Source organism: Parasedimentitalea psychrophila (genome assembly GCF_030285785.1).
Classification (GTDB): Bacteria; Pseudomonadota; Alphaproteobacteria; order Rhodobacterales; family Rhodobacteraceae; genus Parasedimentitalea; species Parasedimentitalea psychrophila.
This window is the reverse complement of sequence record NZ_CP127247.1, coordinates 1,026,787-1,072,500: the sequence shown is the minus strand read 5'-3', so window position 1 is coordinate 1,072,500 and position 45,714 is coordinate 1,026,787. Positions and strand designations below refer to the sequence as shown.

The 45,714-nt window shown below is 59.1% G+C and carries 39 protein-coding genes, 1 tRNA gene, 2 rRNA genes and 1 pseudogene (2 of these 43 cut by a window edge); 23 read left to right on the top strand and 20 right to left on the bottom strand.

The annotated features are described in order from the left end of the window. The 4 genes and pseudogenes from QPJ95_RS05175 to QPJ95_RS05160 form a co-directional block, all read left to right on the top strand. Nucleotides 1–1,645 (top strand): 23S ribosomal RNA (locus QPJ95_RS05175); it begins 1,206 nt to the left of the window's first position. A 273-nt stretch (nucleotides 1,646–1,918) separates the two neighbouring features. Next, nucleotides 1,919–2,033, top strand: a 5S ribosomal RNA gene (gene rrf, locus QPJ95_RS05170). Between the two features lie 212 nt (nucleotides 2,034–2,245). Further along, nucleotides 2,246–2,322 (top strand) — tRNA-Met (locus tag QPJ95_RS05165). A gap of 445 nt (nucleotides 2,323–2,767) precedes the next feature. After that, nucleotides 2,768–3,629 (top strand): annotated as a pseudogene (locus QPJ95_RS05160) (integrase core domain-containing protein). Nucleotides 3,630–3,669: 40 nt separating this feature from the next. Here the strand turns inward: QPJ95_RS05160 and QPJ95_RS05155 are convergent. From QPJ95_RS05155 to QPJ95_RS05140, 4 genes are all read right to left on the bottom strand, one after another. Continuing rightward, on the bottom strand, nucleotides 3,670–4,353 hold the full coding sequence (locus QPJ95_RS05155) for a hypothetical protein (RefSeq protein WP_270918576.1): 684 nt from the start codon (nucleotides 4,351–4,353) through the stop codon (nucleotides 3,670–3,672). 11 nt (nucleotides 4,354–4,364) lie between these two features. Next, nucleotides 4,365–5,396, bottom strand: a complete 1,032-nt coding sequence (locus QPJ95_RS05150) for a glycosyltransferase family 2 protein (RefSeq protein WP_270918575.1) — start codon at nucleotides 5,394–5,396, stop codon at nucleotides 4,365–4,367. Between the two features lie 226 nt (nucleotides 5,397–5,622). Next, on the bottom strand, nucleotides 5,623–6,558 hold the full coding sequence (locus QPJ95_RS05145) for a glycosyltransferase (RefSeq protein ID WP_270918574.1): 936 nt from the start codon (nucleotides 6,556–6,558) through the stop codon (nucleotides 5,623–5,625). A 325-nt stretch (nucleotides 6,559–6,883) separates the two neighbouring features. Continuing rightward, nucleotides 6,884–7,654: a tyrosine-type recombinase/integrase gene (locus QPJ95_RS05140; protein WP_270918573.1), complete on the bottom strand. Its 771-nt coding sequence runs from the start codon at nucleotides 7,652–7,654 to the stop codon at nucleotides 6,884–6,886. A gap of 551 nt (nucleotides 7,655–8,205) precedes the next feature. Here QPJ95_RS05140 and QPJ95_RS05135 point away from each other — a divergent pair. Beyond that, nucleotides 8,206–8,631: a hypothetical protein gene (locus QPJ95_RS05135; RefSeq protein ID WP_270918572.1), complete on the top strand. Its 426-nt coding sequence runs from the start codon at nucleotides 8,206–8,208 to the stop codon at nucleotides 8,629–8,631. Between the two features lie 311 nt (nucleotides 8,632–8,942). Here the strand turns inward: QPJ95_RS05135 and QPJ95_RS05130 are convergent, their stop codons facing one another. From QPJ95_RS05130 to QPJ95_RS05120, 3 genes are all read right to left on the bottom strand, one after another. Next, nucleotides 8,943–9,830 carry an NAD(P)-dependent oxidoreductase gene (locus QPJ95_RS05130; protein WP_270918571.1) on the bottom strand — a complete coding sequence of 296 codons (888 nt, stop codon included), beginning with the start codon at nucleotides 9,828–9,830 and terminating at the stop codon, nucleotides 8,943–8,945. Nucleotides 9,831–10,483: 653 nt separating this feature from the next. Next, nucleotides 10,484–11,359: a hypothetical protein gene (locus tag QPJ95_RS05125; protein ID WP_270918570.1), complete on the bottom strand. Its 876-nt coding sequence runs from the start codon at nucleotides 11,357–11,359 to the stop codon at nucleotides 10,484–10,486. Between the two features lie 38 nt (nucleotides 11,360–11,397). Then, the gene (locus QPJ95_RS05120) at nucleotides 11,398–12,132 is read right to left on the bottom strand and encodes a hypothetical protein (protein WP_286018246.1); all 735 of its coding nucleotides are present in this window, start codon (nucleotides 12,130–12,132) and stop codon (nucleotides 11,398–11,400) included. 279 nt (nucleotides 12,133–12,411) lie between these two features. Here QPJ95_RS05120 and QPJ95_RS05115 point away from each other — a divergent pair, with 279 nt between their 5' ends. Then, nucleotides 12,412–14,313: a glycosyltransferase family 2 protein gene (locus tag QPJ95_RS05115; protein ID WP_270918568.1), complete on the top strand. Its 1,902-nt coding sequence runs from the start codon at nucleotides 12,412–12,414 to the stop codon at nucleotides 14,311–14,313. A gap of 29 nt (nucleotides 14,314–14,342) precedes the next feature. Here QPJ95_RS05115 and QPJ95_RS05110 read toward each other — a convergent pair whose 3' ends face one another. Then, the gene (locus QPJ95_RS05110; protein WP_270918567.1) at nucleotides 14,343–16,844 is read right to left on the bottom strand and encodes an FkbM family methyltransferase; all 2,502 of its coding nucleotides are present in this window, start codon (nucleotides 16,842–16,844) and stop codon (nucleotides 14,343–14,345) included. Between the two features lie 162 nt (nucleotides 16,845–17,006). Between QPJ95_RS05110 and QPJ95_RS05105 the strand changes: the two genes are divergently transcribed. From QPJ95_RS05105 to QPJ95_RS05095, 3 genes are all read left to right on the top strand, one after another. Next, nucleotides 17,007–18,089: a glycosyltransferase family 61 protein gene (locus QPJ95_RS05105; RefSeq protein WP_270918566.1), complete on the top strand. Its 1,083-nt coding sequence runs from the start codon at nucleotides 17,007–17,009 to the stop codon at nucleotides 18,087–18,089. After that, nucleotides 18,086–19,057: a hypothetical protein gene (locus QPJ95_RS05100; protein WP_270918565.1), complete on the top strand. Its 972-nt coding sequence runs from the start codon at nucleotides 18,086–18,088 to the stop codon at nucleotides 19,055–19,057. The genes QPJ95_RS05105 and QPJ95_RS05100 overlap by 4 nt, the downstream gene beginning before the upstream one ends. A 187-nt stretch (nucleotides 19,058–19,244) precedes the next feature. After that, nucleotides 19,245–20,312, top strand: a complete 1,068-nt coding sequence (locus QPJ95_RS05095) for a hypothetical protein (RefSeq protein WP_270918564.1) — start codon at nucleotides 19,245–19,247, stop codon at nucleotides 20,310–20,312. A gap of 51 nt (nucleotides 20,313–20,363) precedes the next feature. Here QPJ95_RS05095 and QPJ95_RS05090 read toward each other — a convergent pair whose 3' ends face one another. The 3 genes from QPJ95_RS05090 to ubiA form a co-directional block, all read right to left on the bottom strand. Continuing rightward, nucleotides 20,364–20,678 carry a hypothetical protein gene (locus tag QPJ95_RS05090; RefSeq protein WP_270918563.1) on the bottom strand — a complete coding sequence of 105 codons (315 nt, stop codon included), beginning with the start codon at nucleotides 20,676–20,678 and terminating at the stop codon, nucleotides 20,364–20,366. Then, entirely contained in the window at nucleotides 20,675–22,639 is a 1,965-nt protein-coding gene (locus QPJ95_RS05085) for an OmpA family protein (RefSeq protein ID WP_270918562.1), read from the bottom strand. Before QPJ95_RS05085 ends, QPJ95_RS05090 begins: the two co-directional genes overlap by 4 nt. 63 nt (nucleotides 22,640–22,702) lie before the next feature. Continuing rightward, nucleotides 22,703–23,680, bottom strand: a complete 978-nt coding sequence (gene ubiA / locus QPJ95_RS05080) for a 4-hydroxybenzoate octaprenyltransferase (RefSeq protein WP_270918561.1) — start codon at nucleotides 23,678–23,680, stop codon at nucleotides 22,703–22,705. Nucleotides 23,681–23,692: 12 nt separating this feature from the next. Between ubiA and QPJ95_RS05075 the strand changes: the two genes are divergently transcribed. The 3 genes from QPJ95_RS05075 (at nucleotide 23,693) to QPJ95_RS05065 (ending at nucleotide 26,539) form a co-directional block, all read left to right on the top strand. Next, entirely contained in the window at nucleotides 23,693–24,418 is a 726-nt protein-coding gene (locus tag QPJ95_RS05075) for a 16S rRNA (uracil(1498)-N(3))-methyltransferase (RefSeq protein ID WP_270918560.1), read from the top strand. Between the two features lie 157 nt (nucleotides 24,419–24,575). Beyond that, nucleotides 24,576–25,103 (top strand): hypothetical protein, encoded by a 528-nt coding sequence (locus tag QPJ95_RS05070; RefSeq protein ID WP_270918559.1) that lies wholly within the window; start codon nucleotides 24,576–24,578, stop codon nucleotides 25,101–25,103. Between the two features lie 65 nt (nucleotides 25,104–25,168). Beyond that, nucleotides 25,169–26,539: a glutamate--cysteine ligase gene (locus QPJ95_RS05065; RefSeq protein WP_270918558.1), complete on the top strand. Its 1,371-nt coding sequence runs from the start codon at nucleotides 25,169–25,171 to the stop codon at nucleotides 26,537–26,539. Nucleotides 26,540–26,649: 110 nt separating this feature from the next. On the opposite strand, the gene plsY is transcribed toward QPJ95_RS05065, so the two are convergent. The 6 genes from plsY to QPJ95_RS05035 are packed head-to-tail and all read right to left on the bottom strand — an operon-like array spanning nucleotide 26,650 to nucleotide 30,997. After that, nucleotides 26,650–27,255, bottom strand: a complete 606-nt coding sequence (gene plsY, locus QPJ95_RS05060; protein WP_270918557.1) for a glycerol-3-phosphate 1-O-acyltransferase PlsY — start codon at nucleotides 27,253–27,255, stop codon at nucleotides 26,650–26,652. Continuing rightward, nucleotides 27,255–28,565 (bottom strand): dihydroorotase, encoded by a 1,311-nt coding sequence (pyrC, locus tag QPJ95_RS05055; RefSeq protein ID WP_270918556.1) that lies wholly within the window; start codon nucleotides 28,563–28,565, stop codon nucleotides 27,255–27,257. The genes plsY and pyrC overlap by 1 nt, the downstream gene beginning before the upstream one ends. Next, entirely contained in the window at nucleotides 28,562–29,110 is a 549-nt protein-coding gene (locus QPJ95_RS05050; protein ID WP_270918555.1) for a hypothetical protein, read from the bottom strand. The genes pyrC and QPJ95_RS05050 overlap by 4 nt, the downstream gene beginning before the upstream one ends. Further along, entirely contained in the window at nucleotides 29,107–29,496 is a 390-nt protein-coding gene (locus QPJ95_RS05045) for a hypothetical protein (RefSeq protein WP_270918554.1), read from the bottom strand. The genes QPJ95_RS05050 and QPJ95_RS05045 overlap by 4 nt, the downstream gene beginning before the upstream one ends. Next, nucleotides 29,493–30,032, bottom strand: a complete 540-nt coding sequence (locus QPJ95_RS05040) for a hypothetical protein (protein WP_270918553.1) — start codon at nucleotides 30,030–30,032, stop codon at nucleotides 29,493–29,495. Before QPJ95_RS05040 ends, QPJ95_RS05045 begins: the two co-directional genes overlap by 4 nt. A 5-nt stretch (nucleotides 30,033–30,037) precedes the next feature. After that, entirely contained in the window at nucleotides 30,038–30,997 is a 960-nt protein-coding gene (locus tag QPJ95_RS05035; protein ID WP_270918552.1) for an aspartate carbamoyltransferase catalytic subunit, read from the bottom strand. Nucleotides 30,998–31,173: 176 nt separating this feature from the next. On the opposite strand from QPJ95_RS05035, the gene QPJ95_RS05030 reads away from it, so the two are divergent. The 6 genes from QPJ95_RS05030 to QPJ95_RS05005 all read left to right on the top strand — a co-directional run bounded on the left by QPJ95_RS05030 (nucleotide 31,174) and on the right by QPJ95_RS05005 (nucleotide 38,255). After that, a complete protein-coding gene (locus tag QPJ95_RS05030; RefSeq protein WP_270918551.1) occupies nucleotides 31,174–31,935 on the top strand; it encodes a uracil-DNA glycosylase in 762 nt (253 codons plus the stop codon). Continuing rightward, a complete protein-coding gene (locus QPJ95_RS05025) occupies nucleotides 31,932–32,531 on the top strand; it encodes a metallophosphoesterase family protein (protein WP_270918550.1) in 600 nt (199 codons plus the stop codon). Before QPJ95_RS05030 ends, QPJ95_RS05025 begins: the two co-directional genes overlap by 4 nt. Beyond that, nucleotides 32,515–32,664, top strand: a complete 150-nt coding sequence (locus QPJ95_RS05020) for a hypothetical protein (RefSeq protein ID WP_270918549.1) — start codon at nucleotides 32,515–32,517, stop codon at nucleotides 32,662–32,664. The genes QPJ95_RS05025 and QPJ95_RS05020 overlap by 17 nt, the downstream gene beginning before the upstream one ends. Nucleotides 32,665–32,672: 8 nt before the next feature. After that, complete coding sequence (gene moaB / locus QPJ95_RS05015) at nucleotides 32,673–33,215, top strand: molybdenum cofactor biosynthesis protein B (RefSeq protein WP_270918548.1); 543 nt, start codon at nucleotides 32,673–32,675, stop codon at nucleotides 33,213–33,215. A gap of 105 nt (nucleotides 33,216–33,320) precedes the next feature. Next, nucleotides 33,321–34,781, top strand: coding sequence for an efflux RND transporter periplasmic adaptor subunit (locus QPJ95_RS05010; protein ID WP_270918547.1), 1,461 nt, complete (start codon nucleotides 33,321–33,323; stop codon nucleotides 34,779–34,781). Nucleotides 34,782–34,859: 78 nt separating this feature from the next. Next, nucleotides 34,860–38,255 (top strand): efflux RND transporter permease subunit, encoded by a 3,396-nt coding sequence (locus QPJ95_RS05005; RefSeq protein ID WP_270918546.1) that lies wholly within the window; start codon nucleotides 34,860–34,862, stop codon nucleotides 38,253–38,255. Nucleotides 38,256–38,275: 20 nt separating this feature from the next. Here the strand turns inward: QPJ95_RS05005 and QPJ95_RS05000 are convergent, their stop codons facing one another. Beyond that, complete coding sequence (locus tag QPJ95_RS05000) at nucleotides 38,276–38,713, bottom strand: NUDIX hydrolase (protein ID WP_270918545.1); 438 nt, start codon at nucleotides 38,711–38,713, stop codon at nucleotides 38,276–38,278. Between the two features lie 18 nt (nucleotides 38,714–38,731). Continuing rightward, a complete protein-coding gene (locus QPJ95_RS04995; RefSeq protein WP_270918544.1) occupies nucleotides 38,732–39,562 on the bottom strand; it encodes a protein-disulfide reductase DsbD domain-containing protein in 831 nt (276 codons plus the stop codon). Nucleotides 39,563–39,811: 249 nt separating this feature from the next. Between QPJ95_RS04995 and QPJ95_RS04990 the strand changes: the two genes are divergently transcribed. After that, nucleotides 39,812–40,369, top strand: coding sequence for a YqgE/AlgH family protein (locus QPJ95_RS04990; RefSeq protein ID WP_270918543.1), 558 nt, complete (start codon nucleotides 39,812–39,814; stop codon nucleotides 40,367–40,369). A 300-nt stretch (nucleotides 40,370–40,669) separates the two neighbouring features. Here the strand turns inward: QPJ95_RS04990 and QPJ95_RS04985 are convergent, their stop codons facing one another. Next, the gene (locus QPJ95_RS04985; protein WP_270918542.1) at nucleotides 40,670–41,620 is read right to left on the bottom strand and encodes an L-threonylcarbamoyladenylate synthase; all 951 of its coding nucleotides are present in this window, start codon (nucleotides 41,618–41,620) and stop codon (nucleotides 40,670–40,672) included. Nucleotides 41,621–41,748: 128 nt separating this feature from the next. Between QPJ95_RS04985 and QPJ95_RS04980 the strand changes: the two genes are divergently transcribed. The 4 genes from QPJ95_RS04980 to QPJ95_RS04965 all read left to right on the top strand — a co-directional run. Beyond that, nucleotides 41,749–43,458 (top strand): acyl-CoA dehydrogenase, encoded by a 1,710-nt coding sequence (locus tag QPJ95_RS04980; protein WP_270918541.1) that lies wholly within the window; start codon nucleotides 41,749–41,751, stop codon nucleotides 43,456–43,458. Next, complete coding sequence (locus QPJ95_RS04975; RefSeq protein WP_270918540.1) at nucleotides 43,455–44,501, top strand: MBL fold metallo-hydrolase; 1,047 nt, start codon at nucleotides 43,455–43,457, stop codon at nucleotides 44,499–44,501. Before QPJ95_RS04980 ends, QPJ95_RS04975 begins: the two co-directional genes overlap by 4 nt. Nucleotides 44,502–44,505: 4 nt before the next feature. Next, nucleotides 44,506–44,958 (top strand): DUF6173 family protein, encoded by a 453-nt coding sequence (locus QPJ95_RS04970; protein WP_270918539.1) that lies wholly within the window; start codon nucleotides 44,506–44,508, stop codon nucleotides 44,956–44,958. A 211-nt stretch (nucleotides 44,959–45,169) separates the two neighbouring features. Then, a protein-coding gene (locus tag QPJ95_RS04965; RefSeq protein WP_270918538.1) for a glycerophosphodiester phosphodiesterase family protein crosses the window boundary here: on the top strand, nucleotides 45,170–45,714 show its 5' portion. Its footprint extends 1,300 nt past the window's final position; 545 of the gene's 1,845 nt are visible here — the first part of the coding sequence; the start codon lies at nucleotides 45,170–45,172; its stop codon lies off the right edge, out of view.

The window sequence follows — 45,714 nt, the reverse complement described above, 5'->3', positions numbered from 1 at the left end:
AGGATGCACGTAAGTGCATGGTAGCAGAGCGTAGTGTGACATAGATCCTATCCTCTTTAGTGTCCTTCGGGGCATTTTGGAGGACCGGATCTTTCGATGAAGCCGGGGCGTAAGCCATCCGGTGGAGAGATCACTAGTGAGAATGATGACATGAGTAGCGACAAAGAGTGTGAGAGACACTCTCGCCGAAAATCCAAGGGTTCCTGCTTAAAGCTAATCTGAGCAGGGTAAGCCGACCCCTAAGGCGAGGCCGAAAGGCGTAGTCGATGGGAACCAGGTTAATATTCCTGGGCCAGGAAGTGGTGACGGATCTCAGAGGTAGTTCATCCTTATCGGATTGAATGGGCTGCTGAGAGGTCCCTGGAAATAGCCCTTCCATGAGATCGTACCCTAAACCGACACAGGTGGATAGGTAGAGAATACCAAGGCGCTTGAGAGAACTATGTTGAAGGAACTCGGCAAAATACCTCCGTAAGTTCGCGAGAAGGAGGCCCGGTTTCTACGCAAGTGGAAGCTGGGGGCACAAACCAGGGGGTGGCGACTGTTTATTAAAAACACAGGGCTCTGCGAAGTCGTAAGACGACGTATAGGGTCTGACGCCTGCCCGGTGCCTGAAGGTTAAAAGGAGGGGTGAGAGCTCTGAATTGAAGCCCAGGTAAACGGCGGCCGTAACTATAACGGTCCTAAGGTAGCGAAATTCCTTGTCGGGTAAGTTCCGACCTGCACGAATGGCGTAACGACTTCCCCGCTGTCTCCAACATAGACTCAGCGAAATTGAATTGCCTGTCAAGATGCAGGCTTCCCGCGGTTAGACGGAAAGACCCCGTGCACCTTTACTACAGCTTCACATTGGCATTAGGCCGAGCATGTGCAGGATAGGTGGTGGGCTTCGAAACCAAAACGCTAGTTTTGGTGGAGCCTCCCTTGAGATACCACCCTTGCTCTGCTTGATGTCTAACCGCGGTCCGTTATCCGGATCCGGGACCCTGTGTGGCGGGTAGTTTGACTGGGGCGGTCGCCTCCTAAAGCGTAACGGAGGCGCGCGAAGGTTGGCTCAGACCGGTCGGAAATCGGTCGTTGAGTGCAATGGCAGAAGCCAGCCTGACTGCGAGACTGACAAGTCGAGCAGAGACGAAAGTCGGTCATAGTGATCCGGTGGTCCCGAGTGGAAGGGCCATCGCTCAACGGATAAAAGGTACGCCGGGGATAACAGGCTGATACTGCCCAAGAGTCCATATCGACGGCAGTGTTTGGCACCTCGATGTCGGCTCATCTCATCCTGGGGCTGGAGCAGGTCCCAAGGGTACGGCTGTTCGCCGTTTAAAGAGGTACGTGAGCTGGGTTTAGAACGTCGTGAGACAGTTCGGTCCCTATCTGCCGTGGGTGTAGGATACTTGAGAGGAGTTGCCCCTAGTACGAGAGGACCGGGGTGAACGAACCACTGGTGGACCAGTTGTCGTGCCAACGGCAGTGCTGGGTAGCTATGTTCGGACAGGATAACCGCTGAAGGCATCTAAGCGGGAAGCCCCCCTCAAAACAAGGTATCCCTGAGGGCCGAGGTAGACCACCTCGTCGATAGGCCAGAGATGTAAGCGTGGTAACACGTTCAGTTGACTGGTACTAATTGCCCGATAGGCTTGATTTGATCCAGTAATAGACAGACTGTTAGCAATAACAAAAACTCTGTGAACGACAATCAAAGCATACATTCCAACCGTGTCTTAAGGTCGCCATAACTGGTGGCAAGACACGTATCAGACTATACAAGACTTGGACAAAACGGAGTGACTTGCCGTCGGCAAACACTCCGGAGTTGATGCAGGAACGCGCCTTTGCTTCGCAAAGACACTGTCTCCTGCTCGGCGCGCTTGCTCTGCAAGCTCGCCGTATATCTCTCCAAAGCGGGGATTTTCCTCGGTTTGGTGGTCATAGCGCAAGTGAAACACCCGGTCCCATCCCGAACCCGGAAGTTAAGCACTGTTGCGCCGATGGTACTGCATCTTAAGGTGTGGGAGAGTAGGGCACCGCCAAACCTAGAAAAATCCCCAACGATAAAACAAATAGAATACCTTCAGAACAATCAAAACCTCCTGAAGGATGACACGTCTCTCCGCAGACCGGTGAAGAGACAAACGGCCGAAAGCTACGATAGCAAGAGGCTAAGGTAGATGTTCGAAATCACCCTCGTGGTGAACAAACAAATACCAGGGCTCAAGTAGCGTAAGCGATAGCCCACTATAAGTGTCGCGGGATGGAGCAGCCCGGTAGCTCGTCAGGCTCATAACCTGAAGGTCGTAGGTTCAAATCCTACTCCCGCAACCAATATTACCAACAAATTACAACACGTTACACCCCGCTTCGGCGGGGTTGTTTGCGTTTAGGTTTCGCGTGCGGAAGCATGCGGAGCCAGTTCGAAGCGTGGCTACCGTGCAACAGGTGCAAACAGGCGGGTAAGGGGTTAACGGCCCATCAGCGGCCATTCGAACCGTATGCCGCGAACGGCAGCAGCGACTCCATGGCAACCCTTAGAAGCAGGAGTTCTTGTAGTAGCTTTGGGGGAATGCCGCGTATCCGAAACTTGATCCATTCACCCGTTTAGAGGTAACGAATTGTCGATTGGATCAAGCTCAGAACACAAGCTACTCCACTCATCATCAATAGACCGGTAATCCCCCTAAGATTATCGGTGTTCAAAAGTAGAATTTTCTCGGCAAGATATCTGAGGAGATTTTTGATGAAGACAGCACGATTGAGCGACGCATAAATTATGTCGATCTTGAAGCAGGCAGAGGGCGGTGTACCGGTGTCTGAGCTTTGCCGCGAGCATGGGATGAGCAGCGCCAGTTTTTCTAAATGGCGGGCTAAGTTCGGCGGCATGGATGCGTCACTTGTTGCAGGGATGAAAGGCTTGGCTGAACAGAACCGCTGGCATAAAAAATGTATGCTGAGATGAGCATGCAAAATGATCTGCTGAAGGAAGCACTGGGAAAAAAGCGTTAAGGCCATCTATTACCCGGCAGCTGAATGCACGCATTCACTGATAGGGCCTGCGTAAGGAACCTCTCGGTGAATATGCCGAATGACACTTGGTCGTTCACTGCCCGACAGGCTTTTGCGTAGCAAACGCCGTTAGGAGATTTCATGGCGGATCAACTGGCTGACGGCCGGTCCATCCGGACACTAAACGTCCTGGATGATTTCAATCGCGAAGGCTTGGGCATCGAAGTAGATTTTTCACTGCCAGCTGAGCGCGTTGTGCGCAGTTTGAACCAGATCATCGAAGGGCGGGGAAAGCCAAATACAATCCGAGTAGATAGTGGGCCCGAATATGTTAGCGGAACCCCAACGGCATGGGCTGCGAAGCAAGGTGTGAGGCTTGAATACATCCAGCCCGGAAACCCGCAACAGAACGCTTATATTGAGCGCTACAATCGCACGGTTCGCGCCTCTCAGCGATGCTTTGCATCGCCTGCCGGGCAATGGGCGAATGGCTCGGGCAATACATTTTCGAAACGATTGAGGAGGCGCAGGAACAAGCCACTGAATGGCTATGGACTTACAACAATGAACGACCCAACAAGGCTATCGGCGGGATCACCCCTGCCATGAAACTGAAAATGGCCGCGTAGTTCTATAAGCGGGCCCCATTAAAAATGGGGGGATTACCCACTAACGGCCTAAAATCTTACATATCCTAGAAGTCTGAACGGAATCATTCTTTAAAAGATTTGCGTAGATGCTGTTGCTTTGGCGTGTTTCCAATGGCCTTGTCCAACTTCGAGGGCGCATTGTTGTGACTAAGCCGACGTCTTGTTTCGAAGCTTCCTCGAGGAAGTTAAGATCGACCTGGTTGCGGTATGTCCAATTGCGACAATCAAATTTTAGATCTTTGACAAGGTGAACTGTGCCATTGGTCGCAAGCACATCAACTTTTCTCCACGGCCTGATCTGAGAGTGTCGCGACATGGTAACTTTTCTGTCACTTACATAGCTGCGAATATCTTTTTTAAACACGCTCCCATGAGTGCCAACCGCAACAGGTTTTGGGTGCAAAATGCACATTCGCGCGAGATGCCGCACGAAACTCTTGGGGTAAAGCATGTCGTCATCGGCGCTGACGTAAATCTGCGCATCATCATCCAGTGCAAGCCCAAGAAACTTGCCTTCAGCCTTCAGCCCACCGTGCTGCTGTCCGAATTGGCAAATGATCTTTGGATGTTTAGCAAAGGCTGGGATCGCTTCATATCCGTCCAGAGACAACCAAAGGCGATCGACCTGCGGCAGCAAAGAGGCAATTGCTAACGGAGACGTATGCGCGCGCGACGGTATTGTAGACATGCCAGCAACAATCATGATGCAGCCCCTTAAACCTTAAAGTCGAATAATTCTTCGGCAACGATTGTCGTTCGGGGTTCTGTCTTTGGGGCAGCTTCGTGTTGCGCAAGGGACTTCCTGAAGTGCGATTTAGCACGACGCTCTTCCATGGGCAGCAGGATCCTTCCCGTAAGTTTTGATCCCAGAACTTTGGATATATTTTTGTGGTACGAAGCAACGGCACTGCGTCTGTGACGACGGGTCCAGCCAAATCGCACTCTGTCACGCTCTGAACTTACTGACCAGTTCTTCTCAAAAGCGTTCAGTGATTGAACCACCTTTTCATCGCTCCAGCGAAACAAAAAATAGTGAAGATCATCGAGGCGGGCAATGGGGTCAAGTGCGCGATAGGTTACGTGCGCTGCTCTTGAAAATACGACCCGCCCGTTGTGCGCCTTTGCTTGCAGGGCAAAATCCATTTGTTCGCGTGTTATCAGGCGTTCATCTAACCCGCCGACAGCTTGCAGAAAGGACCTTTTGACCATCGCGCAATGAAACTCGCATACTTCGTTCGATACGGGCGCAAGTTCATCAATGCGATCTTTCACTTCAGGCCAATCTTGGTTCATCAGCCGATGTTTTTCTTTCAAAACCACGCTTGAGGAACTTTTTTCAGCAATGAGAGAGCCGCCAGCATGATGTATTCTTTTGGGTGTAGAAGGACCAATAAATATAAGCGGAGCAACGGCATCCGCTTGTTCCGCAACTGCGGTTTTTTCAAGCGCACTCAACCACCCAGCCTCATATGCGATATCGTTATCACAAAAGACCACATAGGCAGTCTTGGCAAGCTTCACCCCTCGGTTACGGGCCTCGTTTGGCGTGACAGGATACGGCAATGACACAAGGGTAAAGGGCCGCCGTTTCCGCAGTTCTTCGAGTTCGGCCCGAATATCAGGTGGGGTGGCCCCCTCGACGACAATGACTGGCTGATCCTTTGGAATGGTCAAAAACAGTGACTGCAAGGATTCTGGCAGCGAACTGAAACGTTCGCGTGGTGAGACGATAATAGTACTGAGCAAAACGGGCTTCACCTTCCGAAAAAATAGAAGCTCACTGCTATCCGAACAAGCTTGAGTATTCCATCCTTACAGGTGGTTTAACCGTTTTTCGAACAAGTATACTCATGAACATGTATCCGCTTTCGTTCACCGAAAACGGGGCATCACTACTCAGGAGTGAGTAACGAAGATTTGGGGGTCACAAAACCAGAAATGTCGGAGACGACTCTGGCTGGGAAAGCGCCTCCTAAGAGCCGTGGACATTTTTATAATGGCTGCTGCTGTATCCAAACACCGCTAAAATACGCCCCCAAGCAAAACCGAAAGCGCGCATTGCGAGAACAACGCTCCTGCCACGATCAAACAGGCCCGCAATGAGACGGGCCATCCCAAGAAGCAACTTGCTCACGACAAACAACAATGAAGAGACGAAGGGCCTTGAGGGCTGGCCTTGGGAAAACTTTATTATGTATGAAGAAATCGCCTGATCCCTCCCGCGCATAAAGTGATAGCCTAAAGTCAATCGACTTACTGGAATTTCTTCCATGACAACAGCATCAGGCACCCATCCTGTGCGTGCTTTTGCTTTCTTAGCGGCACGAAAAAATGCCGCATCCGACCCCCCAGAGTACCCCAAGCCTTCATCGAACTTTACTTTGTTTTGCCTCAGAAAATCCAATCTGCAAAGCCAGTTATTGGTCACAATGGTAACCTGATGGTCGGTGTTCGCGCGGCTTCGACGGCTGTTATTGCGCGCCATCCTATGCGCCCGCACCTCGCAACCGCGGAAAACCGTAGACTCAATTGTCGACAGCCTTCCATTCCTCAAGTTTTGATCAGGCGTGACCGGGCAAACAGGGCCGCCAACCAGGTCCAAACCGCGCGCTTCAATGGCCGCGTACAACTTTTCCATCCAGTCTTTTTTCGCGACCTCATCGTCATCGATAAACGCCAAAAAATCGGCACCGTTAACGAGAGCCCAATTGAGGGCGGCATTGCGCGCGAAGGGAATACCAAGCCTAGGTTCACATATCGCGACCGCTTTGAAGCCAGTGATTTGGCAAAACTCTTTGACCCTCCGGCCAACCGACAGCGATTCACCATTTTCCACAAAGCAAAACTGCAATTTGGTTCCAGGTGGCACACGTAACTTTTCCAGGCTCTTTAGCAGGGTGTCAAACATCAGCGGTCGCATTCGCGTTACCGCAGAAATTGTAATTGTCTTTTCCCGTCCAACCTCAAGCGACGTCGCTTGCCGATCCGGATCGACAGTCGGGCAGTGCTTCTCCTCTTTTCCCAACGTCTTTAACCCTCTGCAATACAGACTTTCGGCCTTGCCTTCGCGACGGCACAACGCTGGGATACTTTCTTCGCCCCGCATCCCCGACAACATAGTGTGTATACTTTTTTCATCTTCACTCCATCAAGTTTATGTTGAAACTGAAATTCCAGGTTACGCAAGAGAAGTGGCCGAATGCGGCGTTCACGCGGCTTTTTTCAACTCATTATCAGCGCTTTTCGGCTGCGCGGCGGACCGGATCATCCGCCAGATGTGCGTAACTCATGGTTGCCTGAATTTGGCTATGCCCCAAGAGTCGCCCAACCATCTGGATGGGCATGCCAGAGGAAACCGCGTTTGACGCATAGGTATGGCGTAGGTCGTGAATGCGTACATTGTCCAATTGCGCTCTCTTGCGAATACGCCGCCAAGGATGCTGTAAGTCGGTTATGTGCTGTCCCTCAATCCGCCCGACAATCACAAAAGGGTTGCTGCCGACTCGTGGCAGGGGGCTCAGGATGGCACGGGCAGCTTTTGGCAGGGGTATCCTGCGCGCGCCGGTTTTGCTGTCTGGTAGCTCCATGCCGTGATCGGTGATAAACTGCCATTGCAGGGTTTGGATTTCACCGAGTCGGCACCCCGTCAGAACGAGCAATCGAAAGGCGGCAATCACGTATAGTGTTTCTGACCCGTCTTGTGCCGCGTCGCCCAGCACTTGACCCAGTCGCGGCAATTCGTTTTGGCTCAGGTAACGCTCGCGTTTTACTTCCTTATATTTGGGCACATGGCGGCAGGGATTTGGCCCATCTGGTCTTAACCCCCATATCTCAGCCAAATTGAACATCTTGGACAACATGCCGAGGGTGCGGTTTGCCTGATAGGTCTTGGCACCGGATGGCATGACCAGCAGCCCAAACCCGGCTATCTGACTGTCCCAGACAAAGTAGACCTTGGTGTCAGATTGCAGCGCATCGACCACGCGTTTGGTTAGCTTTGCCATGTCGTTCTCCTTGCCCGTCTGGATCTTCGTGGAAGCAACTGGAAGCAAACCACGGGGTAAGGCGGAGAAGGTGGGCGCGTCTCGCGTTAATTGTAAACCAACAGATTCAATGCGATAGGGTGGGATGGCGTAAGTCGGAGAACTCTGTGCGACTCCGTGTAAGCTATCTCATAACCTGAAGGTCGCAGGTTCAAATCCTTCTCCCGCAACCATAAAATTCTACTAGAAACACAGACACTTAGCGCCACCTTCGGGTGGCCATCTGCGTTTGTGCTGGCCCGCGCAGTGCGACGCTGGTGCTGCACCGTGCAGCAAACAACAGCACCATGGAGGCAGGTCACCTCGGGCGGATCGCGGACCTTCTCGGCATGGCCCACAGGAGACCAGGTTGCGGACTTTGCCGCGTTCACTGTTACTGGCCCAACTGGCGCGAACGGCCCAGAGCCGCCGTTCATGACCACTTCGGTGAAAGGCCGGTCAGAGCCCTTGTAAGCCATTTGAGCGTAGTGCAGCATGTAAGTGAGAAACAAAGAATGGAGAGCTAAGTCTGGATGTTCATCTTATCGCTTCGAGGAAAATTTGGAATTTCAATCGCTTTATGGCTTCATGGTCTGGCGGCTTTGATGACTATCGTCCTTTTCGGTTCAACCGCGCTTGGTTTTCAGTTGACCGCACTGCTGATCTTTCTAGCCGGATCAGTATTTGTTTTACGCTACATGAACCAGAATAAGGAACGTCTCATATTTAATAGCCCAACAAATAGACAAGTTGCATACCCGTCGCTGCCAAAGATTGAGAAAGCTACGGCTTACCTCCAAGGAACAATATTCACCGCTTCCTGCCTCCCTTTAGTAGTCATTCGTCTTCTCGACGCCGACATGCCAGACATACCCACTGGGGTCATTGTTCCCGTCTTCTACGGCGGCACTCTAGCCTTTATTGGCATCCTTCAAAGCATTGTTCGCAGCCAGACTTAGCAATTCATTGCAAACTATTTTTGATGCTCTGGGCAGTGCCTTTTTGCTGTCACTTTGTCCGCAACTTGGCCATTGACGCTCATCGCAGCGAAGGTCCGGTATCCGCCCTTAGTGACGAAATGTGCAGGGTGCAGAAATCAGGCCACTTCCCTTTCCCCTCACGGTCACTAACGGCCCAATCCTGACCTTAGTGGACGGCGCAGCGAATGGCTGGAAAGAGCCCATATCACTTCGTAAAATAATCAAATCGCGGTTGTCACACCCATTTTTATACACGAAGTTCTTTGGTTTTTGATTCCCTCAAATTTCGATCATTTGTCTGACTGAACTCTCAATACATCAATAATTTTACTTTCTGCAGAATCCGCAAACCCTGCGTCAACCAAACGCTGGAAAAGTTCCTGCGCCACAGTACCGAGTAGGCTCGCCTGTCCAAGTTGCCCAGCAAAATCGACACCGTATCGTGTATCCTTGAGACGCCAGTTTGAACTGAAGACAACGTTGGTTTCATGATCGCCAGCCACCATAAGCTTACTGTTGTTGGCAACTTGTGGGCTGCCAGACCCTCCGGTTCCTAATGCTTCGGCAACCATATTCAGATCTAGGCCAGCGCGCTCGGCAACTAATAGCGCTTCAGCAGTTGCTGCAATCTGTATCGACCCCATCAAATTTACGACAAGTTTGTATGCCGTACCCGCACCAATTTCGCCAAAGTGAATTTGCTTTGAGGAAATCGGCCGCAAATAGTCTTGCGCCATAGAAATCACGGACTTGGAACCACCCAAGAACAGGGTAAGAGCTCCTGACAAGGCGGCTTCTGGCAGGCCTGTGACCGGGCAATCTATATATTGCAAACCTCTGTCAGCAACATTCCTGGACAACTCCATGACCCAGGAATGAGACAACGTAGAACACTCTATGATCAACGGCTTGTTTGAAGAGTTGGTGGCAGCCAGAGCGCCTTCGTCGCCCAGCCAAACAGCTTGGGATGCAATATCATCGCCAACCATCGCAAAAATTGCTTCCGCAGACTCTGCCGCCTCTCGTGCGGAGTTTTTTGCAATTGCACCTCGCCCGACTAGCGGCGCAAGTTTTGATTGGGTACGATTGTAGACTTGAACAGTATGGCCTGCCTCTAACAGTCGTAACGCCATTCCATTGCCCATATTACCTGCACCAAGAAATCCAATTTTTGCCACCTAAGTCCCCCACGATCTGCGTCGCTTCCAATTATGGAGCAGCACTGAAGTATTGAAAGGTAAAATCAGAGCAACATTCGAATTGTTATGCCGCTGTGCGGAGTAATTCAGCTTAGTCCGCACAGCGGTTGTTGGTGGTCGACGCAGCGAATGGCCGCAATCCGCCCTTTGTGCCGAATTTCTGCGGCAGCAGCATGGGATACACTGGGCTCGTTCCGGCCATAAGCTGCGACCCAAACGAAGATCCTGTGCGGATTGCTCCTGCACTGCAAGAGTTTTTCGGAGATTATCGCAGCGTTTGTCAGTACCGTCGCGTGTCCGGCCTGTTTGTGCAGCCCTTTCAAGACACTGCATGCCCTCCCTCTTGGCGATGCAAGCATCGCCTGCCGGGCAACGGGACGGAGCTCGACCGCCCATTCAAACGATGATCAGGTTCATTCATTGCCTGACAGGGCATGTTTCCCTGCCCGAGATCGAACGGGTCCTTGAAGAAAGCCTCAGCGTCTATGGCCTGCGGAAGCTCTGGCCTCAGAGGTGCAGGGAAGGCTTTGACATTGCGCGTGGCAGCGTCGCCCGGCTGATGACGGATATCGGCGGTGTCTGAGGCCTCCCGGGACGGCAGACCTGCGGCTCAGGCGATGTGAAACGGGACGCTACTTGGCGGTTGTTTCAGCCGTGTCTTCGCTGGCCAGTCGGCGGAGGAATTTTTCCCCGGTGTGCGTCTGGAGATAGTTGCGGGCGGTTTTCATATGGCCGACATCTTTTAGGTTTTGGGTATTTCGATAGTGTATCGTGTAAATTGTCCGGTCGTCAGGCAGCGGTTTCTTTTTGAGTTTACCCCCCAGAATGAAATGCTGTTCCTCGGGCAGAATATTCCAGTCCAGACCGGCGCGACGGATGGCGGCCGGCAGGGTCATCTGATCAAGATAGGGGCGTTTCTTCCCTAGGCCGTCAATTTTATCAACCATCTGGGCCGTCTGGTACCAGATATCCGGAAACCGGCCATTGCCAGTGTCTTTTTCAGGGAAGACCACCAGCCCACTGCTGAAATAGGGGATGACCGGACCTTTGCTGCGGCGCATAAGATTGTAACGCTCCGTCGGGATCGGCACATCCAGGGCGCCGTAAATATCGTCCCAAACCGATTGTTCAGCCCATAGCATCGAGGCGGCCATCGAACAGGAGACGTGACCTGGCACCACCAGGTTTTCTGGTGTGTTGTCGCTGAGAAACAGCACGTCAGAGTCGACAAACATCGAATAGTCACTGCCGCGGTTCTCCAGACAGGCCAGAATTTTGTTGCCATGCGGGTAGGCAGGCTCAAACCGGTCTTTGGTGGAAAAGGTACGAATTTCGGCGCCCATCAGTTCATGCGCCCTGTGAACTGCAGGGTGCAGCTCGTGGTAGCGGTGCTCAGGGCAATAGCCGATGGCCTTAACACTGCCTGGAAAATGCGACCGTATCGACGCCAATAGATAGCAGGCCAGAACTTCGTATTCCGGCGGCTCCACTATATAAAAAATAGTCAAATTCTGGGCGTCAGGCACGTCTATCCCCCTGTCCATTCCTACTTGAGAGCCAATTTGGGGTCGATGCCAATTTGACGGCACATACGGTCGGCATAAGAGCCTTCCAGCGGCGCGTTCTTGCGCCACCAGGGTTTGGTGCCGTTGGTGTAGAGATGCACTGACAGGGTGTTTTCGGTGAAATGGCCTTCGACGCGGCCATGGGGGTCATAGAAAACATCATTGAGCTGAAACGGCACTGGATACAGAACATCCGGCGACAGGGCTCTTTCATAATCCCCGGTCTGCTGGGCGAAATAGGTAAAGGCCTGCGGGCCAAACGCGGTCCGCTCGGCCTTGTAAATCCGCACCGGCAGCGGGTCCGAGGCGTTCCGTTCCAGTTTTCTCTTTTGGTTCTTGTTGAACCAGGGCGGCGCGTCAGGCAGGTTTTCATAATAATCCAGCAGGCTATCGATCAAATCGCCCTGGGCCGGAATAGACACCACCCCGCAGTTCAGCGCGCCGCGAAACCCATGGCCGGCAAAGATGTAGTCCATGTCATCGGGAAACGGCCTGTGGCAATAGGCATCGCAGTCGATCCAGATTGCTTCTGTTTTCTTGATCATCTTATAGCGGAAAACATTCGACAAAAACGACGCACTGGTCTGATCGACGACGCTCATGTCGATGTCCATGATCTCGGATGCGGGGCGAATTTCGACGCCTTCGGGCGCGTTTTTAACGTCATCGGTGCAGTATAGGGTGGTGGGGTGCCCGGCCAAGATATGAGACTTCAAACAAAGCTGATTCAAATAATGAAGGGACTCGCCGATCCAAAGCGAAGCCACGGGTCGCCGGTTCAGATTTGTCATGCTAATCTCCGCTTTTGATCGCAGCGTCGCGTCGCGCAATCTTTAATGTAATTGACCCGCAAGATGGTCTACTCGCCCGGCTCTGTCCAGAGACTTATCAGGGCCAAAAACTGATTTTCCTGTTATTGTGACCCGGTTTGTGACAGGGTTCCGCAGGGCAGATGAACCCATGGCGAGCCAAATGTCGGGTAGAGCAGTAGTGATATGAGTAACGTAAAGACGGCGCAGAACCGCAACGCGGGCTCTGTGGTCAGCAAAGATTTTAACACGGTTGATTTCCCGCTGAAACAGAACCTAAGCCCACATGGGCGGGTGACGGCTGTTTCCATGATGAAGGACGAAGGCCCCTTTGTTCTGGAGTGGATCGCCCATCATTTGGCCATTGGCTTTACCGATCTGGTTGTCTTTACCAATGACTGCTCGGATGGAACCGACGATATGCTGTTCCGGCTGGAACAGCTGGGCCTGGCGCATCACCGTCGCAATGTCATAGCCGAGGGTATCCGACCGCAGCCTTCGGCGCTGAAACATGCGCAGGCCGATCCATTGGTGCAGGCCAGCGACTGGTTGCTGGTGTTCGATGCCGATGAATTTCTGTGTATCCGCCACGGCGACGGCTCGCTCGACGGGATGATATCATCGGCCAAAGAGGTCGGGGCCAATGGCATTGTCATCACCTGGCGCACCTATGGCTCCAGCGGTGTGCATCACTGGTCGCGCGCACCAGTGACCGAGCAATACCAGCATGCGGCGCCAACCACCTGGAACAAGGGCTGGGGGGTGAAGACGCTGTTCGCCTTTGACCCGGACTACTGGAAACTGGGCATTCACCGGCCCAAGATCAAAAACAAACACCTGAAAACCGGCTTTCCTGAAACGGTCAAATGGCTGAACGGCTCTGGCCAGCCGATGGAGGAGTATTTCAAGTTCCGCGGCTGGCGCTCCATCGTGCGGACCGTTGGCTATGACTGGACGCAGATGAACCACTATGCGGTCAAATCCATCGACAGCTATGCCATCCGAAAGTTTCGCGGCAACGTGAACCTGAAAAAGGACAAGTATAACTCTGACTACTGGGCGCTGCAGGATCGCAACGAGGTCCATGATGACAGCACCCTGCGCTATAGCGCGCGCCGCGATGAGATTATCGAAATCCTGCTGAGCGATCAGGTGCTCCGGAATCTGCATTTCCATGCGGTTGAGCGGGCTGAGGCCCGGCTGGCCGAGTTCAAGGGTACAGATGCCTACGCCGAACTTGTTGCTGGCCTGCAAGAGGCTGCAAAGGTTCCGATTTCCGAGGTGGTGGCCAAGCCGCCAAAGCCCCGCGATCCGGCCAAGATCGCCGCCCTGATGTCAGAGGTCGAAAAACAGGCGACCGATGAGGCTAAACAGGAGCGTCGCCGCAAGATGCAGTCTGACTGGACCCGGGCCAGCGACCTATATGTTGGCGATCCGGTCCATGCGCAGGATGCGCCGCCCGCCGAGATGTTCGAGAACAAGACCCTGAGCATCCCGGCTGACCCGCGGATCTTCAGCCCTTCGGCGCTGCAGCAGATCACCGATGGCAAGTTTGAACGCAACCTGGCCCGCCGGGTGCTCAAGCGTCTCAATCCCGGGGAGACCTATCTGGATGTGGGGGCCGGGGTCGGCTTTCTGGCCGGTGTGATCGCCAAAGAGCGGCCCGCAGTCACGGTTGTCGCCCATGAGGCCTGCCCGGAGCTGGCTGCAATGGCGCTGAGCCTGTGGCGGCTGAATGGGCTGACGCAGGGGCCGCAACTGTCGCTCACCTCGGCGCCTTTGGTGCAACCCAAAGACGGGTCGGATTGCGCATCGGGCCTCGGTGATCTGCTGGCCCAGACCTGTTGCGATATTCTGGCTGTCAACGACCCAGGCCTGACCGCGCAGATGCTGGCCAGCGCCGTGCAGGCCATGGCCAACACCCCGCCCAAGGCCATTGTGCTGGGTGTTCGCGCCCTGAAGGGGCAAATGGACGAGACCCAGGTGATCAGCCTTCTGGCCGGTTGTGGCTATGATCCCCTTACTGACAACCCGCTGACTTCAGCCTTGCTTCTGGTGCGCAATCCGCCGGCCTCGCCGTCAGGATAAAACAAGCGATATCAAACCGGTTTGATCTGCTATTGACGGCCAATCTTCGGCAGGCCCAGAAGGCCGGAAATCGACTCTACTGGCACCTGTATGGCACCGTCGCGGATGCCGATGAGATCGTCACCAAACCGCGTCACACTGAGTCCCGCCCGGTTTAGCCGCTCCGCAATATCGGCCTCAAGTTTCACATCCGGCCCGTTGCATTCGACAATCGCCATCTTGAAGCCCATCGCCGCAGGGTCGAAACTGTCCAGCACCTGAATCTCGTGACCTTCCACGTCAATCACCAGGATATCCGCCTCGGCCACAGCCGCCTCGCGCAAGACATCATCAAGCCGCCGAACCGGCACCGTGGTGACCGCAATATCATCGTCCTGAATTTCCGTTTTCTTCCGGCGGTGGCCCCGTCGCAAGGCATCAACCATACGGTCCCGGTTCAGCGACGCACAGCCCCGCAAACCATGCGGATACCGGTCCCTGGCGGCTTCATTGAGATGGAATAGATTCATCTCTCCCGGTTCGGTTGAAACTGCGACATTGAACAATTTCAGTCCGGGTCGTTCCCTGTGCAAGGCAGACAGTTCGGAAAAATATATAGGGTGGGGCTCGACCATGACGCCCTGCCAGCCATCGCGGGACAGATAGGGGAAAACCGGGTCGGCCATCTTGCCGTCATTCGCGCCGACTTGAATAAGGGTGGCGGGCTTGGTGCAGCTTTTGGCAAAGGCCTCAAGAATAAAGGTTTTCATCGCGGCCCGCATCTTGCGGTCGGACTGGCCCGACGAGGAGGCTGCGGATTTGCCCTTTGGTGCCGCTCCGGCGATGCTGCCTGCGCCCTTAGGATCGCTGAGATTCATTTTTGTTCCAATGGTCTTCTGGGCTGCCACAAAGGTGGAATGTGCCTTGGCGGCTTCGAAATAATAGGCCTGTTCAGCCTCGTCGATGGTATCGTTGAACAGCCAGGGCCGATGAATGGCCACAAAGCCCTCGCGGCCGACCCGAATGGCTGGGATCTTTGCCTGCCTAAGCCCAAAGTCATTAAACCGGCGCGCATCACCGTCCTGCGGGACATAGAGGAAGAACGTGGTGTCGGTGGTGGCGCGGAATACGCCGTCTTCTACCGCCTGGGTCCAGTATTTTTTCTCGACCTGGCCAACCGTGCGCGTGTTATAGGTGACGCGGTCCAGATCAATGATCTCAGGATCAAGGCTCAGGGCCAGGCCAACCTTGCGAAAGCCATGGCGGCGCCCGGCTGAGAGCATGACTTTCAGCATATCCGCCGCGGGGGCTTGCGGCAGGGCCAGGTCCGGGTCGGTAAAGATAAAGCCGGAATCGGTGTCCGGGTCTTTGGCAGCTTCGGCCAATGCGCGGCGCGGCCCCATGTTTTCGGGCAGCTGAACGGGCTTTGCCGTGGCGCGCAGCAGGTCACTGTCCAGATAGTCGAGCAGCGCCGGGAACTCGGACTGATTGTCCAGCACCGTGACATTTTCAAACCCATGTTTTGCAAACCATTCAACGGTATCGCGAAGATAGGTCAGCTGGTTGTAGGAGTTTATGAAAACTGGGATGCTCCGGCGAATGGCGGCTTCCTCCAGCCCGGGATCCGCAAAGCGATCTGTCACCGGGGGCGCAGGTTTGGCCTTGGCAGGGGCGGTCAATTTCTTGCGGAGGCGGCGGGCAAACCGGTGGTCATGCTGTTGCGACAGGATGTCGCAGGCGCGGCGGGTAAGAGGACTGTCGCCCCGCGCCGCGACCGCTGCCAGAAACGGGCGCGCCCAATGCTCGTTTTGACGTTTGTTCCGCATCAGGCGAAAGAAGGTGGCATCCAGCTCTCCGGTTGCCGGGTAGCTTGTCAGTAAATGGTCCAGCGCGTCGGCCTTGACGATCACCCGGATCAGCGTGTGGCCGGCAAAGGGAATGCGAACCTGGGTCAGCGACGGGCTTTGCAGGCGCTCTGCATGCAACCTGTCTTCCTGAATTCTGGGATCGAAAAACACATGCCCGGACGCGATCGCCCCGACATGTTCGGCGGCATCCAGATACTCGGGGCTTTGCCAGTCGAATTTGCGGTGGGGGTAGGGGTATCTACTCTCAAACGGTGCGATGTCCCGATTGAGAGTAGACTGAGGGCTGAATGCCAGAACCCGTGCACTTGGCACCAGCCCCGCAAAGCTCAGCGCCGCAAAGCCGCCCATGGAGGTTCCGGTAAACACGATGTGTTTGAAGCGATCGAAAAATCCACTGGCCTGAAGACCTGATATCTGTTCCGGCGGCTCTGAGGTGCGATACCAGTCTTTATGATGCGACTGCACACCCAGAATACTATAGCCCAAGGCCTTGGCTCGCGGGCCAAGCCAGGGCCCCCATGGCGGCGTCTCGGGTCTTTCATTGATTGAAGCCAGGTTGTCGAACGTAACCAGCAGTGTCTCCGACCGCAGTTCGGCAACAAGGTCGCAGTTTGTTCCTTTCAACCAGAAGTTTCCGGCCTTTGCGGCCTGCGAAATGCTGTTGGTCTCAAATAACGCAGTCATGTCTGCTACCTTTTCTGCCCGGCCTCAGTTTTTTTGGCAGGCTTTTATAGGGTGTGCTCAATTTTGCACAGGCCTGCGCCCATAGTTTACTTTCAATCGCGCCATCAGTAAAATCCTTTTGAAGACGTTCGCGGTATACGTGTATTGAGGGCAGAATAACATATGAAAATTCATTCTATCGGCGGTCTGTCGGATACCTATGAGCGCCTGGATGATGCGGTTATTTCGCCTTTGGACGCAGACGACCGCTGTGGCGTGCTGCGGCAGGACGGCTCCTTTTGTGAGTTTTCCCGTGGCATCAAAGGCCCGCGCCGGGGAACCGACGTGCCGCTGCCGGTGACAGGCGATATCCCGCATCTTGCCGGTCGCCATTTGTTCGGCGGCTGGATACGCCCCCATTTTGGGCACTTCCTATTGGAGTCCACCCCCCGACTATGGGCCTTTGACGAGCTGTCAGACAGTATTGACAGCGTGGTCTACATTCCGTTCCGGGGCGGCGCCCGTAAGGCGCGGGATCGCTATAAACCATTTCTGGACATCTTTTCCGGTGGCAAACCGATAAACATCGTCGCAAAGCCGGTGCGGGTGGAGCATTTGATCGTGCCCGACCCCGGCTTTGGTCACGGCCCCCGGATTACCGGATCGCCGCGCTATCGCGACTTTTCCCGGGCGCAGGTCAAATCGGCGGTCACCCCAAACGGATCAGAGCGCCTGTATATCTCGCGGACGCAATTGTGGGACAAGCGCGGCGGTGTGTTTGGCGAAGAGCAGATAGAATCCCTGTTGGAGGCTGAGGGGTATTCGATTTTCTACCCGGAGCTGTTCACCGCCAAAGAACAGCTTGCCCGCTATAGCGCCGCGCGTGAAATCGTATGTCTGGACGGTTCGGCGCTGCATATGGCCGCGTATGCTATTCAGTCGGGAACCCGGATCGGGATGATATTTCGCCGCCGTGCGGGGCTGCTTGCCGGCCTTGTTCGCCAGCTCGAGACATTTGCGGATGCCAAGGTGACCTGCTTTGATGCGCTGCGCAACAGCTGGGTGGACGAAGACGCCCGGCGGGTGGACTTCCGGTCCATCGGAGAGCTTGATCTGCCCAAATTGCAGGCACAACTATATGAGGCGGGCTTTATTGGCCGTCGCCCCACAGTTCCGGATCTGACAACGGCGGAAATCAATGTGCTCATTGCCAACATGAAACGTGGCCCGATGAGGCCAGTGGCACTTGATCCGGTTGCACAATGACTGAAATCATCCTGCACATAGGCACCCCGAAAACCGGCACCACGGCGATCCAATCGGCAATTGTTGCCAACAGCGATGCCTTGCAGGCGGCGGATATCTGGTTTGTTGAATCCGGGCGGCACCGGGCGGCCCATAACGATCTTGCCAACAGCATTCGCCGCAAAGGCGGCGATCACAATTTCAACGAGGCCCTTCAACAGGAAATCGCAGCACAGGCGGCAAAACGACCGAACGGAAAAATCCTGCTGTCCAGCGAGATTTTTTCGCTGATAGAGGCATCCAAAATTCGCGCTGCCCTGCCGTTCCTGTCAGACTACCCTTTGAAAATCATCGTCTATCTTCGTCGGCAAGACCGATATGCCGAAGCGTTCTTCAAACAGAGGATCAAAAACGGCCGCAACGTCATGCCGTTTGATCAGTTCCTGACCAGCCGTCTGGGACGCTCGATCACCGATTACAACCGGCTGCTGGATGGCTGGGCTGACTGTTTTCCACAGGCCGAAATCATGCCGCGCCTGTACCAGCGCGATCGCTTTGTGAACGGTGACATCATGGCGGATTTTGCCGCTCTGCTGGGGCTTGAACCGGGGCATCTTGTGGCCAGCGCGGCAGAGCGGAATATCTCGCCCAGCAAGGATGTTATCGACGTTCTGCTGGCGCTGTCGCCACATTTGGACGGCCGCCAGTTGCGCAGCATCTACCGCGCCCTGAAACCCTTGCAGCTTGACGGGTTCACGGGCTCTGGTGATCTGTTCACCCGCCAAACCCGGCAGGACTATCTGGATCAGTTTCTGGCGGCAAACGACCAGTTGCAGAAGGCATATTTCCCCAACGACGGGCCGCTCTTTAGTCCCGATGATCCAAACCGGGATAAACCACTCACGTCCGGGTTCTCGCCGGTCCAGCAAACCCTGCTGGCCGCAGCGCTGAACGAGGCATTCAAGCTTCATCAGAAAACGACGGACTAAGGTATTTTCAGGACCCCCAAAACAAGGGGACGGGGCGCCTTTTTGACGGCGCGATTGTGATGCCGTGATTGGGCGATCTCCTCGTCGGTTAATGACCTATTAATATCGTCAATCTTATGCCGTATTTTCCGCAAATTATATTGATATCCAGAATGAGCCCGAATTTTTCTTACAGGAATTGATGCTCATGCCACCGATCAGACCTGCCAAAATTGAAGCCGCCCTGCTGTATCTGGATTACCAACCCTTTGCCTATGCCGCCTTTGTCGATCGGCTGAGACTGATCTTTGGTGATGATATTCCTGTGGCTTTGGTGGATCATCGCGGTGGGGCCTTTGGTCTGATCAACGCCGACGGCATCCTCATCAAGATATCGCAAAATCAACAGCCCCTGGCGCTGGCTGGATTTCAGGGTGCCTTGGCATCCTCTTATACAAAAATGCAGCAACCCGAGGCCGAGGATATTGTTCAGGGGCACCGCAAGACCATTTTTGTGACCGTCGGTGATGACAGTCTCCTGCGGCCCGACGCCGCCCCCGAAACGCAGTCTCCGGGTGTCGTGCTGTTTTCAAACCGAGTCCATATTGCCCGTCTGGTCGTCAGTCAGATCGTCGCCCTGAACAGGCCAGAGCTGATCCATTGGTGCCCGTCCGATCAATTGCTCAAGCCCGAGCAGCTGTCATCGGTCGAAGACCCGGGGGGGCTGGCGCTGCAAATTCATCCCAGCCTGTTTTCCAGCGGTGTGGATGAAAATGGCAGCCAAAAAATCGGTTTTCAGGCCTTCGGCTCAGAGCATGTCACTGGGCATCATGTTTTTGTCGAGGAAACGGCCTTTGCTTTGCCGGGGGTGATCAGGGCGGTAAATGATTTCATTTCCTCGCTCACCAAGACCTGCGAACTGCCAAAAAGTGGCTCTGTTGTGCAAATGAAATCGGGGGCGGCATTGCGGGTGACCCAGGCGGTGGCTGATTATCGTTTTCCGCGTAATTTCCTGTTGGTAGAAGTGTTGCAGCCGGGCCGCGTCACAAAAGGCGCCTTGAAACCTGTCGGGCGGGGCCTGCAATCGGCGTCATACCGGGCTGAAAAAACTGCCGCTGATCGAACCATAACCCGAGCTGTGCCGCCTGCAGATCGTGACCTGACACCGCTGTTCAGGGTCGCAGGGCTGGCCGCCATTGTGATGCTGTATTTGGTCGCATCCCAGTTTATGGAGCTGGCGACGGCCCCGGGCCTGACCACTTTGGCCAGCAATTAACCGGCCTCAACAACGCCAGCCGCCGCCAGGCCTGCGTTGCCTGGGCGCGGATCAGCCCTCGTGGTAGACCCGCAGTTCTTCGCATTCCTGCCGTGCCGCGCGCAGCCCGTCCATGGCGGCGTGTAATTCGGCCTCGGTCTGGGCCAGCTGGTTGCTCAGCTCGGCCTCGCGCTGTTGCAAATATGTGATCGCCTGATCGCGGGTTTCTTCCGCCTCGTGCAGTTCCTGGCTCATCCGGTCCAGATCGGCCACATCGCTTTGCTTGACGCGGGTAAAGCGGTGAACCAGCCAATTGGCAAACCAGCCCATCATGAAAGCGACAAACAGGATAATGGCAGTGGTGATGATGAACTCGGTTCTGTTCATTGTACGGGGATCTCCTGGTCGGTGGGCGCTTCCGTGTCGGGGGCCGTTTCACCGCTCGTTTCACTGGTCGGGTCACTGGCGGAATCACTGGCGGTATCTTCGCGCGCCGCGCCGTCCAGCGTGCTTTCCGGCTCCGGGCTCTGCTCGGGGCGGATCAGATGGAAGGTGATGCGCCGGTTTTGTTCGCGGCCCTCTTCGGTGCCGTTGTCGGCAATCGGGGTGCTTTCGCCATATCCTTTGGCGGCAAAGCTAGAGGTCACAACCCGGCGCGCGCGCAGCTCGTTCAGAACCGACTGGGCCCGTGCCTGGCTCAGATTTTGGTTCATCCCTTCGCGTCCCTGACTGTCGGTGTGGCCCTGAATCTCCAGCCGGACCTCGCCGCATTGCTCCAGGATCACGGCAATCGCATCCATGGTGCCCCGGCTACCTGCGGCAACCGTTGCCGATCCGGGTTCAAAGGCAATCTTGCCCAGCTGCTGAATGGAGGCCAGCTGGGTTTCGCACTGCTCCGGTTCCATCGGTTTGTCTTCGGGCTCCGGCGGCGGCTCATAGCTGATGTCCAGCCCATAGCTTTCGGCCTCGCCGAGTTTGGCAGACAGCAGCTTAGAGATCTCAGCGGTGGCGTTTTCCTGGTGGCTCATGCCGCGCAGGGCGACGTGGTCCGGTGTCACGATCAGAGATCCGCGCCGCAGCTGAGACAGCGATTCCAACCCGGCAAGCACCCGCACCGGCCAGTTGGCAGGCAGGCCGTCAACCACGCGGGTGGCGCCATAGACATTGTCCGAGCCGAACCGCGCTTTGGCGAAACTATTGGTCAGATGGCGCAGAGTTTCATCCGTCAGCCGTCCCCGCAGCTGGACCTGGCCCTCGGGGCTGAGGGTCGCGGTGAATTCCGGCGGGCCGCCGATTTCGGTCTCGGTCTCGGCTTCGGGTTCTGGCAGCACCGCATGTAAGGCAAAAACCTGGGGAAGAGCGTTTTCCAGCTCGCCGATTACCTGATCGAACAGCTCGGGGCTGGTCTCGACCGTGGCCACCAGAGTGATATCTGCATTGGTGATCCTGACCGAGCCCGCCCCCAGTTGGGCAAGGCTGGCAATGCTCAGTTCAGCGGCCCGGGACCAGTTGGGCGAGGGCACGCCCATGCCGATCACGCAGGTGGCCGGAGCCGCCAGTTCTGCCTTTTGCGCAGCGGCCAGGATGCGGTCCCGGCTGGCGTCGCTTTCGGCCGAGCAGTCGTCAAAGCGACCGCCGTTCTGATCAATGTGATAACGCAGCGCAAACGGCGTGATCACCGGCCGCGGTGCGGCAATGTCCAGCGCCAGCCGCAGGCCCGGTGGTGCGCTGCGGTTCAGCTCTTTCTCCAGCGCCAGCTTTTCTTTTGCACTATTGGTAATCGCGGTGATTGAAACCTGTCCAACCACCACGGAAATTTTTGCCCGTGGCAGGCGTTTCAGGGATTTGATCGCATAGTCCATTGCCGCGACCCAGCCCTCGGGTGCGTCATAACGCGCGGTCTCCAGCAGGTCGGCGACGCGGTCCTCACCCACCACTCTGGCCAGCTGTTCGACAATGGCGGCGCGGCCTGTGCCTGTTGGGATCAGCCCGATAATGGAAATACCACTCTCATTGCGCAGGATCTCAACTGAAAACCGGGGCGGCGCCAGATCCGCTGTGGGGGTGACCTCCATCTCGTCGATGATCCGGCTGGCATCGACCGTGCCGCCGACCACCGAGATCGCGGTGAACCGGTTGGCTTCGTCGGGCGCGGTGCCGTTCAGGACAACCCGGAGCCCGTCGGCGGTCACTTCGGCCCAGTCATGGCCGGTTTCATCCAGAGTTTGGCGTACCGCAATTTCGGTGCTGTTTTCCATCCCGGTGACGGCAAATCTAGCCGCGACCAGGCTCAGGCCTGCGGCCGCCAGAAATGTGAAGCTAACAATCAATAGAGAAGAAAGGCGCATAGGTGGGGCAGCATCGTCCAAGGAAGGTTTCGTCTTCTTACCGGCTGGAGCGCTGCGGATCAATCACACCAACAGGGCTGCGGCAAAGAAGATAAGCGGAATCAGGCCGGTGTCACGGTTCAGACGGAACAATTGCAGCAAATTTTCGTTGTTATCAGTGTCTAATGCCCGCAATTGCCAGGTCAGGTGCCAGCCCATCGCCCAGGGGGCAAGCAGCGCCAGCAGCAGCGCCGGAATGGATCCATTGGCCATCACCGCGCTCAGCACCGCCACTGCCATCAGGCAGACCACCGCAACCAGAAACCGGCGCAGCCAGAGTGCGGTGTTGCTGCCAAACAGCCGGGCGGTGGATTTGACGCCAATCAGCGCATCGTCCTCGGTGTCCTGATGGGCATAGATGGTGTCGTAGAACAGCGTCCAGCTGATGCCCGCCAGATAGAGATAGACGGCCGGCCAGTTCAGAGTGCCGGTATGGGCGACCCAGGCCAGCATCGCGCCCCAATTGAATGCCAGCCCCAGAAACACCTGCGGCCACCAGGTGAATCGCTTGGCAAAGGGATAGATCGCCACTGGAAACAGCGCCAGAATGCCCATGGCAATGGCGGCTTGGTTGAAACTGAACAGGATTAGCGCCGAAAGGGCAATCTGCACCACCATCCAGATCACCGCGCCCCTCACGGTCACCTGCCCCGACGGGATAGGCCGCGAGCGGGTGCGCTCGACCCGGCCATCAAAATCGCGGTCCGTGATATCGTTCCAGGTGCATCCGGCACCGCGCATCAGCCAGGCCCCCGCCGCACAGGCGACAAAGATCCAGGCGTCCTGCCAGCGCGGGTTCTGGTCCCACAGCATCGCCAGCGCCAGACCCCACCAGCAGGGGATCAGCAGCAGCCAGGTGCCAATCGGCCGGTCGGCCCGCGACAGCCGCAGATAGGGGCGGCTCCAGGCCGGCGCACGGGTATCTACCCAATTGTTGCGGGCGGCATCGGAAACTTGTCCCTGATCGGGCTGTTCTTCTGGTGTAGGGGCATCGCCTTGCATATGTAGGGCCTCATGAGCGCAAAGATCAGACTGTATGTAGAGCACCCTTTGGGGGCAGGGCAATCGGTTCCTCTGGACCGGGGGCAGGCACATTACCTGTTTGGGGTGATGCGGATGGCGGTTGGCGGCCAGGTAAAGCTGTTCAACGGCCGTGATGGCGAGTGGCTGGCCGACATTGCACAGGCCGGTAAACGCGCTGGGCTGCTGACCTGTGTGGAGCAGACCAAACTGCTGCAAATGCCGCCGGACCTCTGGCTGCTGTTTGCGCCGATCAAAAAAGCCCGCACCGATTTCATCGTCGAGAAAGCCGCCGAGATGGGCGCCGCCCGCATTCTGCCGGTGCAGACCGAGTTCACCAATTCAGAACGTATCCGCCGCGACCGTCTGCAGGCCCACGCGGTTGAGGCCGCCGAGCAATGCGGCGGCACCTATGTACCGCAGGTGGACGAGCTGCAAAAGCTGTCGCGCCTGTTGGACCACTGGCCCGAAGGCCGCCAGTTGATGTTCTGTGATGAGGGTGAAGTGGGCAATGCGCTGGCGCTTGCTGCTGCTGACAAGTCAGACGCGCCCTGGGCCATCCTGATCGGCCCTGAGGGCGGCTTCTCCGATGCCGAGCGCAAACGCCTGCACGCTTTGCCACAGTCCCATGTGGTCAGCCTCGGCCCGCGCATCCTGCGGGCGGATACCGCAGCGGTGGCGGCGATGACCCTGTGGCAACAGGCGCTGGGGGATTGGTGACTGTGACAGCAGTGGGCTCTGTCCGGGTCAAAAGCGAGTCGGATGAAAAAGGCAGGTTTGGGGCTTGTCCAAAACCAATTTGTTCCCAAATATGTCTAATGCATATCGCATCCAGTGGCTTAACACCTCTGCTGCCCTACTGAACAGGAGACAGATCATGAGCTTCATCAGACCCGAGGCCCAGGCGGCCATCTGGCGTTGGCGCGAGATTATCGTCGCTGCGGTTGTTCTGTTGATGGGGCTGCGCTGGGTGCTTGGCGCCTTTGGGCTGCTGTTCTGGGGCGGCTGGGTGCTGTTGATCATTGGCACGGCGCTTGCCGTCGTCGGTGTTCAGCGAATGCGGTTTCGTCTTGGCCATGGAGGACCCGGTGTGGTGCAGGTGGACGAAGGGCAGATTGCCTATTTCGGGCCGCTGACCGGCGGCGCGGTGGCGGTGTCTGAGCTGACTCAACTGGCGCTGGATCACACCGCCAAACCGCCGCATTGGGTGTTGCAGCAGCCGGGGCAGGAGCCGCTGCATATTCCGGTCACTGCGAGTGGCACCGAGATCCTGTTTGATGTCTTTGCCAGCCTGCCCGGATTGCGCACCGAACGGATGTTGAGTGAGCTGCGCCGCGGTGGACCTCACAGGGTCGTGATCTGGGAAAAACATAACACTCGCCCGCCGACCCACAGGCTGCATTGACAGTCGCTGAGTTTCGCACCACGACTGATCTTTCCACATGATTTTACAGCAACGGAGCGCTGCTCATGTCTATTCCCCAGTCCGGTGGCGGACCCATTGAACACCACAGCCAATTGGCTGAGTATCTGGCCGAAGGCTGCAAGCCCAAATCCGATTGGCGCATTGGCACCGAACATGAAAAGTTTGGCTTTTGCAAAGACAGCCTGAAGCCGCTGCCCTTTGCCGGAGAGCGCTCGATTGTGGCGGTTCTGCAAGGGTTGCGCGACAGCTATGGCTGGTCGGAAGTGACCGAAGGCGGCAATCTGATCGGGCTGGAAAAGGACGGCGCCAACGTCAGTCTGGAACCGGGCGGGGCGCTGGAATTGTCCGGGGCGCCGCTGGAGACCATCCACGAAACCTGTGACGAGGTGAATATCCACCTGCGCGAGGTCAAGGACATCGCCGACAAGATCGGTGTTGGCTTTATCGGTCTGGGCGCGGCGCCAATCTGGAACCACGATGAGATGCCACTGATGCCCAAGGGGCGGTATCAGCTGATGAACGACTATATGACCAAGGTGGGAACCATGGGCCGCGACATGATGCGGCGCACCACCACGGTGCAGGTCAATCTCGATTTCGGCTCCGAGGCCGACATGGTGCAGAAACTGCGGGTGGCACTGGCGCTGCAGCCGGTGGCCACCGCACTGTTCGCCAACTCGCCGTTTTTTGAAGGCAAGCCGAACGGTCATAAATCCTGGCGCAGCAAGATCTGGCGGCATCTGGATGACGCCCGCACCGGCATGTTGCCCTTTGCCTTTGACGAAGGCTTTGGCTTTGAGGCCTACGCTGAATACGCGCTGGATGTGCCGATGTATTTTGTCTACCGCGATGGCGTGTATATCAACGCGCTGGGCATGTCGTTCCGCGATTTCCTGAAAGGGGAGCTGCCCGCACTGCCCGGCGAAAAGGCAACTCTGTCCGATTGGGCCGATCACCTGACCACGGCGTTCCCCGAGGCGCGGATTAAGAAATACATGGAGATGCGCGGCGCCGATGGTGGCCCCTGGCGGCGGCTCTGTGCATTGCCGGCCTTCTGGGTTGGCCTGATGTATGATCAGTCCTCGCTGGATGGGGCCTGGGATCTGGTCAAGGGCTGGGACGCTGAAACCCGTGAGGGCCTGCGGGTGGCGGCCTCGCAGTCGGGGCTGCAGGCGCAGGTGGGCGACATCAAGATGATCGATCTGGCGCGCGAAGTTGTGGCGCTGTCCGAGGCGGGCCTGAAGGCGCGGGTCCGGGCCGGGGCTGGCGGCTTGGTGCCGGATGAAACCCATTTCCTGAACGCGCTGAAAGACAGTCTCGACAGTGGCAAAGTGCCCGCCGACGAGTTGCTGGAGCGCTATCATGGCGATTGGGGTGGTGACCTGACCCGGATCTATGGTGAGTATAGCTATTGATCGGGATCGGTGGCGCTGCCTGGCCTGCGGCCAGGCAGCGCCACGCGCCTGACGGCGCGCGCCTTCGGCGAGAGTATTTTAAGCAAAAAGAAGCGGCAGTTGGCGGCGGGCTATTTTTGCCCGATTTTTGGTTCTGTGCCGGTGCGGATGCGGATGATATTGGCGCTGTGGCGCCAGACCACGATTGCGGCCAGCAGCGCGGCAAGAGCAGCAATGTCGCTGCGGTTGAGTAGCAGCGCCCAGAGCGGCGCTGATAGCGCAGCCCCCAAGGCACCCATGGATGAAATCCGGCTAAGCGCCGCAGAGGCCAGCCAGGTCGCGCAGCAGGCGATGCCCACTGGCCAGGCCAGCGCCAGCATCAGGCCCAGGAAGGTGGCAACACCTTTGCCGCCTTTGAACCCTAGCCAAATCGGGAAACAATGGCCCAGAAAGGCGGCCAGCCCAGCCAGTTGCGCTGCATCTTCACCGGCCAGAGAACGCGCCAGCAGCACCGCCGCCGCGCCCTTGCCGCCATCAAAAAGCAGCGTCATTGCCGCGGCGGCTTTGCTTCCGGTGCGCAGCACGTTGGTGGTGCCGATATTGCCCGAGCCAATGTCGCGCAGATTGCCCAGGCCCATCATGCGGGTCAGCAGCAGGCCAAAGGGAATGGAGCCGAGGCCGTAGCCGATCACGGCCCAGAGCAGCAGCAGTGTGGTGGTTGTCTCAAATGCGGGCATCAGGCTCTCCGGTAGACCGGCGCGCCGGCAACATAGGTGGCCAACACCCTACCCTGCATACGCTGGCCGTCAAAGGGGGTGTTCTGCGATTTCGATTTCAGTGCAAAGCGATCCATCACAAAGGGTACATCCGGGTCGAACAGCAGCAGGTCAGCGGGGGCTCCGGCGCTGAGGCGGCCCGAGGATAGTCCCAGTCGTCTGGCCGGATTCAGCGCCATGGCGCGGAACAGAGTGGGCAAGTCCAGATGTTCTGAGTGGTACAGACGCAGGGCGGCGGGCAGCAGGGTTTCCAGCGCCACCGCACCGGCGGCGGCCTCTTCAAACGGCAGTCGTTTGCTTTCTTCGTCCTGCGGCGTGTGCATTGACGATATGATGTCGATCAACCCTGTGCGCACCGCCTCGACCACCGCCAGACGGTCGTCTTCTGAGCGCAGCGGCGGTTTGACCTTGAAGAAGGTGCGGTAATCAGCCGGGTCCAGCTCGTTCAGGGTCAGGTGGTGGATCGAGGTGCCGGCGGTGATGTCCAGCCCGTTGGCCTTGGCGCGCTCCAGCGCGGGCAGGGCGCGCGCGGTGGTGATCTGGTCGGCGTGGTAGCGCGCACCGGTCATTTCTAGCAGCGCGATGTCGCGGTCCAGCCCCATGCGCTCGGCCATTGGTGACACAGCGGGCAAGCCGCGCAGGGCGGCGAATTTGCCGCTGGTGGCGGCGGCACCTTTGGACAGGATCGGTTCCTGCGGGTGGGCAATCACCAGCGCGCCGCAGGAGCGGGCATAGGTCAGCGCGCGAGAGAACACCTTGGTGTCGGTGACCACCCGGTCGCAATCGGTAAAGGCCACCGCGCCGGCATCCATCAGAAAGCCGATCTCGGTCATTTCACGCCCCAACCGGCCCTTGGTCAGCGCCGCCATTGGCAATACGTTCACCGGTGCGTCTGCCTGGGCGCGGCGGGTGACGAATTCCAGCACTTCGGGGCTGTCGATCGCGGGCGAGGTATCAGGGCGGGTGACCATGGTGGTGACGCCACCCGCCGCCGCCGCAAGACCCGCAGATTTGTAGCTTTCCTTGTGACGTTCGCCGGGTTCGCAGACTTTCACCCCGATATCGACGATACCAGGCGCCAAACAGCGGTTTTTGCAGTCAATGATTTCAACATCTTCTGGAGAAATACCTCGCGCGCGAAACATTGCCTCTAATTCGATGTTTTCTGGAAAGATTTCGGTAATCTTCCCATCCTGCACCAGCAGATGGCCCGGCGCGTCCGTTCCGGCCTCGGGGTCGATCAGGCGGGCATTGGTGAAGAGTAGGGTCATGGGGTCTCTTTCGAACTATCGGCCTGCGACCGGATCTCTTGGATCAGGCGGTAAACATGTTGCGGGTTGGGTATATGCTCAAATCCGACGGAGTCCCAGCGGTCAAAATTATCCTCTCCGCCGTCCACAAACTCTTTTGCGAATAAGACTGTGCCCGGCTCGTGATTGATCAATTTGAGTGGATATTCTGAAATGAGAGGGTAGGACTTGAGACGCCTCTTCTGGAGCGGAATGTCTGTTCCTATAAAAGCGCGTTTATTGCTTAACGAGTACCAAGTGCGATTACGACGGTACTTTGCCGCAATTAATGCCGCTACTGTAATGCCGCAGCCAATTATGAATGGCAGATACTTCAAAGCTTGTTCCCGGCTGTTCTCTGGAAACTCATCAAAGATCCAAATTAGGCCCGCCACAATAACAAATATGCCTAAACCGAATAGGTCTGAGTCTGGTCTGCCGAGGGCGAAACTTGAGACTGGCCCGCCTTGCCAAATGATCTCTTCATCGGGCTCTAGGATTTGGTTCCAGTGCTCGGCACCACTCATCCGCACGTACTTTCGATGGTCCTGCAAGTATCAGCCGGGTCTGCCTGATACTTGATCAGATGTTTGTCGCCGCTTTTGGTGACCACCTGCACATAGCTGCCCATAGTGCGGACCCGCGCGATCTGGGCCAGCGCTATATTGCGCTCAGCCGGGCCGGTGAGGTGGGTCTGTGTCAGGGTCCAGACCGCTGTCAGGTCCTCGGAGGCGAGATACCAGCCGCGCAGGATGATCGCTGCCAGCCCGCCGATGGCGCCGGTCCAGACATGCGGATTGCCCATGGCCCAGAGGATCACCATGCCGGCGCCCATGGCCAGCGCCGCGATCCAGGCGTGCGAGCGGATATAGGCGCTGCGGTCGGGGGTGAATGTTGTGAGGACTGTTGTCATGGCCAACCTACCAATGTGCTTAAAAGGATGAGGAGCAGCAGCATCACCACAGCAAAAAGGCTGGCGCCGATGCGGCGGGCTTTGCTGCGGCTTGCGCGGGGCGACAGGTGGGACGCCGAATAGGGCTTGGCGCTGTCGCTGTGCAGGGAGGTACCGGCCCATTGGTTCTGATCTTCGCCGTAGGCCCCGATCAGGGAGATTTGACTGGCCGGTGTCAGGCGCGTTTCCTCGCCGCCAAAAGCGCGCGAGCGGATCAGCATCACGTGGCCGCTTAACCCTGTCAGGCGCTCATGGTCGTCGGTTAGCTGCTCGGCAGGTAAACCGCAGCCCTCGGTTAGGTATCCCACAAGGCCAAGCTCTTCGAGATCGGTGATCGGGAAGATCTCCACCTGATCCAGATTGATCTCCTCAATGCCCAGCACCTGAGCCAATGCGCCGGGTTCACGCAGAAACCGGGCCTGCTCGGGGGGCATGTCGAGGGCAAAGACGCGGATCAGGTCACGCTCGCCAGCAGGAATGTGCAGTACCGCGTCCATTCCGGTCAGCCTGCCTTGGCCTGGCGCTCGGCGCGCAGGTTCTGGGCCAGCAGGTCCATCACCGCCATGCGCACCGCGACGCCCATTTCGACCTGCTCCTGGATCACCGAGCGGTTGATGTCATCGGCCAGAGTGCCGTCGATTTCCACGCCGCGGTTCATCGGGCCGGGGTGCATGACGATGGCGTCGGGTTTGGCCCGTGCCAGTTTGTCGGTGTCCAGCCCGTAGCGGTGGTAATATTCCCGTTCCGAGGGGATGAAACCGCCGTCCATGCGCTCTTTTTGCAGCCGCAGCATCATGACGACGTCGACGTCTTTCAGGCCCTCATGCATGTCGTCGTAGATCTCGGCGCCAAATTCGGCAAACTGGCTGGGCACCAGGGTGGGCGGGCCGATCAGCCGGATGCGGTTCTCCATCTTGCCCAGCAGCATCAGGTTGGAGCGCGCCACGCGGGAATGGGCGACATCGCCGCAGATGGCGATGTTCAGCCGGTGCAGCCGACCCTTGGCGCGGCGGATGGTCAGCGCGTCGAGCAGCGCCTGGGTCGGGTGCTCGTGGCGGCCATCGCCGGCGTTGAGCACCGCGCAGTTGACCTTTTGTGCCAGCAGATCCACCGCGCCGGAATGCGGATGGCGCACCACCAGCAGATCCGGGTGCATGGCGTTCAGGGTCATCGCAGTGTCGATCAGGGTCTCGCCCTTTTTGATCGAACTTGCCTGCATCGCCATGTTCATCACGTCGGCGCCCAGCCGCTTGCCGGCGATCTCGAAACTGGCCTGGGTGCGGGTGGAGTTCTCAAAGAACATATTGACCTGGGTCAGCCCGGCCAGGGCGGTGGAGCGTTTTTCGGTGGCGCGGTTCTGATCGACGTATTTGTCAGCCAGATCAAGGATCATAGTGATCTCATGCGGGCGCAGGGGTTCGATGCCCAACAGGTGTTTATGGCCAAATGGGGTGGGGGTCATGGGCAGGCTCCGCGCTGGGTCGGGGCTGTTATACGGGGGGCGAGGCAGGCGGGCAAGATGCTGTTGTGGCGGGTCACTGGGATGTTGCGCGCGAGGTGAGTGCGGGGTTTTGAGTATTTTTGGCAACGAGAAGCTGGGGTGTTTCGTCTTGGCGGCAGGCAGGCTAGTTTGGTCACATGGAATCGGCATTGGATTATCACAGCGCGCGGGCGCTTTTGCAGTGGCAGGTGGAGCTGGGGGTGACCGAGAGTATCGGTGATGCGCCGGTCAATCGTTATGCGTTGCAGGCGACGCCGCCAAAAGCGAAGGCGGAGCAGGCGCCTGCGGTGCTCAAGCCCAAGGAGGTGGACCCGGTTGAGCAGGCGCAAAAGGCAGCGCGGGCGGCCACCGGGCTGGCCAGTCTGCGGGCGGCGCTGGAGGGGTTTGAGCATTGCGCCCTGAAGAAAGGCGCCCGCAATCTGGTGTTCAGCGATGGTCAGGCCGGGGCGCGGGTGATGATTATTGGCGAGGCGCCGGGACGCGAAGAAGACCGGGCGGGCACGCCGTTTGCCGGACCGTCGCTTGGCTTGCTCGACAAAATGCTGGCGGCGATTGATCTGTCGCGCGACAAGAATGTTTACCTGACCTGCGCGCTGCCGTGGCGGCCGCCGCAAAACCAGGAATTGCAACCGGCGGATATCGCGATGATGGTGCCGTTCCTGCAGCGCCATGTGGAGCTGGCCGAGCCGGAGTTTCTGCTGCTGATGGGCAATGCGGCCTGTCAGGCGGTGCTGGGCAAGCGTGGCATCAACCGGTTGCGTGGCGAGTGGCAGCAGGTCTGGGGCAAGGCGGTTCTGCCGATGCTGCCGCCGGATCGACTGTTGGGTCAGCCGCAGGGCAAACGGCAGGCCTGGGCCGATTTATTGTCGCTCAAGGCGCGATTGGTGGCGGTGACGTGAAAATCCTGGCCTTTTCCGACCTGCATTTGGCGCCGGTGGCGGCGGCGGATCTGGTGGCGGCCAGCGGTGGCGCTGATCTGGTGATTGGCGCCGGTGATTTCTGCAATATGCGGCAGGGCTTGGACCGCGCGATGCAGCTGCTGTCGGGGATGGCGGCGCCCCTGCTGCTGGTGCCGGGCAATGCCGAGAGTGCAGATGAGCTGCGCGCGGCAGCGCTGCCAAACATGAATGTTTTGCATGGCGCCGGTGTCGAGATCGATGGGCTGCGGTTTTTTGGGCTCGGCTATGGGGTGCCGGTGACACCATTTGGTGCCTGGTCCTGCGACCTGACCGAAGCCTTTGCCGGCCAGATGTTGGAAGCGTGCGACGCGGCGGATGTGCTGATCACCCATTCCCCTCCCAAGGGGGTGGCGGATGTGACCTCGGGCGGGGTCTCGGTTGGGTCTGAGGCAATCCGGGCGGCGATCGAGCGGCTGCAGCCGCAACTGGCGCTCTGCGGCCATATTCATGACAGCTGGGGGCAACGCGGCTATATCGGGGATTGCCAAGTGGTGAACCTGGGGCCAACCGTGACCTGGCTTGAGCTGGATCATTGAACCGCCGCGCGCGGCGCCGACATCATGCGGCCACCGGCCCAGGCTCAACAAGGCCAGGCTCAACAAGGCCAGGCTCAACAAGGCCAGGCTCAACAAGGCCAGGATCAACAAGGCCAGGATCAACAAGGACTGAACAGCACCATGTCGCGTATTGACGAAAACAAGACTTTCATCCCGGTTCGCATTGCGGTGCTGACCCTGTCCGACAGCCGGAGCCTGGCCGAGGATCGCTCGGGGCAGATTCTGGTGGATCGGTTGTTGGCCGCCGGGCATCTGCTGGCGGATCGCCGGATCATGCCGGATGATCGGGCTGATATTGCCGATCAGCTGCGCGCCTGGGTGGCTGACCCTGAGGTCGACGTGGTGATCTCGACCGGTGGCACCGGGCTGACCGGGCGTGATGTCACCGTTGAGGCGCACAGGGATGTGTATGAAAAGGAAATTGAGGCTTTTGCCACTGTGTTCACCATTGTCTCGATGAAAAAAATAGGCACCAGCGCGGTGCAGTCGCGGGCCACCGGTGGCGTGGCGGGCGGCACCTATCTGTTTGCGCTGCCCGGCAGTCCGGGGGCCTGCAAGGACGGCTGGGACGAAATTCTGTCGATGCAGCTGGATTACCGGCATCAGCCCTGTAACTTTGTTGAAATAATGCCCAGATTAGAGGAATACCAGCGACGGAAGTAATACGTTGCTGCGTGTAACCTCGCAAACCCTGCCGAAACTTGATAGGTTTTGGCGGGGTGCAAACGGGTAGGACAGGCAATTGATGCCACCTGAAAGGGATGAAAGATGCGTTTTTTGCGTCAGAGTTTGGCCGGACTTTTTCTGGCGGCGGTCAGCGCTGCATTGTTGCTCTATGCGGGCCAGTTGGTGCTGGGGGCTGTGCAGCAGCGGATGAGCGACGAGCGCCGGGCGCCGCCGCACCGTGAGCGTGTCTTTGCGGTCAATCTGGTGACCGCAGATTTGCAGGATATTGCGCCCAAGTTGATTGCCTTTGGTAAGGTCGAAAGCCGCCGCCGCCTAGAGCTGCGCACGCCGGTGGCGGGGCGGGTGATTGCGCTGGCAGAAGACTTTGAAGAGGGCGGTGTGGTCACAGCGGGACAGTTGCTTTTGCAGATCGACCCGGCGGATGCGCAGTCGGCGCTGGAGCGGGCCGAGGCTGATATGCAGGACGCCCGCGCCGAACAGCGCGAGACCGGCCGGACGCTGATTTTGGCGCAGGATGAATTATCGGCGACCCAGGATCAGGCGCAGCTGCGCCAGCGCGCCTATCAGCGTCAGATCGACCTGAAAGAGCGCGGGGTTGGCACTGCGGCCACTGTCGAGGTGGCTGAGCTGGCTGCCGTTCAGGCCCGCCAGTCGGTCATTTCCCGGCGGCAGGCGGTGTCGCTGGCCGAGGCCGGGGTGGATCAGGCCGGCTCGAGCCTGGCACGGGCGCAGATCAGCCTGGCGACCGCACGGCGGGATTTGGCAGATACCACCGTGATGGCTCAGTTTGATGGCACCCTGCAATCGGTCAGTCTGGTTCAGGGGCGTCTGGTCTCGGCCAATGAAAAGCTGGCGGAACTGGTGGACCCGACCATGCTGGAGGTGGCATTTCGGATTTCCACCGTACAATACACCCGGCTGCTGGATGCCAGTGGCGGCTTGATTGCAGCGCCGGTGCGGGTGTCGCTGGATGCCACCGGCGCCGATCTGAGCGCAGACGGGGTGATCAGCCGCGACAGTGGCGGCGCCGGTGCCGGGCAGTCGGGGCGATTGATCTATGCGCGGCTGAATGCAGCGCCGGGGTTCAAGCCCGGGGATTTTGTGACCGTGTCGGTGCGGGAGCCGGAACTGAGTGCGGTGGCGCGTCTGCCGGCCTCGGTGCTGGATGCCAATGGCACGGTTTTGGTGCTGGGCCCCGAGGACCGGCTGGAACAGATGCAGGTCGAACTGGTGCGCCGTCAGGGCGATGATGTGCTGATCCGCGGGCCGGGTCTGGCTGGCCGCGAGGTTGTTGTCGGGCGCACTCCGTTGCTGGGGGCCGGCATCAAGGTGCGGGCGCTGCGAACCGGCGCCGCGTTGCAACCGCAGCCGCAGGCAGAGCTGATCGAATTGAGCGACGAAAGACGGGCGCGGCTGACCGCCATTGTCGAAGGCAACAGCCGGATGCCCGAGGCCGCCAAGAAACGGGTTTTGCAGCAATTGGCCGAGGCCAAGGTGCCCGCAAAGCTGGTGACCCGCATTGAAACGCGGATGGGGGGGTGAACGGATGTTGTCCTGTTGTCAGCGTAGGGCCTCGCAGCCGCCAAGGATCAGATCAATGATGACCTCAGGGGCCAGCCAATGATCCGCGATCTTCCCCGCTCAGCCGGCGGGTTGCTGAGCTATTTCACCCGTCACCGGACCGCTGCCAATCTGCTGTTGGTGGTGCTATTGGTGTCGGGCATCGCGGCGATTCCCAATATGCGGGCGCAGTTCTTTCCAGATGTTGTGCTGGACCGGGTCTCGGTTTCGGTCATCTGGGACGGGGCCGGTCCGGGAGATGTCGACAGTGCCATCGTGCAGGCGTTGGAGCCGACACTGCTGGCGGTGGACGGGGTTGAATCCTCGTCGGCATCGTCGCGCGAGGGGCGGGCGTCAATCCGGCTGGAGTTTGAGCCGAACTGGGACATGGCGCGGGCGGCGGATGATGTGCAGGCGGCGGTGGATTCGGTGACCACCCTGCCCGAGGCTGCAGAGGAGCCCAAGGTCACCCGCGCGGTGTGGCGTGATCGGGTCACCGATGTGGTGATCTCGGGGTCACTGGCGCCGGCCCAGCTGGGGCTGTTTGCCGATGAGCTGATTATCCGCTTGTTCGAGGTTGGGGTGACCCGCACCACAATCCGTGGCGTCGCGGCGCCGCAGACCCTGATCGAGGTGCCCTCATACAGTCTGATTGCCCATGACGTGACCCTGACCCAGATCGCGCAGGCGATTGCTGCCGAGGTGGCGGCTGATCCGGCGGGCGATGTCACTGGCGCCAATGCGCGGGTGCGCACCGGCCGGGAAAAACGCAAACCCGAAGAAATAGAGGGAATCGTGCTGCGCGCCAATGCCGATGGATCGACACTGACCATTGGCGATGTGGCGCAGATCTCGGTGCAGGGTGTGGACCGGAACCGGGCCTATTTTGTCGGTGACAACCCGGCGATATCGCTGCGGGTTGACCGCTCTAGCAAAGGCGATGCCATTGGCATTCAGCGCAGCGTCGAGGGCGTCGTCGAGCAGATGCAGGCCAGCCTGCCGCAGGGGGTGAAGGTCGAGCTGATCCGCACCCGGGCCGAGGCGATTTCCGGGCGGCTGACCCTGTTGGTCAACAATGGGCTGATGGGGCTGGCGCTGGTGGTGACGCTGCTGTTCCTGTTCCTCAACGCGCGCATTGCATTCTGGGTGGCGGCGGGCATTCCGGCGGCGATGTTTGCTGCTATTGCCATCATGTATGCGGCCGGCCTGACCATCAATATGATCAGCCTGTTTGGCCTGATTATCACGCTGGGCATTGTGGTGGATGACGCCATTGTGGTCGGCGAGCACGCCGATTTTCGCGCCAGGCGGCTGGGCGAGCACCCGGTGGTGGCCTCGGAGAATGCGGCGCGGCGCATGGCTATGCCGGTGCTGGCCGCAACCCTGACCACCATCATCGCGTTTTTTGGCCTGACCATCATCGGTGGCCGGTTTGGCGATCTGATCAGCGACATTCCCTATACGGTGATCGCGGTGCTGGCCGCCTCGCTGGTTGAATGTTTCCTGATCCTGCCCAACCACCTGTCCCATGCCATCGCCCATGCCGCCAAGGAACATTGGTACGATTGGCCAAACCGGGTGGTGAACCGGGGCTTTCGCTGGCTGCGCGATCACCTGTTCCGGCGGTTGATGGTCTGGGTGATCCGGGGCCGCTATGTGGTGCTGGCGGCGGCGCTGTTGCTGCTGGCCAGCCAGATGTCGCTGGTGATCGGCGGCGATGTGAAATGGCGGTTCTTCAACGCTCCCGAGCGCAGTTCGGTCACTGGCAACTTTGCCATGGTCGAAGGCGCCAGCCGCGATGACACCCTGGAGATGATGCAGGAGATGCAGCGCGCCACCCAGGCGCTGGGCGTGGAATACGAGGCCCGCTATGGTCGCAATCCGCTGCTCTTTGTGATGGCCGAGGTTGGCGGCAATGCGGGGCGCGGTCTGTCGGGGGTGGATGCCAAGAGCCTGGATCTGCTGGGCGGCATTTCCATCGAATTGATTGATGGCGATCTGCGCCCTGAATATACCAGCTCTGCCTTTGTCTCTGAACTGCAGGAAACCGTGCAGCGCCACCCGATGGCCGAGACGGTGTCGTTTCGCCGCTATCACTCGGGGCCGGGTGGTGACGCTCTGGATGTGCAGTTCTATGGCGCCACTGTGCAGACCCTAAAGGCGGCCTCGGAGGATCTGAAAGACGCCTTGCTGAGCTACCCCGAAGTCTCGGCGGTGGAGGACAATCTGGCCTATGACAAGGAAGAGATTGTTCTGGATCTGACCCCTCAGGGGCAGGCCCTGGACTTTACCATAGACAGTTTGGGACGGGCGCTGCGGGCGCGGTTGAATGGGATCGAGGCGGCGACCTATCCGGATGGTCCACGGTCGGCCACCATTCAGGTCGAGTTGCCCGAGGGCGAGCTGACGGCGGATTTCCTGGAGCGCACTTTGATGCGCACACCGGCGGGCAACTATGTGCCGCTGGCCGATATCGTTTCGGTGACCCAGCGCACCGGGTTCTCTACCGTTCGGCGGGAAAACGGCATCCGGCTGATATCGATCACTGGCGATATATCCGAGGATGATCCGGCCCGGGCGGAACAGATTTTGCAGGCGTTGAAGGATGAAATCCTACCCAAAATTGCCAGTGAGCGACAGGTGGAATGGCGTCTGGCAGGGATGAGCGAGCAAGAGGACGCTTTCCTGAATGATGCCCGCACCGGGCTGATCCTTTGCCTGACCGGTATTTATCTGGTGCTGGCCTGGGTGTTTTCCAGCTGGACCCGGCCGTTGGTGGTGATGGCGATCATTCCGTTTGGTCTGGTTGGCACTATCTACGGCCACCATTTCCACGGGGTGCCGCTGTCGATGTTCTCGGTGGTCGGGTTGTTGGGGATGACCGGCATCATCATCAATGATTCAATCGTGCTGGTGACAACCATCGATGAATATGCCGAGGGCCGCGGGCTGATCCCCTCTATTGTTGAGGGCGCCGCTGACCGGTTGCGGCCGGTGTTGCTGACGACGATGACCACGGTGCTGGGCTTGGCCCCCTTGCTCACCGAAAAGTCGCAGCAGGCACAGTTTCTGAAGCCGACGGTGATCACCCTGGTCTATGGCCTGGGCTTTGGCCTGGTGCTGGTGCTGTTGCTGGTGCCCGCCTTGGTGGCGATGCAAAGCGATGTGGCCCGGCCGATGGCGGCCATGCGCCGCGCATTGAGGGCTGGGGCGACGCGCTGGCTGATGCTGGGGGTTGCTGCCTTGCAAGCCGCATGGCTGGCGCTGACGCTGGGCTGGACACTGGCCACCGGCGCCCTGCAACCGGGGCTGGTTCAGGCGCTGCCGGGGTTGGCCGCTCTGGACCCGATGCGCGCTGCGCTGCTGGCGTTCCTCGGCGGCGCGGCGGTGATTGTGGTGGTCAGTTATCTGCTGGCGGCGCTGGGCATCGGAGTGCGGTCGCGTCGTCGCGTTTAAGGTACCAGCTCTCTGCCGATCTACCGGTTGTGCATACGGGCCTGCGCCATATGCGCCACCTCGGCGACTTGATCCAGCAGCGGCAGGCCGCAGGTCTCAAATTCGTTGATCGGCATCCAGAGGGCCTGGGCGGCATCGTCGGCCGGCTGCGGTGTGCCCTGCTGATAGTCACAGAGCACCGCCGCCAGCAGATACTGTTGCGCCACCGCGCCATGGGTGTCGCGCAGGATCACATCAATATTGGTGAGATACCCTAGCGGCCGGGCGGTGACGCCGGTTTCCTCAAATAATTCGCGGGCAGCGGCCTGCAGCGCGGTCTCGCCCAGCTCTAGGTGGCCACCGGGAAAGCCCCACATGCCAGCGCTCGGCTGTTTGCCGCGTTGCACCAGAATGACACGATCGCGGTGGCAGACCACAGCAATGGCGCCGACAAGGGGACGGTTCATGGTTGGGGGCATAGTGGGGGAATCCTGAGGTTATCCGGCAGCGCAGCCGCGAATGTCCACTGCATGGCGGCTGCCCAGCACGGTGATCCGCAGTTTGGAACGGTCCAGCGCAAAACCATCGTTGCTGGTGGGCAGGAACTCGGTTGTGGCGATCAGCATATTGCCGCGCCGCTTGGTGGCGGTGGCGCCGCCAAAGGCCAAAGGTGTGCCGGACTCGATCACCGCAACCTCGGTGTTACCCGCCGCTGGCATCGAGATGCGCGCCTCCACCTGGATGCCGTATTTGGTTGCAGACAAGCTGCAGGTGGTGGATTTCACCCCGGCCTCTTGGGCGGAATAGGGGCGGTTTGCCATCGCGGCGGCAATGGCCGGGTTGCGGTCGGCCTGCAGGTTCAACTGGTGATCAAAGGACACTTCAGAGGGCACACAGATGTCCTTGCACAGGCCAAGCATCATCTGGCCGGCCAAGGTCACGGGCAGGTCGGGACTGCTGGCGGTGATTTCGATCGGCAGCACCAATTGATCATGGTAGCCAATGGTCTGGTAGCCCGAGGTCATGGTGACCTCAGGGGTGGGCCAGATGATCGCCAAAGTCGCGATATTGCTGGAGCCGCGCCAATCAAAGTTGGGCGGGATGCCGGCATCGCCGGGACTGCGCCAATAGGTTTTCCAGCCCGCCTGCAGGGTCAGTCGCAGGGCGCCCATATAGGTGCCACGGGCGGTGCGGCCACCGTCCAGCACCTCGATTTCCACCAGCGGGCCAGAGTCACTGGCCGTGTCACTGGCCGTGTCACTGGCCGCCAGGGTGGGAGCGGCAAAGGCCAGCAGTCCGGCGCATAGAATATTGAGAGCTTGTGTCATGGCACAATAGATGCGCTGTCGGCAGTGAAAAGCCAAGTCACGTTGTGGTTAGCCCGGATTTGTCGGGGTCAGAAATGGCTTTGCCGCCGGGGGAGCGCTGGCAGCCCACCCTTGCGCAGGGCCTCGTGCCGCGTCATGATTAAGGCAGAGGGCCGGGCCCACCCCTGTCACCCAGGGTGACAGGGGTGGGTCTGCGGCCCGGTCAACGTCGAGCGCTGGATAAGCGTTGGAGCAGAGAGGGAACGGCATATGGATCTCACCGGTAAACTTCTGATTGCCATGCCCGGCATGGGAGACGAACGGTTTGAGCACACGGTGGTGTTTCTGTGTTCCCATACCAAAGACGGCGCGATGGGGCTGATCGTCAACAAAACGGCTCCCGAAGTGCAATTGGGCGATCTGCTGCGGCAGCTGGATATCAAGCCCGTCCCGGTATCACGGGGGCAAATTCCGGTGCGCTTTGGCGGTCCTGTCGAGACCCAGCGCGGATTTGTGCTGCATACGCCGGACTATGAGGCCAGCCTGAACTCGCTGCATGTGTCCGAGGTGTGTTCGATGACCGCGACGCTGGATATCCTGGAGGATATCGCCATTGGCAAAGGCCCCGATCAGGTGCTGATGATGTTGGGCTATGCGGGCTGGGGGGCGGGGCAGCTGGAGAGCGAGATCGGCCTGAATGGCTGGCTGACCGTCGCGGCGACAGCGGCGCTGGTCTTTGACACCGAGGATGATCAGAAATGGGGTGCAGCGCTGCAGTCGATTGGCGTTGATCCGCTGGGGCTGTCAAGTGAGGCGGGCCATGCGTGAGGCCTCTCGATGAGCTCCCGTCCATCCCCGCCCTCCTGACGGAGGCCGTTGCCAGTTGGGCGTGGCACCGGGCTTGGCGCCCGCTGTGGGCGTTTTGCTGAGACCTGCCTCTCAAGGTTCCAATTCAAGGATATTGCAGGACTGTACCGCGTCACCGCGTTGCGCCCGCGCCGCAGCGCAGTGGCTTGCAGCTAGCTCCGCGCGGCGCAGCCGCGCCCGGCCCAAGACCGTCATTGCGACCGGCGTAGCCGGGGGCTGTGTGGGCGCGGGAGCCCTTGTTTGTCAATCTCTCGGGGTTTGTCAGTCTCTCGGGGCGGCGGCGCGCTGCAGGCGGTCATTGATGGCCTGACCAAGCCCATGATTGGGCACCGGGGCAACGGCGATCGGCCTGCCTAGGGCATCAAGCTGATGCAGGTGGCCAAACAGATTGGCTGCCGCCTCGATCAGGCTGCCGCTGGCCGAGAGGTTCAGATCACAGGCCATGGCGCCAAATCCCAGCATCAGCTCGCCGGGCTCGGCCTGAGTAGCATTCAGCCGCACCCGCTCGTTTGGCGCGTAGTGGGACAGCAATTGCCCCGGTGCGGTCAGTGCATCATTGGTGTCGCGCTGTTGCAGCGGCTGACCCAGCGCGGCTTCGATCTCCTCGGCGGCGAGACCGCCGGGGCGCAGCAACATGGGATGGGGGCCAGCCAGGCCGACAATGGTGGATTCCAGGCCGACACCGCAGGGCCCGTCATCGATAATGGCGGCCAGTCGCCCGCCCAGCCCGGCCTCAACATGGGCGGCTGTGGTGGGGCTTATCCGCCCCGAGGGGTTGGCAGAGGGTGCCGCAACCGGCCCATCGACCAGCGCCAGCAAGCGCCGTGCGGTGGGGTGCGCGGGCACCCGGATGGCCAGTGTCTCCAGCCCGGCGGTGACCAGCGGTGAAATGCCGTGGCCGTCGCGCAGCGGCAGCACCAAGGTCAGCGGCCCGGGCCAAAAGGCCTTGGCCAGCAGCTCTGCCTGATCGGTCCACTGAACGTAGCGCCGAGCGGCTTCAATCGAGGCCATATGCGCGATCAGAGGGTTGAAATTTGGCCGCCCCTTGGCCTCGAATATAGCGGCGACCGCCTGACCCTGACGAGCGTCTCCGCCCAGACCGTAAACGGTCTCGGTGGGAAAGGCGACCAGCTTGCCTGCCCGCAATAATGCCGCTGCCTGCTGCAGGTCTGGCTGTTCAGAACCCAGTATTATAGTATGTTTACTGCTCATATAGGTGACGCCGCGTTTCGGTTTGCTTGCGCGGCTGGCCCCGCTAGATATTTGTCCAAGCTTTGACAGTTACCGGCTGCGCACAGGAATTCCAAGCCCACGGCGCAGCGCCACAGAAAGAGGATGCCATGAGTTTTCGCGCACCCGTTCCCGAGTATGAATTTCTACTGAACCAGATTGTTGGCTACGGGCAGGTCGCCGCGACCCCAAAATTCGCCGAGGCCTCGGGTGATTTGACCAGCGCCATTCTGACCGAAGCTGGCAAACTATGCGACACGGTGATGGCGCCGTTGCAGCGCGCGGGAGACCTGCAGCCGGCCCATCTGGAAAACGGCGTGTTGCGCAGCTCACCCGGATTTGCCGCAGGCTGGACGGCGATCGCCGAGGGCGGTTGGATCGGCATGAGCGCCCCCGAGGGATACGGTGGCATGGCGCTGCCGATGGCGCTGACCACTTGCGTCAATGAAATGATGAGCGGCGCCTGCCTGTCGCTGCAACTGGCACCGCTGATGTCGCAGGGTCAGATCGAGGCGCTGGCGCATCACGCCAGTGACGCGCTTAAGGATCTGTATCTGCCCAAGCTGATTTCCGGCGAATGGGCGGGCACCATGAACCTGACCGAGGCGCAGGCCGGATCGGATGTGGGGGCGCTGGCGTCGAAGGCGCAAGCCAATGGCGATGGCACCTATGCGGTCAGCGGTCAAAAGATCTTCATCAGCTGGGGCGACAATGATTTCTGCAGCAATATCTGCCACTTGGTGCTGGCACGGCTGCCAGACGGGGTGCCGGGGACCAAGGGGATCTCGCTGTTCCTGGTGCCAAAATACCTGCCGGATGAAAATGGCGATGCGGGTGTGCCCAACGACCTGAGCGTGGTCAGCCTGGAGCACAAGATGGGCCTGCATGGCTCGCCCACCTGTGTGATGCAATATGATGGCGCCAAGGGGTGGCTGGTTGGCCGCGAACATGGCGGCATGGCGGCAATGTTCACCATGATGAACAACGCCCGTCTGGGCGTTGGCGGTCAGGGCATTGGCGTTGGCGAGGCGGCCTATCAGCAGGCGCTGGGCTATGCGCTGGAGCGCAGGCAGGGGCGCAGCGACAGCGGTACAATCGTCGATCACGCGGATGTGCGGCGGATGCTGATGTCGATGAAGGCCGATCTGTTTGCCGCTCGTGCGATCATGCTGTCCTGTGCGGTAGCCATTGATATGCAGGCCGCCACCGGCGCCGCCGACTGGGCCGCAAGGGCGGCGTTTCTGACCCCGATTTCCAAGGTCTTTGGCACCGACACCGGGATCTCGATGGCCGATACCGGCGTGCAGGTGCATGGCGGCATGGGCTTTATCGAAGAGACCGGCGCGGCGCAGTTCCTGCGCGATGTGCGGGTGACCTCGATTTATGAGGGCACCAATGGCATTCAGGCGATGGATCTGGTGGGCCGCAAGATGCTGGACGGCGGCGATATGGCCAACCGGCTGATGGACGAGATCGAGGAACAGGCAGAACGGGCCCGCGCAACCCATCCCAACATGGCCGAAAGCGTCTGGCAGGCCTGCGAGTCGTTGCGTGAAGCCACCGACTGGCTTGTGGCACAGGACAAAATGAACGACCGCTTTGCCGGTGCGGTTCCTTACCTGCGGGCTTTTGCACGGGTACTGGGGGGGCACTTCCACCTGAGCGCAGCGATGGCAGATCTGGGCGGTCCGCGTGAAAAACTGGCGCGGTTCTATATCACCCGGCTGCTGCCGGAACATGCAGGGCTGCTTGCCCATGCGCAGGCCGGCGCCGATGGCGCCTATGCGCTAACCTTGGAAGAATTGGCAGGACAATCATGACCAGCGTTCCCGAAGTCACCATGCGCCACCCCTGGGAGGTGCCCCCAGCACCGGGCGAGGCGATCGAGATCGTGACAGGCGTGCTCTGGATGCGGCTGCCGCTGCCAATGAAGCTGGACCATGTGAATGTCTATGCGCTGGACGACGGTGACAGCTGGACGGTGATCGACACCGGGTTCTCCTCCAAAAAGACCCGCGCGATCTGGGAGCAACTGATGGCGGGGCCGCTGGCTGGCAAGCCGGTCAAGCGGGTGGTGGTCACCCATCACCACCCCGATCACATCGGCAATGCCGGCTGGTTTCAGAGCGAACACGGGGCTGAGCTGGTGACCACCCGCACCGCCTGGCTGTTTGCCCGCATGCTGACGCTGGACGTGCAGGAGGTCTGGCCGCAGGAAACCCTCGACTATTACCGCAGCGCCGGCATGGACCCTGAGATCTATGACAAACGGGTTGCCGACCGGCCCTTCAACTTTGCCGATGTGGTCTATCCGATGCCGCTGGGCTTTACCCGCATCCAGCAGGATGATGTGATCCGCATGGGGGGTCGCGACTGGGATGTGCATATGGGCAACGGCCACGCGCCGGAACATGCGACCTTCTGGAGCCGCGACGACAATCTGGTGATCACCGGCGACCAGATCCTGTCCTCGATCAGCCCCAACATCGGCGTCTATGCCACCGAACCGATGGCCGACCCGCTGGCCGACTGGCTAGAAGCCTGCGAGCGGCTGGCACCGCTGGCGCGCGCCGATCATATCGCGCTGGGCGGCCACAAACTGCCCTTCACCCGGCTGCCCCTGCGGATGCGGCAGCTGATCGACAATCACCACGGCGCGCTCGAACGGCTGCTGGAGTATCTGGATCAGCCCAAAACCGCCGCTGAGTGCTTCTCGACCCTGTTCAAACGCAGCATCGGAGAAGGCGAATACGGCCTTGCCCTGGTTGAGGCGGTGGCGCATGTGAACCACCTGTATTGTATTGGCAAACTGGACCGCAGCCGCCGCGACGATGGCGCCTGGCTGTACCAGCGTAAGGGGTAGCGTTATGGGGGATAATATTAAAACGTCGGCAGAGGCGGTTGAAGCCGCAGTATTGCCGTGCCTGCACGAGGTCCACGCCGACCCCGAGGCAAAGGCCGGATTGACCACAGTGCCCGAGGCGCTGAACAAACTGGCCGATCACAAAAGCGCCGCGCGCTGGGCCTATGAGCGTCTGATCCTCTATATCCAGAACTTTGAAGAACAGCTGGACGGCGAGCATGAGGTCGCCATGGGCTTTGTCGGCGGCGAGGCCGGGGTGCTGCGGATCGAGGGCATGGGCTATTTCGATCCCGATATCATCACCTTTTACGGCACCGACGGCGCCGGTGGCAAAACCCAGCTGGTGCAGCATGTCACCCAGTTGAACGTGATGCTGCGGGCGCTGCCCAAACCGCAACAGGACAAGCCCGCCAACCGGATTGGGTTTAAACTGGCGTCAGACCTCGAAGAGACCTGACTAAAAATCGGCCGCTTTGGTGCGTCTCGGCAGCCCTGCGCTGGTCCGCAGGACCGGCGCCACGCCCAACGGGAAGAGCGTCTCCGCCAGGAGACCGATGCCGGGCGGGAGCCATTTGGGCTGCGCGGCTGAGCCTGTGCTGGCGCCAATCCGCTCTTGAGACCTGCCGCGCCCCGTCGTTCTATGGGGCCAGAATGTCAGGAGGTTTGGTTTGAAATTTATATCCGACGTTTTACAGGCCTATGGTGGCGCCAGACGGCGCTGGCGGTTGTTTCTGGCGGTGCATGTGTCGCTGCGACTGCTGGCTCTGGCGCTGATTGCACCGCTGCTGGGGGGGATGGTCAACCTGGCGGTATCCTTTTCCAGCCAATCGGCACTGACCGATCAGGATATTGCGCTGTTTGTGCTGTCGCCGATCGGTTTTGTGCTGTCGCTGGTGGTTGTCAGCATCGTGATGGTGGGCGAGGTCACCGGCTTTGCGGTGATGGCCGCCTCGCTGCGTTATGAGCAAGCCGACCGCTGGCAAACCGCCCGCGTGGCGCTGCTGTCGGTGGTCAGAAAACTATATGTGCTGGCGGTTTTCATTGGCCTGCTGCTGCTGCGAATTCTGCTGCTGGCGGCGCCGTTTGCTGCGGTGGCAGGGCTGGTGGCCTGGGCACTGCTGACCGAATATGACATCAATTACTACCTGAGCTATCACCCGCCTGCCTTCAAACTGGCGGTGGCTCTGATCGGGGTGATCGCACTGGCGCTGGC

What these genes read in the sequence shown, in the direction of transcription:
- QPJ95_RS05155 (WP_270918576.1), bottom strand. Translation starts at nt 4,353, where the DNA reads ATGATTGTTGCTGGCATGTCTACAATACCGTCGCGCGCGCATACGTCT.
- QPJ95_RS05145 (WP_270918574.1), bottom strand. Translation starts at nt 6,558, where the DNA reads ATGTTTGACACCCTGCTAAAGAGCCTGGAAAAGTTACGTGTGCCACCT.
- QPJ95_RS05140 (WP_270918573.1), bottom strand. Translation starts at nt 7,654, where the DNA reads ATGGCAAAGCTAACCAAACGCGTGGTCGATGCGCTGCAATCTGACACC.
- QPJ95_RS05135 (WP_270918572.1), top strand. Translation starts at nt 8,206, where the DNA reads ATGTTCATCTTATCGCTTCGAGGAAAATTTGGAATTTCAATCGCTTTA.
- QPJ95_RS05115 (WP_270918568.1), top strand. Translation starts at nt 12,412, where the DNA reads ATGAGTAACGTAAAGACGGCGCAGAACCGCAACGCGGGCTCTGTGGTC.
- QPJ95_RS05110 (WP_270918567.1), bottom strand. Translation starts at nt 16,844, where the DNA reads ATGACTGCGTTATTTGAGACCAACAGCATTTCGCAGGCCGCAAAGGCC.
- QPJ95_RS05105 (WP_270918566.1), top strand. Translation starts at nt 17,007, where the DNA reads ATGAAAATTCATTCTATCGGCGGTCTGTCGGATACCTATGAGCGCCTG.
- QPJ95_RS05100 (WP_270918565.1), top strand. Translation starts at nt 18,086, where the DNA reads ATGACTGAAATCATCCTGCACATAGGCACCCCGAAAACCGGCACCACG.
- QPJ95_RS05095 (WP_270918564.1), top strand. Translation starts at nt 19,245, where the DNA reads ATGCCACCGATCAGACCTGCCAAAATTGAAGCCGCCCTGCTGTATCTG.
- QPJ95_RS05090 (WP_270918563.1), bottom strand. Translation starts at nt 20,678, where the DNA reads ATGAACAGAACCGAGTTCATCATCACCACTGCCATTATCCTGTTTGTC.
- QPJ95_RS05085 (WP_270918562.1), bottom strand. Translation starts at nt 22,639, where the DNA reads ATGCGCCTTTCTTCTCTATTGATTGTTAGCTTCACATTTCTGGCGGCC.
- ubiA (WP_270918561.1), bottom strand. Translation starts at nt 23,680, where the DNA reads ATGCAAGGCGATGCCCCTACACCAGAAGAACAGCCCGATCAGGGACAA.
- QPJ95_RS05075 (WP_270918560.1), top strand. Translation starts at nt 23,693, where the DNA reads ATGAGCGCAAAGATCAGACTGTATGTAGAGCACCCTTTGGGGGCAGGG.
- QPJ95_RS05070 (WP_270918559.1), top strand. Translation starts at nt 24,576, where the DNA reads ATGAGCTTCATCAGACCCGAGGCCCAGGCGGCCATCTGGCGTTGGCGC.
- QPJ95_RS05065 (WP_270918558.1), top strand. Translation starts at nt 25,169, where the DNA reads ATGTCTATTCCCCAGTCCGGTGGCGGACCCATTGAACACCACAGCCAA.
- plsY (WP_270918557.1), bottom strand. Translation starts at nt 27,255, where the DNA reads ATGCCCGCATTTGAGACAACCACCACACTGCTGCTGCTCTGGGCCGTG.
- pyrC (WP_270918556.1), bottom strand. Translation starts at nt 28,565, where the DNA reads ATGACCCTACTCTTCACCAATGCCCGCCTGATCGACCCCGAGGCCGGA.
- QPJ95_RS05050 (WP_270918555.1), bottom strand. Translation starts at nt 29,110, where the DNA reads ATGAGTGGTGCCGAGCACTGGAACCAAATCCTAGAGCCCGATGAAGAG.
- QPJ95_RS05045 (WP_270918554.1), bottom strand. Translation starts at nt 29,496, where the DNA reads ATGACAACAGTCCTCACAACATTCACCCCCGACCGCAGCGCCTATATC.
- QPJ95_RS05040 (WP_270918553.1), bottom strand. Translation starts at nt 30,032, where the DNA reads ATGGACGCGGTACTGCACATTCCTGCTGGCGAGCGTGACCTGATCCGC.
- QPJ95_RS05035 (WP_270918552.1), bottom strand. Translation starts at nt 30,997, where the DNA reads ATGACCCCCACCCCATTTGGCCATAAACACCTGTTGGGCATCGAACCC.
- QPJ95_RS05030 (WP_270918551.1), top strand. Translation starts at nt 31,174, where the DNA reads ATGGAATCGGCATTGGATTATCACAGCGCGCGGGCGCTTTTGCAGTGG.
- moaB (WP_270918548.1), top strand. Translation starts at nt 32,673, where the DNA reads ATGTCGCGTATTGACGAAAACAAGACTTTCATCCCGGTTCGCATTGCG.
- QPJ95_RS05010 (WP_270918547.1), top strand. Translation starts at nt 33,321, where the DNA reads ATGCGTTTTTTGCGTCAGAGTTTGGCCGGACTTTTTCTGGCGGCGGTC.
- QPJ95_RS05005 (WP_270918546.1), top strand. Translation starts at nt 34,860, where the DNA reads ATGATCCGCGATCTTCCCCGCTCAGCCGGCGGGTTGCTGAGCTATTTC.
- QPJ95_RS05000 (WP_270918545.1), bottom strand. Translation starts at nt 38,713, where the DNA reads ATGCCCCCAACCATGAACCGTCCCCTTGTCGGCGCCATTGCTGTGGTC.
- QPJ95_RS04995 (WP_270918544.1), bottom strand. Translation starts at nt 39,562, where the DNA reads ATGACACAAGCTCTCAATATTCTATGCGCCGGACTGCTGGCCTTTGCC.
- QPJ95_RS04990 (WP_270918543.1), top strand. Translation starts at nt 39,812, where the DNA reads ATGGATCTCACCGGTAAACTTCTGATTGCCATGCCCGGCATGGGAGAC.
- QPJ95_RS04985 (WP_270918542.1), bottom strand. Translation starts at nt 41,620, where the DNA reads ATGAGCAGTAAACATACTATAATACTGGGTTCTGAACAGCCAGACCTG.
- QPJ95_RS04980 (WP_270918541.1), top strand. Translation starts at nt 41,749, where the DNA reads ATGAGTTTTCGCGCACCCGTTCCCGAGTATGAATTTCTACTGAACCAG.
- QPJ95_RS04975 (WP_270918540.1), top strand. Translation starts at nt 43,455, where the DNA reads ATGACCAGCGTTCCCGAAGTCACCATGCGCCACCCCTGGGAGGTGCCC.
- QPJ95_RS04970 (WP_270918539.1), top strand. Translation starts at nt 44,506, where the DNA reads ATGGGGGATAATATTAAAACGTCGGCAGAGGCGGTTGAAGCCGCAGTA.